This window comes from Paraliomyxa miuraensis (assembly GCF_026337845.1).
GTDB classification, from domain to species: domain Bacteria; phylum Myxococcota_A; class Polyangia; order Nannocystales; family Nannocystaceae; genus Paraliomyxa; species Paraliomyxa miuraensis.
In genome coordinates this window covers 1-56,791 of sequence record NZ_JAOVZF010000127.1, presented here as the reverse complement: position 1 = coordinate 56,791, position 56,791 = coordinate 1, and the positions used below count along the sequence as shown (strand labels likewise).

Annotated in this window: 52 protein-coding genes and 1 tRNA gene (1 of these 53 cut by a window edge); 21 read left to right on the top strand and 32 right to left on the bottom strand. The window is 67.7% G+C overall.

The genetic code is table 11. The features are described from left to right. The 12 genes from OEB96_RS02825 to OEB96_RS02770 all read right to left on the bottom strand — a co-directional run. Positions 1 to 637: the 5' end (the start) of an acyl-CoA carboxylase subunit beta gene (locus OEB96_RS02825; protein ID WP_266213859.1), read on the bottom strand. 968 nt of this gene lie to the left of the window's left edge; the window shows 637 of its 1,605 coding nt (coding positions 1–637); the start codon lies at positions 635 to 637; its stop codon lies beyond the left edge, outside the window. A gap of 119 nt (positions 638 to 756) precedes the next feature. Further along, entirely contained in the window at positions 757 to 1,365 is a 609-nt protein-coding gene (hisB, locus tag OEB96_RS02820; RefSeq protein WP_266213858.1) for an imidazoleglycerol-phosphate dehydratase HisB, read from the bottom strand. 22 nt (positions 1,366 to 1,387) lie between these two features. Further along, positions 1,388 to 1,921, bottom strand: coding sequence for a J domain-containing protein (locus OEB96_RS02815; RefSeq protein WP_266213857.1), 534 nt, complete (start codon positions 1,919 to 1,921; stop codon positions 1,388 to 1,390). A 23-nt stretch (positions 1,922 to 1,944) separates the two neighbouring features. Then, complete coding sequence (locus OEB96_RS02810; protein WP_266213856.1) at positions 1,945 to 3,567, bottom strand: Hsp70 family protein; 1,623 nt, start codon at positions 3,565 to 3,567, stop codon at positions 1,945 to 1,947. Between the two features lie 70 nt (positions 3,568 to 3,637). After that, positions 3,638 to 4,243 (bottom strand): polysaccharide biosynthesis/export family protein, encoded by a 606-nt coding sequence (locus OEB96_RS02805; protein WP_266213855.1) that lies wholly within the window; start codon positions 4,241 to 4,243, stop codon positions 3,638 to 3,640. Beyond that, positions 4,240 to 5,751, bottom strand: a complete 1,512-nt coding sequence (locus OEB96_RS02800; RefSeq protein WP_266213854.1) for a hypothetical protein — start codon at positions 5,749 to 5,751, stop codon at positions 4,240 to 4,242. Before OEB96_RS02800 ends, OEB96_RS02805 begins: the two co-directional genes overlap by 4 nt. Before the next feature lie 195 nt (positions 5,752 to 5,946). Then, entirely contained in the window at positions 5,947 to 6,570 is a 624-nt protein-coding gene (locus OEB96_RS02795) for a hypothetical protein (protein WP_266213853.1), read from the bottom strand. 11 nt (positions 6,571 to 6,581) lie between these two features. Next, positions 6,582 to 7,928, bottom strand: coding sequence for an AgmX/PglI C-terminal domain-containing protein (locus OEB96_RS02790; protein ID WP_266213852.1), 1,347 nt, complete (start codon positions 7,926 to 7,928; stop codon positions 6,582 to 6,584). A 337-nt stretch (positions 7,929 to 8,265) separates the two neighbouring features. Further along, complete coding sequence (locus tag OEB96_RS02785; RefSeq protein ID WP_266213851.1) at positions 8,266 to 8,808, bottom strand: biopolymer transporter ExbD; 543 nt, start codon at positions 8,806 to 8,808, stop codon at positions 8,266 to 8,268. Between the two features lies 1 nt (position 8,809). Further along, positions 8,810 to 9,385: an ExbD/TolR family protein gene (locus tag OEB96_RS02780; RefSeq protein ID WP_266213850.1), complete on the bottom strand. Its 576-nt coding sequence runs from the start codon at positions 9,383 to 9,385 to the stop codon at positions 8,810 to 8,812. Positions 9,386 to 9,507: 122 nt separating this feature from the next. Further along, positions 9,508 to 10,140: a MotA/TolQ/ExbB proton channel family protein gene (locus tag OEB96_RS02775; protein WP_266213849.1), complete on the bottom strand. Its 633-nt coding sequence runs from the start codon at positions 10,138 to 10,140 to the stop codon at positions 9,508 to 9,510. Between the two features lie 265 nt (positions 10,141 to 10,405). Further along, on the bottom strand, positions 10,406 to 10,729 hold the full coding sequence (locus tag OEB96_RS02770; protein ID WP_266213848.1) for a hypothetical protein: 324 nt from the start codon (positions 10,727 to 10,729) through the stop codon (positions 10,406 to 10,408). On the opposite strand from OEB96_RS02770, the gene OEB96_RS02765 reads away from it, so the two are divergent. Then, positions 10,728 to 10,883, top strand: a complete 156-nt coding sequence (locus tag OEB96_RS02765; protein WP_266213847.1) for a hypothetical protein — start codon at positions 10,728 to 10,730, stop codon at positions 10,881 to 10,883. The genes OEB96_RS02770 and OEB96_RS02765 overlap by 2 nt on opposite strands. Positions 10,884 to 11,304: 421 nt before the next feature. On the opposite strand, the gene OEB96_RS02760 is transcribed toward OEB96_RS02765, so the two are convergent. The 8 genes from OEB96_RS02760 to OEB96_RS02725 form a co-directional block, all read right to left on the bottom strand. Next, the gene (locus OEB96_RS02760; protein ID WP_266213846.1) at positions 11,305 to 13,125 is read right to left on the bottom strand and encodes a tetratricopeptide repeat protein; all 1,821 of its coding nucleotides are present in this window, start codon (positions 13,123 to 13,125) and stop codon (positions 11,305 to 11,307) included. Next, positions 13,122 to 16,616, bottom strand: coding sequence for a tetratricopeptide repeat protein (locus OEB96_RS02755; protein ID WP_266213845.1), 3,495 nt, complete (start codon positions 16,614 to 16,616; stop codon positions 13,122 to 13,124). Before OEB96_RS02755 ends, OEB96_RS02760 begins: the two co-directional genes overlap by 4 nt. Continuing rightward, a complete protein-coding gene (locus OEB96_RS02750; protein WP_266213844.1) occupies positions 16,613 to 19,087 on the bottom strand; it encodes a tetratricopeptide repeat protein in 2,475 nt (824 codons plus the stop codon). Before OEB96_RS02750 ends, OEB96_RS02755 begins: the two co-directional genes overlap by 4 nt. A gap of 2 nt (positions 19,088 to 19,089) precedes the next feature. Continuing rightward, positions 19,090 to 19,959, bottom strand: coding sequence for a hypothetical protein (locus tag OEB96_RS02745; RefSeq protein WP_266213843.1), 870 nt, complete (start codon positions 19,957 to 19,959; stop codon positions 19,090 to 19,092). A gap of 354 nt (positions 19,960 to 20,313) precedes the next feature. After that, positions 20,314 to 21,654, bottom strand: a complete 1,341-nt coding sequence (cgtA, locus tag OEB96_RS02740) for an Obg family GTPase CgtA (RefSeq protein WP_266213842.1) — start codon at positions 21,652 to 21,654, stop codon at positions 20,314 to 20,316. Between the two features lie 67 nt (positions 21,655 to 21,721). After that, positions 21,722 to 21,997, bottom strand: a complete 276-nt coding sequence (gene rpmA / locus OEB96_RS02735) for a 50S ribosomal protein L27 (RefSeq protein WP_266213841.1) — start codon at positions 21,995 to 21,997, stop codon at positions 21,722 to 21,724. A 30-nt stretch (positions 21,998 to 22,027) separates the two neighbouring features. After that, complete coding sequence (gene rplU / locus OEB96_RS02730) at positions 22,028 to 22,351, bottom strand: 50S ribosomal protein L21 (RefSeq protein ID WP_266213840.1); 324 nt, start codon at positions 22,349 to 22,351, stop codon at positions 22,028 to 22,030. Between the two features lie 226 nt (positions 22,352 to 22,577). Beyond that, on the bottom strand, positions 22,578 to 24,167 hold the full coding sequence (locus OEB96_RS02725) for a hypothetical protein (protein ID WP_266213839.1): 1,590 nt from the start codon (positions 24,165 to 24,167) through the stop codon (positions 22,578 to 22,580). Positions 24,168 to 24,315: 148 nt separating this feature from the next. Between OEB96_RS02725 and OEB96_RS02720 the strand changes: the two genes are divergently transcribed. The 3 genes from OEB96_RS02720 to OEB96_RS02710 all read left to right on the top strand — a co-directional run bounded on the left by OEB96_RS02720 (position 24,316) and on the right by OEB96_RS02710 (position 28,537). Continuing rightward, complete coding sequence (locus tag OEB96_RS02720) at positions 24,316 to 25,308, top strand: lytic transglycosylase domain-containing protein (RefSeq protein ID WP_266213838.1); 993 nt, start codon at positions 24,316 to 24,318, stop codon at positions 25,306 to 25,308. A gap of 187 nt (positions 25,309 to 25,495) precedes the next feature. Further along, positions 25,496 to 26,452 carry a serine/threonine protein kinase gene (locus tag OEB96_RS02715; RefSeq protein WP_266213837.1) on the top strand — a complete coding sequence of 319 codons (957 nt, stop codon included), beginning with the start codon at positions 25,496 to 25,498 and terminating at the stop codon, positions 26,450 to 26,452. Between the two features lie 9 nt (positions 26,453 to 26,461). Beyond that, positions 26,462 to 28,537, top strand: coding sequence for a hypothetical protein (locus OEB96_RS02710; protein ID WP_266213836.1), 2,076 nt, complete (start codon positions 26,462 to 26,464; stop codon positions 28,535 to 28,537). Positions 28,538 to 28,607: 70 nt separating this feature from the next. Here the strand turns inward: OEB96_RS02710 and OEB96_RS02705 are convergent, their stop codons facing one another. Next, positions 28,608 to 29,162 (bottom strand): CBS domain-containing protein, encoded by a 555-nt coding sequence (locus OEB96_RS02705; protein ID WP_266213835.1) that lies wholly within the window; start codon positions 29,160 to 29,162, stop codon positions 28,608 to 28,610. A gap of 303 nt (positions 29,163 to 29,465) precedes the next feature. On the opposite strand from OEB96_RS02705, the gene OEB96_RS02700 reads away from it, so the two are divergent. The 5 genes from OEB96_RS02700 (at position 29,466) to OEB96_RS02680 (ending at position 33,143) form a co-directional block, all read left to right on the top strand. Next, complete coding sequence (locus OEB96_RS02700; RefSeq protein ID WP_266213834.1) at positions 29,466 to 30,656, top strand: collagen-like protein; 1,191 nt, start codon at positions 29,466 to 29,468, stop codon at positions 30,654 to 30,656. 12 nt (positions 30,657 to 30,668) lie between these two features. Beyond that, entirely contained in the window at positions 30,669 to 31,112 is a 444-nt protein-coding gene (locus OEB96_RS02695) for a hypothetical protein (RefSeq protein ID WP_266213833.1), read from the top strand. Positions 31,113 to 31,676: 564 nt separating this feature from the next. Beyond that, positions 31,677 to 32,000, top strand: a complete 324-nt coding sequence (locus OEB96_RS02690; RefSeq protein ID WP_266213832.1) for a hypothetical protein — start codon at positions 31,677 to 31,679, stop codon at positions 31,998 to 32,000. 206 nt (positions 32,001 to 32,206) lie between these two features. After that, on the top strand, positions 32,207 to 32,572 hold the full coding sequence (locus OEB96_RS02685) for a hypothetical protein (RefSeq protein WP_266213831.1): 366 nt from the start codon (positions 32,207 to 32,209) through the stop codon (positions 32,570 to 32,572). 19 nt (positions 32,573 to 32,591) lie between these two features. Continuing rightward, positions 32,592 to 33,143, top strand: coding sequence for a hypothetical protein (locus OEB96_RS02680; protein ID WP_266213830.1), 552 nt, complete (start codon positions 32,592 to 32,594; stop codon positions 33,141 to 33,143). A gap of 24 nt (positions 33,144 to 33,167) precedes the next feature. On the opposite strand, the gene OEB96_RS02675 is transcribed toward OEB96_RS02680, so the two are convergent. Next, the gene (locus OEB96_RS02675; RefSeq protein WP_266213829.1) at positions 33,168 to 34,118 is read right to left on the bottom strand and encodes a 3'-5' exonuclease; all 951 of its coding nucleotides are present in this window, start codon (positions 34,116 to 34,118) and stop codon (positions 33,168 to 33,170) included. 25 nt (positions 34,119 to 34,143) lie between these two features. Next, positions 34,144 to 35,757: an ABC-F family ATP-binding cassette domain-containing protein gene (locus OEB96_RS02670; RefSeq protein ID WP_266213828.1), complete on the bottom strand. Its 1,614-nt coding sequence runs from the start codon at positions 35,755 to 35,757 to the stop codon at positions 34,144 to 34,146. A gap of 76 nt (positions 35,758 to 35,833) precedes the next feature. On the opposite strand from OEB96_RS02670, the gene OEB96_RS02665 reads away from it, so the two are divergent. The 3 genes from OEB96_RS02665 (at position 35,834) to OEB96_RS02655 (ending at position 39,077) form a co-directional block, all read left to right on the top strand. Next, positions 35,834 to 36,484, top strand: a complete 651-nt coding sequence (locus tag OEB96_RS02665) for a hypothetical protein (RefSeq protein ID WP_266213827.1) — start codon at positions 35,834 to 35,836, stop codon at positions 36,482 to 36,484. 52 nt (positions 36,485 to 36,536) lie between these two features. After that, a complete protein-coding gene (gene pruA, locus OEB96_RS02660) occupies positions 36,537 to 38,174 on the top strand; it encodes an L-glutamate gamma-semialdehyde dehydrogenase (RefSeq protein ID WP_266213826.1) in 1,638 nt (545 codons plus the stop codon). 87 nt (positions 38,175 to 38,261) lie between these two features. After that, positions 38,262 to 39,077 (top strand): hypothetical protein, encoded by an 816-nt coding sequence (locus OEB96_RS02655; protein WP_266213825.1) that lies wholly within the window; start codon positions 38,262 to 38,264, stop codon positions 39,075 to 39,077. Here the strand turns inward: OEB96_RS02655 and OEB96_RS02650 are convergent. Together OEB96_RS02650 and dnaJ are read right to left on the bottom strand one after the other, a co-directional pair. Then, entirely contained in the window at positions 39,028 to 40,482 is a 1,455-nt protein-coding gene (locus OEB96_RS02650; protein WP_266213824.1) for a M48 family metalloprotease, read from the bottom strand. The genes OEB96_RS02655 and OEB96_RS02650 overlap by 50 nt on opposite strands. Before the next feature lie 40 nt (positions 40,483 to 40,522). Then, entirely contained in the window at positions 40,523 to 41,638 is a 1,116-nt protein-coding gene (gene dnaJ / locus OEB96_RS02645; protein ID WP_266213823.1) for a molecular chaperone DnaJ, read from the bottom strand. Between the two features lie 131 nt (positions 41,639 to 41,769). Between dnaJ and OEB96_RS02640 the strand changes: the two genes are divergently transcribed. Both OEB96_RS02640 and OEB96_RS02635 read left to right on the top strand, forming a co-directional pair. Beyond that, positions 41,770 to 42,429 (top strand): hypothetical protein, encoded by a 660-nt coding sequence (locus OEB96_RS02640; RefSeq protein WP_266213822.1) that lies wholly within the window; start codon positions 41,770 to 41,772, stop codon positions 42,427 to 42,429. A gap of 43 nt (positions 42,430 to 42,472) precedes the next feature. Then, positions 42,473 to 42,567, top strand: a tRNA-Sec gene (locus tag OEB96_RS02635). A 33-nt stretch (positions 42,568 to 42,600) separates the two neighbouring features. On the opposite strand, the gene OEB96_RS02630 is transcribed toward OEB96_RS02635, so the two are convergent. Next, a complete protein-coding gene (locus OEB96_RS02630; RefSeq protein WP_266213821.1) occupies positions 42,601 to 43,740 on the bottom strand; it encodes a tyrosine-type recombinase/integrase in 1,140 nt (379 codons plus the stop codon). Positions 43,741 to 44,203: 463 nt separating this feature from the next. Here OEB96_RS02630 and OEB96_RS02625 point away from each other — a divergent pair, with 463 nt between their 5' ends. Further along, positions 44,204 to 46,585 carry a hypothetical protein gene (locus OEB96_RS02625; protein ID WP_266213820.1) on the top strand — a complete coding sequence of 794 codons (2,382 nt, stop codon included), beginning with the start codon at positions 44,204 to 44,206 and terminating at the stop codon, positions 46,583 to 46,585. A 43-nt stretch (positions 46,586 to 46,628) separates the two neighbouring features. On the opposite strand, the gene OEB96_RS02620 is transcribed toward OEB96_RS02625, so the two are convergent. After that, complete coding sequence (locus OEB96_RS02620) at positions 46,629 to 48,056, bottom strand: hypothetical protein (protein WP_266213819.1); 1,428 nt, start codon at positions 48,054 to 48,056, stop codon at positions 46,629 to 46,631. On the opposite strand from OEB96_RS02620, the gene OEB96_RS02615 reads away from it, so the two are divergent. Further along, entirely contained in the window at positions 48,057 to 48,302 is a 246-nt protein-coding gene (locus OEB96_RS02615; protein WP_266213818.1) for a hypothetical protein, read from the top strand. It begins immediately after the preceding gene. A gap of 118 nt (positions 48,303 to 48,420) precedes the next feature. Here OEB96_RS02615 and OEB96_RS02610 read toward each other — a convergent pair whose 3' ends face one another. From OEB96_RS02610 to OEB96_RS02600, 3 genes are all read right to left on the bottom strand, one after another. Beyond that, complete coding sequence (locus OEB96_RS02610) at positions 48,421 to 49,503, bottom strand: hypothetical protein (protein WP_266213817.1); 1,083 nt, start codon at positions 49,501 to 49,503, stop codon at positions 48,421 to 48,423. An 86-nt stretch (positions 49,504 to 49,589) separates the two neighbouring features. Continuing rightward, the gene (locus OEB96_RS02605; RefSeq protein WP_266213816.1) at positions 49,590 to 49,856 is read right to left on the bottom strand and encodes a hypothetical protein; all 267 of its coding nucleotides are present in this window, start codon (positions 49,854 to 49,856) and stop codon (positions 49,590 to 49,592) included. A gap of 5 nt (positions 49,857 to 49,861) precedes the next feature. After that, entirely contained in the window at positions 49,862 to 50,089 is a 228-nt protein-coding gene (locus OEB96_RS02600) for a DUF2188 domain-containing protein (protein ID WP_266213815.1), read from the bottom strand. A 225-nt stretch (positions 50,090 to 50,314) separates the two neighbouring features. Between OEB96_RS02600 and OEB96_RS02595 the strand changes: the two genes are divergently transcribed. The 4 genes from OEB96_RS02595 to OEB96_RS02580 all read left to right on the top strand — a co-directional run bounded on the left by OEB96_RS02595 (position 50,315) and on the right by OEB96_RS02580 (position 53,025). Then, complete coding sequence (locus tag OEB96_RS02595; RefSeq protein WP_266213814.1) at positions 50,315 to 50,851, top strand: RNA polymerase sigma factor; 537 nt, start codon at positions 50,315 to 50,317, stop codon at positions 50,849 to 50,851. Continuing rightward, a complete protein-coding gene (locus OEB96_RS02590; protein ID WP_266213813.1) occupies positions 50,848 to 51,258 on the top strand; it encodes a hypothetical protein in 411 nt (136 codons plus the stop codon). The genes OEB96_RS02595 and OEB96_RS02590 overlap by 4 nt, the downstream gene beginning before the upstream one ends. Then, a complete protein-coding gene (locus OEB96_RS02585; protein ID WP_266213812.1) occupies positions 51,255 to 52,064 on the top strand; it encodes an ImmA/IrrE family metallo-endopeptidase in 810 nt (269 codons plus the stop codon). Before OEB96_RS02590 ends, OEB96_RS02585 begins: the two co-directional genes overlap by 4 nt. A gap of 109 nt (positions 52,065 to 52,173) precedes the next feature. Further along, positions 52,174 to 53,025, top strand: coding sequence for a hypothetical protein (locus OEB96_RS02580; RefSeq protein ID WP_266213811.1), 852 nt, complete (start codon positions 52,174 to 52,176; stop codon positions 53,023 to 53,025). A gap of 12 nt (positions 53,026 to 53,037) precedes the next feature. Here OEB96_RS02580 and OEB96_RS02575 read toward each other — a convergent pair whose 3' ends face one another. Then, positions 53,038 to 53,703, bottom strand: a complete 666-nt coding sequence (locus OEB96_RS02575) for an alpha-ketoglutarate-dependent dioxygenase AlkB family protein (protein WP_266213810.1) — start codon at positions 53,701 to 53,703, stop codon at positions 53,038 to 53,040. A gap of 399 nt (positions 53,704 to 54,102) precedes the next feature. Beyond that, a complete protein-coding gene (locus tag OEB96_RS02570; RefSeq protein WP_266213809.1) occupies positions 54,103 to 55,233 on the bottom strand; it encodes a tyrosine-type recombinase/integrase in 1,131 nt (376 codons plus the stop codon). A gap of 796 nt (positions 55,234 to 56,029) precedes the next feature. Between OEB96_RS02570 and OEB96_RS02565 the strand changes: the two genes are divergently transcribed. After that, positions 56,030 to 56,791: hypothetical protein (locus tag OEB96_RS02565; RefSeq protein ID WP_266213808.1), on the top strand; the 762-nt coding region annotated here is incomplete at its 3' end.

Sequence of the window (56,791 nt, the reverse complement as noted above, 5' to 3'; positions counted from 1 at the left end):
TGATGAACATGTAGCTGGTCTCGTCGACCATCACCACCAGGTCGGTGAGCGCCGGGCTGTAGACCGCCCCGCCCGCGCACGGGCCCAGGATCACCGAGATCTGCGGCACGACCCCCGAGGCCAGCACGTTGCGCTTGAAGATCTCGGCGTAGCCCGCGAGGCTCTCCACGCCCTCCTGGATCCGCGCCCCACCGCTGTCGTTGAGCCCCACCACCGGCGCGCCCACCTCGGTGGCCAGATCCATGATCTTGCAGATCTTGCGCGCGTGGGCCATGCCCAGGCTGCCGCCGAACACGGCGGGATCCTGCGCGAACACGAACACCTGGCGGCCATCCACGGTGCCATAGCCGGTCACCACGCCGTCCCCGTAGGGCCGGTTGTCGGTCATGTCGAAGTCGCTGCAGGCATGGGTCACGAAGCGGTCGAGCTCCACGAACGAGCCCTCGTCGAGCAGCATCTCGATGCGCTCGATCGCGGTGTGACGCCCCTTGTCGTGCACCTTCTGCTCCGCCGCCTCGGCCCGCGACCGGGCACGGGCCAGGCCCTCCTCACCGTCGTCGGCGACCCGGGGCGAGGCGTTGAGGCGGGCGAGCTCCTCTCGGAGCTGCAGCTCGGCGCGAAGATCACGATCGGCCATGGCGGCGGCAAGAGTAGCCGCGAGGGAGACATCGAGCGAGGGCCCGCCCCCGGGCGCCCCCGACCTCGCGCAGGGTCCATCCGAGCGCCGAGAGCAACCTCTACACCAAGCGGCCCAATTCAGATCGCGCCCTTGGTCGACGGCAGCGCCCCCATGAGCGCCGGGTCGAGCGCACACGCCATCCGCAGCGCGCGGGCGAAGCCCTTGAACGCCGCCTCCACCACGTGATGGGCGTTGCCGCCGGCGCGCAGGTGCAGGTGCAGGTTCATGCGCGCCTGCACCACCAGCGCCTGGAAGAACTCCTCGACCAGATCGCAGTCGAAGCGACCGATCCACTTTCCCGCGATCGCCGGCAGCTCGTGGACCAGGTAGGGTCGCCCCCCCAGATCGAGCGCACAGTCGACCAGCGTCTCGTCCATCGCCAGCGAGAAGCAGCCGTAGCGCGTGATCCCCCGGCGCTCGCCGAGCGCCTGGTCGAGCGCCATCCCCAGGGTGAGCCCCACGTCCTCCACCGTGTGGTGGTCGTCGATCTCCACGTCGCCTTGCGCCTCCACCCGCAGGGCCATGGCCCCGTGCTTGGCCAGCGCCTCGAGCATGTGCGAGAGGAACGGCACCGGGGTCGCGATCCGCGTTTCGAACGCCGGAGCATCGCCGGGCACGCACAGCTCGATGACGATCTGGGTCTCCTTGGTACGCCGCTCCACGCGAGCGCGCCGGACCTCGCTCACTCGCTCACCTCGCTCACCTCGCTCAACGGGCGTTCCTTCCGAGCAATCCCGGCGCCCCCGGGTGCTGCTCGATCTCGGCCAGGAGCTTGCGCAGCGGCGCCGCCTGCTCGAGCGTGAGCCCCAGCCGCACGTCGACCCAGGCGCCCCGCAGCTCGCCCTGCTCGAGCTTGCGCCGAGCCGAGCGCAGGTAGATCCGCGCGAACGTGTTGTGGACCTGTCGCTCCTCGGCCGTCAGTCGCCGCGCCCGGGCGACCTCGGACAGCCGCGCCTCGCCTCGCACCATCGCCGCGTCGTAGAGCACCCGCAGCTCGGGGTCGAGCAGCACGTTGTAGGCCTCGGTCATGCGCTTGAACACGGCATACACGGCCTGGCGCAGGCTCTCGCCCCCGCGATACACGAACTGATCGGGGTGGAAGCGCTGGGCCCGAGCGTAGAAGCCGTCGCGCACCGCCACGTAGTCGCAGCCGGGGCGCAGCCCCAGGTACTCGTAGTACGACAGCGAGTCGAGCCCTTCGTAGAGCCGCATGATCTCGGCGAGCAGCTCGTCACTGGACATGGTGCAGCTCCTCTTCCTCGCCGCTAGGCCGAGACGCCGGTCGAGCCCAGGCGCTCGGCCATGGCCGCCACCTCGTCCTCGGTCAGACCGCCGAGCACGCGCATCGTGGCCACCTGCTGCAGACCCGTGTCGCGATCGCGAGCGCGAACCTCGAGCAGACCATCGGTGTTGATCTCGAAGGTGACCGCAATGGTGACCTCGCCCCGCGGTGCATCGCGCAGGCCAGAGAGCACCACCTCACCCAGCTTGAGGTTCTTCTCGAATTCCTCGTCCTCGCCCTGGCACACCTGGATCCGCACGAACCGCTGGTTGTCGCGGGTCGTGGTGAACAACCGGGTCTGCTCCACCGGAATGGGGCTGTTGCGCTCGATGATGAAGTCGACGTAGCCGCCCACCGTGCGCACCCCGAGGCTGCGCGGGGTCACGTCGAGCAGCACGGCCGCCGCCGGAGCGTTCGACGTGGCCGTGGGTGCCGAGACCCCGCCGGCGGCCATGGGGACCAGCGAGCCCATGAGCGCCGCCCCCTGGATCGCCGCCCCCACCGCGACCACGCTCATGGGGTTGATCGAGGTCTGTGGCGGCTTGCCGAACACCTGCTGCACCACCTCGCGCACCAGCGGCAGGCGGGTGGTGCCGCCCACGAGCACGATCTCGTCGATCTGGTGCGGGGCCAGACCCGCGGTGCGCAGCGCGTCCTCGCACACGGGCACGGTGCGGCGAACGATGGCCTCCACGCGGCGGCGCAGGTCGATGTCGGTGAGTGACATCTCGAGCGTTCCCTCCCGGCCCGGCAGCACCTCCGCGAGGTTGACGATCGTCCGCTCCTGCTCGGAGAGCTGGATCTTGACCTGCTCGGCCACCGCCCGTACGCGCTCCATCGCCACCAGCGAGTCGATGAGCTCGGCTCCCCGCTGCTCGCGGAAGGTGTCGACCATCACCTCGAGGATCGCCTCGTCGATGTCGTCACCGCCCAGGAACATCTCGCCCGAGGTGGCGAGCACCTCGAACACGTTGCGGGTGATCTGCAGGATGGTGACGTCGAAGGTGCCGCCACCGAAGTCGTAGACCGCGATGCGCCGGTCGGTGTCCTCGATGTAGCCGTAGGCCAGCGCGGCCGCGGTCGGCTCGTTGATCACCCGGATCACGTCGAGCCCGGCCAGGCGCGCCGCGATGCGGGTAGCGCTGCGCTGCGAGTCGGTGAAGTTGGCCGGCACCGCGATCACGGCCTTGCCGACCGGCTGGCCGAGCGCCTCCTCGGCCATCTCGCGCAGGTACGTGAGGATGTAGGCGGAGATCTCGACGATGCTGTGCAGCCGTGAGCCGAGCTCGACCACCACCGCCTCGTTGTTGCCCTCGCGGATCACGTAGGGCACGGCGGTGCGCATGCGCTGCACCTCGGGCGAGTTGAACCTGCGGCCGATGAGGCGCTTGGCGCTGTAGACCACCTGGGTGGGATCGATCGAGCGGCGACGCTTGGCTCGATTGCCCACCACGATCGAGCCATCGGGCAGAGCCGCGACCACCGACGGCACGATGCGATCCTCGCCTCGCCGAACCACCGAGGCACGTCCCTCGCGAACGATGGCGCACGCAGAGTTGGTCGTGCCCAGGTCGATCCCCAGCACGATCTCGGAAGGCACAGACATTGGGATGGCCAAGTCTAGCCGATAGCGCCGATACCGCGAAAATCCAGCGCAATCTGGGCCGCTGGGGCCCTCAGATGGGCGCCTCGGGCACGAAGACGATGTCCCCGGGCTCGAGGGGGAGGTCGGCCCGACGGCTCTCCAGGATCTCCCGGACGTCGATCTCGTAGGTCTTGGTGCCCTGGTCCGTCTCGCGGATGAGCTTGACCCGCTTGGCCTGGGCCAGGGGGTTCATCCCGCCGGCCAGCGAGATCGCCTGAACGAGCGTCAAGCGCTCCTTGAACGGGTAGGACCCGGGCTCGTTGACCTGGCCGAGCACGCTGACCTCGCGGTTCTGGCGGGTGATCACCCGCACGGAGACCTGCGGCTGGCGCAGCCAGCCGTCGGCCAGCCGCTGCTCGATGAGCTCGGCGATCTGGCCCTGGCTCCGGCCTGCCACCTCGACCTGCTCGATCCAGGGGAAGCGGATGGTGCCGTCGGCCGCCACCTCGTACTCACCGGTCAGCTCCTCCTGATCGGTCACGCGGATCGCGATGACGTCACCCGGGCCGAGGGTCTGGTTGGCGCTGCTGACCGAGGGAGCGGGTGCCACGGGCACCGCCGGGCCGGGGCGACAGGTGGCGAGCGCCAGCAGCCCTCCGCCCAGCAGCCTTCCCGCGAGCAACGCCCAGGCGGTCATAGCCGGACGGCCCCCAGCAGCATCACCACGTGGCGGGTGAAGCCGCCGATGTCCTGCACGCCGTTGGCGTAGTCGATGGCGAACGTGGTGTCGTCCACGGCCATGTCGTACTGCAGCGCGACCGCCCAGATCTTCTTGAGCGGCTGCTCGACCTTGAGGTTGAGGTTGAAGACGACGTCCCTGCGCCGAAAGGTCTCCTGCACCGACTGGGGCTGATACTGGTCGATGCTCATGTCCTCCGACCCCGGAATGGCCAGGCCCACGTAGCGGCGGCCCGCGACCCAGGCCCCCGCGGTCGTGATCATCCGCCACTTGAACTCGTGCCGGGCCTGCAGCCGCGCGCCGATGTCGGTGTAGTAGTTGCCCAGCAGCGAGTCCTGGAAGGTGCGGAACGCCGACACGTAGAACAGGCTGCGCGGGTTGGGATAGTAGGTGGCGCCGAGCTCGAAGATCGGCCCCTTGAAGTCATCGACCCCGCGAGGATTGGTCGGATCCTTGCGGTAGAAGCCCATCCCGTAGCCGCCGATCACGTCGAGCACGACCTTCTTCATCACCTGGCCGCGAAAGCCCGCCGTGATGCGATTGGCGAAGTTGTCCTCGTTGCGGCCCCACTCCGCTTCGTTGCAGCAGTACGTGTAGTAGGTCCAGTCGAAGCCGTAGTTGATCACCAGGGCGCTCTTGGGCCGGATGCGCCACTTGGTCTCGACCGTGAAGCCCGGAACGACGCGGTTGCCCTTGGCGACGAAGCAGTTCTGCCCGTTCTCGAGGTCGCACCCGCCCTCCACTTCCTCCCTGGTGCCCGTGAAGTAGAGGCCTCCCAGGCGGGGCGCGAACATCAGGCTCAGGCGCCCGCCGCCCGGCCGACCGATGAAGGCCAGCCCCATGCGGCCATCGATGCGATTGAAGTTGAAGCCGCCAGCCTCGTAGGTGGCCGGCTGCGAGTAGTGGAACACGTCGCCGTCCACGTTGACGGAGAGCTTGCGCCCGGGCAGCAGCGCCACCCTCGTCTGCAACCCGAAGGTGGGCCGGTTCTGGGCACGCACGTTGGGGTTGCGCGCCATGTAGATCCGCGCGCCGCCCACCAGCCCGATGTAGTAGTCGGCGGTCCGACCCGAGCGCTCGGGCGGCGACATCAACAAGCCATCGCGGAACTGCCGGTTGCCGAGCCCCAGCCACCCGGTCGGCATCACGAACGAGGCCAGTCGCGGGCCGACCTCGCCGCTGGCCGGCCGCGGCTCCTGACGCGCGGTGGAGAACACGTTGGAGTCGACGCCGGTGACCAGGGCAAAGCCGGGGTGGAAGGTCGAGCGCTCGCCCACCTTGATGCCCGGTCCGTCCTCGGCGCGCGGGACGTCGATCTCCGGACCACCCGCTCGGGCTTCCGGTGACCACGACCACCCCAGCAGCACCGAGCACAGCAGCAAGAGCGACCACCCGGGCCCGCCGACCAGGGCATGGCTCGGTCGCCCGTACGAGGCGCGCCGTCGTCGTCTCCAGAGTCGAGCCAAGACAAACCACCCAAGGAGGTGCGTTGCGCGCAGCCTAGCCGAATCGTGCCCACCGAGCATGGTGATCATCGGCGCAGGGCTTGGGGCCGCGGGTGCTCCTCCACGTCCACCAACACGCACGGGGGCCGGCTCGGTTGACCCTCGTCGGCGACGAGGTCACCTCGTGCGGTCGAGACCGGAGCCAATCGCCCCTGCTCACATGCTGGGGCTGCCCACGCTGGGCGGCGAGGCATCATCGATCGGCGGGGGAACTCGATTGGGCTTGGTGCCATCGGGACTGCCGCCCACGGTGGGATCGGCCACGGGGATCGTGGGATCCTCGTCGACCTCGTTGTTGGTCACGTCGTCGGATTCCTCGGGGGCCTTGTCTCCAATGCACTCCTTGGCCTGCTCCACCAGATCGCCGAGCCGATCGGATGCCGCCTGGAGCTTCTCGACCGCGAAGCTGCGTGCCTCGGCGCTCGAGCCCTCGTCACGGATGATCAGCATCTCGCCGGTGGCCAGCTCCATCACGCCCTGCGCTCGCTCTTGCTTGTCGATCACGCACGCGGCTCGCACCAGATCGGCATCGCGCTTCGCCTCGGCGGCCAGATCTCCGATCTTGGCCATGTCGTTCTCCATCTCGCGACGCACCGCCGGCACCGAGACGGTGGACGTTGGCGGCGGCGCCTTCGCCTCGGCCACCCCCTCATCGGGGGCTTCGCCCGCAGCGCCCTCGCCCGCAGCGTCCTCCGGAGGTCCGGCCAGCGCACCCGATGCGCCGCCGAGCACCAGCCACACGCCACACACCCCTGCCAATGCTCTGGTTCGATTTCGCATCACCCGCCCCATCAACCACCGGAGAATACCACGGAGAAGGTCACCTCTCCGCTGTCTTCCTGTTTGCCGAAGCGCCAGCCCTTGATCTTGGCCTGCGCGCACGTCTTGACCTTGGCGTCGCCGACGGTGTCTTCCTCGACCACCACCGAGGTCACGCTACCCATGGCGCTGACGCCGATCGTGAAGGTCATCTTGCCCGCGATGTCCGGTCGCGTCTGGAGCACCGACTCGTAGCAGAAGTTCAGCGCGCTCATGCGCCGATTGATCTGCGCCTTGATGCCCTTGCCGTCGATGTCGCCGAACACGTCGGTCTTGGTCGACTTGGCGCGGCCCCGGACCTTGCGCTCGCGCTTGTCTTCCTTCTTCTCGAGCTGCGGACCCTCGCCTAGATCGAAGCCCTGCGTGTCGACCATGCTGCCACCGAGCGAGATGCCCTCGCCGCCGGGCACGAACGGGGTGATGGCCCCACCGTCGGCGAGCATGGTGGTGGTCATGCCCTGCGCGAACAGGTCGCCCAGATCGTTCTCGGTGCTCTCGATGACGTCGAGCACCGTGCCCTCGCCCGGTCCGCCGTAGGTGCCCAGCACACGAGCGATGCCCACGTTGCGCGCCTCGGCGACCGCCTTCTTCGAGAACTTCTCGGGCGGCTTGTCGAGCTTCTTCTCGGGCTTGGGCTTCTCCTTCTCCTCGACCTTGGTCTCTTCTTCGTCTTCCTCGGCGAGCGCGTCCTCTTCTTCCTCGGGCTCGGGCTCGACCTCGTCTTGCTTCTTGACCAGACCCATCGCCTGGATGAAGCGCTCGTCGAGATCGTCGATGTTGAACGTGTCGTCGTAGGGAGCCGTGGCCGCCCAGGTGAAGTACGAGCCGAGGGTGAGCGCCGACACGGCCATCGTCGACAGCTCACGGCTGCCCCACATCTGGTCGAAGCGCGCCTTGAACTGCACCGGGAACGGCAGCCGCGGCGGCAGCACCTTGGGATCGTCGAACTGGAACATCACCGTGCTGTCGCCGATGAGCAGCTTGCCCTTGGCACGCGGGCTGAGCTTGACGCGGAGCTTGTCGCCCGCCCCGAACCGCTGGCGCAGCGAGCCGATGGTGAAGGCCTTGCGACCCATCGACACCTTGCCGCGCACGTTGGAGGGCACATCGAGGAAGTAGACCCCGTCGCGATAGTCGAACAACGTGTGCTGTACGGGCGCACGCGAGCCGAACAACACCACGTCGCTGCGATAGTCGCTCCCCATGCTGATCGAGGCGGCCTCGTGCTGATGGATCTCGTCGCAGACGAGGTCGTCCACGATGACGGCCACGCGCAGCACCTTGGGTGCCCTCGACTCGCGGGGTTTGGGGTTCGGCATCAGCTTTGAAGGTTTTAGCAGCTACACCGCGTAGCGCAAACTACGCTGGCGGAAGAAGGGAGAAAGCGGAGCGAGCATACCGTTGCCGGCAACCGTGGCCAAACGCCGAGCGAACCCTCCAACCGGCCGGTTCCGAGAGCACGCACGAAGGCTCCGCCGGTTTCCTCGGCCATGCCTCAGTCCATGGCCGCGAGTCTCGAGATCCGTCACGCCGATCACGTGTCCACCCGGGCCCAATCGATCACTGCGCCATTGCTCGGCGCAACCAACGCAAACGGCCGGACCCGAGGTCTCGGATCCGGCCGCCGTCGACGTGCCCTCCCCGACGGGGAGGCTCTCAGCCATTCGACTGGATCACGCAGAACGCGTACTCGCGGAACTCCGCCCGGCCGGCCGTGTACATCACGTCGACCAACGTGGAGAACTTGAGGGTCTCGTCTCCAACCAGGATCACCCGGGCACTCCAGTCGTTCTCGGTCTTGCCCTGGGCCACGGCCATCTGCTTGGCCTTGTCGGCCTCTTCGGCCATCGCGTCGTAGAGCGGACCGATGAGGTGGTTCTGTAGCGCGGCGGGATCGATGTCGCCGTTCTCGTCGAGCTGGACGATCTTCTTGCTACCAAAGGTGATCGCGCGCTTCGAGATGTAGACCGGAATCCCGTCCTGGATCGGCGAGTCGGCCTTGGACATTGGGATCTTCTGCCCACCCGTCGGCGTGATGAGCACTGGATCCGAGCCGTAGCTCTTGAGGAGGTACACCACGATGATGGACACGACGTCCATCAGCGAGGTGAGCTGGAGCGAGGCGTTCTCGTCGGGCTTGTTGCGACGCGCGGCCTTCTTGGCCGCCTTCTTCGCTTGGAAGAGCTCTTCGGGGGTCATGTCAGCCTGCTCCTGCCTCGACGATGGGCTGCCAGAAGTAGCACTCGGGGGGAACTTCCTCCCCCATCATGGCCTTGAGCAGCTTGCAGTCCGATCCCCGCAGCGCGTCCATCGTGTTGATGAGCGCCTGCATCGGGATGCTGTTCTCCGCGCTGATCGTCACCACCGTCTCGTGGGCGAACAGGCTCTTGTACCGCGCGGCCTCGGCCTCGAGCTTGGCGTAGTCGTAGCGCGCGAAGTCGTCCAGTGGGGCCCCTGGCTTGGCCAGGGGGATCGTGGGCTTGTTCGAGTCGGCCGACTTGCCGGCCTCGGCCCCCTGCTGCTGCCCCTGCGCGCTCACCCGGTAGCCGTCTTCCATGATGAAGACCTTGAGGTTGAGCGGCTTCTCCTCCTTCTTCTCTTCCTTCTTCTCGTCGGCCTGCGCCGCGAACTTCGGCGGAGTGACGGTCACCGCGGCGAAGCGGGCGACCTCCATGGCCAAGAGGAGGGCGGGGATGAGAAGGAACATAACGTTCATGACGGGGAGGAGGTTGGCCTCGAGCTCCGCCTCTTCGTTTTTCTTCTTTCGTCTAGCCATGTCCCGCGTCCTTTCTCGTCAGAGAGTTCGTCCAGGGTGGTGAAGCGCTCGTCCATCCAGGGCCTTCTGCCCCCGTCTTCGGGGGCACCCGCGCCGCGGGGGCCGAGATGGCCGGCCCCCCACTAACCCTGGCGGACCCGCGCGGCCAGGAGGTTCTCGAGCTTGACCGAGTAGAGGTCGACCTCGTCGGCGATCTTCTTGGCCAGGTTCGAGATGAAGATGTGCATGGCGAGCAGCGGGATGGCGACCAACAGACCGAAGCCGGTCGTGTTGATGGCGATCGAGATGCCCTTGGCCAGAGCGGTCGCGCGCTGGTCGGCGGACACGGTCGCGACCGCCTCGAACGCCGCGATCATGCCGAAGATGGTGCCGAGCAGACCCAAGAGGGTGGCGATGTTGGCGACCGCGGAGATCATGGCCACGCGCTTGCTGATGGCGGGCCCGACCTCGAGGGTTGCCTCTTCGATGGCGGCGGCGATGTCTGCCTCGCCCTTGTTGGCGCGAGTGAGACCGGCCTTGATCACGCGAGCGAGCGCGGCCTTGTCGGCGGCGTTGCAGAGCTTGATCGCGCGGTCGATGTTGTTCGCCATCACCAGCTTTTGGATCTGGTTGAAGAACTGACCGCCGTTGATGTTGAAACGGAAGAACAGGAAGATGAAGCGCTCGATCGTCACTCCCGCGCCGATGACGGCCGCGAGCGCGATGAAGTGCATCCAGCCACCTCCCTGTTGGTAGAATTCAGCGAAATTGTCCATGACCGTGTGTCCTCCTCAGTGGCGGGGAGCCGTTCCTCGTGGTCCCCGGGTCGGTGGCACGTCGATGAGCCCGACCCATGCTGCTGCTGTTGTTGTTGGTGTGTTGCTCCGATGCTGCCCGACTCAGCCGGGGCAAGCGCTCTCGCGCGCGGAGAACGCTGGCCCTCGGGAGGCCCCCTTGCCGGGTGGCCAAGAAAAGATTGGGCGGCGATAGAGTAATCGTTTGGGCGGCGTGAAGTCCTGGGTGGTGCGACCCAAGCAGGGATTAGAACAGAGGATCCTGGACCGACTCAAGCACCAAAGGTGAAAACTTGGCGTCGAGCCGGGCCCAGTCGTAGTCGAGCGACGAGCGCCTCAGGATGTAGTAGGCGCTGGGCTTCTCCAGCTTGCCCTCCACGAGGAACTCGTCCTTGATGACGGTGCGCTTGCCCGAGGGCGCATTCCGACCGCGATCGCCCCCACCGCCAGTGCCCGAGTCGGGGGCCGAAGCCGAACCCGAGTTGGGGCCCGAGCCAGTGGTGGTGGGCTCGGTGGCGGGCTCCGAGCTCGGCTCGGGCGCGGCGGAGGACGCGGCCGTGACCGTGCGCATGGCAATGCGTACAGGCTCGGTCGAGGGCGCGTCGGCAGAACTCGCGGCCGTGGAAGAAGTCGATCCGGAGGAGCTGGACGACCCCGCGTTCGGAGCGACCGAGGGTGCCACGCGATCACCAGGCGACGACTCGGTCGATGGCCCCGCGTGCTGACGAGCGCGGGACGACCGAGGAGCCTGGGGGGTGTTCGCCGTCTCGGTCTCCGCCGGGGCGGGAGAACTCGAGCGTTGGCCCCGTTGTGGGGGCTGACCGTACACAGGTTGCGAGGCGAGCAATGTAGCGAAAACGCCAGCCGCTGCCAAGGTGCAAAACCGTTGCGTACGCCGTCCAAACGCCGAATTCAGCGGCCTAAGGCTCGATACCAATCCTACCGTTGGTTGCACCGTGGCCCGTGAGGCCGGAGGTGGAGGCTCCGAATCCGAGGCTTCACCGATCGAACCGTGGTGGCCCGTACGAAGCGAGCGTGAGGACCCCACGGGTCCGATGTCGAGCCCGGCCGACGCGCGTGCGAGACGATCACCGGCGACATGGTCTCCCGCGATGGACGGATGGGGTGGGCGGAGAATGGTTCGGCTCATGTCGGGCTCGTGGAAGGATCGACGCACGAGTCGTCGAGGCAAGCAAGCCACCGATCACCAATGAGCTCGGCCGATCTCGTGCAGGAGATCGGAGACGAAGGCGAGGTCTCGATGCACCCGGGGATGGGGGCACCAACCTGCATCGAGCTTAGTGTCGGAGCGGGGTAGCGGGTTCCACGCGATGCAGGATTGCGGGGAACTTTTTCGATGGACGAGCGCTGCGGCGAAGGAAGGCGTAACGACGCCGACTGTGGTTTCTGCACGGAGGGCTGCTGCGGCGCCGGCTTGGCGGGTGCGGGGCCCTGCGGTGCGGGACCTTGCGGTGCGGGCTTGGCCGGCGCGGGGCCCTGCGGCGCGGGCTTGGCTGGTGGAGGTTGGGTGGGTGCCGGCGTGCTCGGGCCTTGCGGCGGCGGTTTGCTCGGAGCCGGCTCCTGTGTACTCGGACCCTGCGGTGCGGGCTGGACGGGCGCGGGCTTGCTCGGCTGGGTTGGGCCCTGCGGCGCGGGTTGGGTTGGGCCCTGCGGCGCGGGCTTGCTCGGCGTGGGGGCCTGCGTGCTTGGGCCTTGCGGATCCGGCTGCTGCGGCGCCCCATCGTCGGGCGGCGTGCCGTCCGCGACGGCAGGTTCTTCGGGGCTCGAGCCCGCTCCGGCAACCGGCGATGGATCGCCGCCACCAGCCGGATCTCCTCCCGCGGGATCGCCACCCGCGGGGGTGGGCTTGGTGGCGCGCTCCTTCTCGCGATCGAGCCGTCGTTCCTCGCGCTCGAGCCCCTTCTTGGCCACGCGAATGTAGTCGTCGGCGCGCTCCTTGCTGACGCGCGGCGGTGGTGCCTTGCCGCTGCTCATGCCCGCCGTCGCCGAGCCGGGTCGCGGTCCGCCGTCGTTGCTGGCGAGCTCGCGGTACTTGGTCAGGTGCTGGATGGCCTTGTTGAGTCGCGCGGTGGTCTCGAGCCCGGGAAACGGATCAGCATCTAGGTAGAGCACGCCGAGGTTGAAGTAGGCCTCGGCGTAGCTCGGCCGCAGCTCCAGCGCCTTGCGCATGGAGGTCTCGGCCTCCTCCCACTTGTGCTGGGCTCGCAGCGCGGCGCCGTAGTTGAGGTGCGCCTTGTAGAAGCGAGGATCGAGCTCGAGCGCGTACTGGAAGCATCCGGTCGCCGTCGTCACGTCTCCCGCGTCGAGGTAGCGCGTGCCCAGGTTGTTCCACGCCGCGGCATTCTTCTCGTCGACCTCGGCCGCCTTCTTGAACAGCATGGTGGCCTTGACCTCCTCGCCGGTCGCCATCATGGCGAAGCCCTGGAGGTTGTAGGCCCGCGAGCTCTGCTCGGGCGTGCGCGTCTTGGCGTCGACCTGCAGCGCCGAGCTGGTGACGGCGAGCACCAGCTCGTACTTCTTTTGCCGGTAGAACACCTGACCGAGCACGAGCATCGCGTCGACGTTCTGCTCGTGGACCTTGAGGGCCTCGCGCGCGGTGTGGACGGCCTCGGTGAGGTTGCCCTTGTCGAGCTGGGCCTGAGCCGCGGCGCTGATGGCCAGCGACTTGTTCATCTTCTTCTTTTCTTCCTCGGGGTCGCGATCCTTGACCTTCTTGAGCACCTCTTGGGCCGCGGCCTGCTTGGTGGCGTCGTCGGCTCCCTCGGCGAGGGCGGCGTCGATCATCCCCTGATCGACGTCCTCGAGCTCCTCGGAGGGCCCCTCGGGGACCTCGGTCTCGGGCTTGGGCGTGGACGGGCAGCCCCCCAGCAGGCACAGGGTCAGGGTGCCCAGCGAGAGCCGGGCCAGCCATTGCTGGCTGCGAGGACGGTGGTCGAGCGAGCTCATCGGCGATCCTCCAGCTGCAGCTCGAGGGCCGGCGTGCGCAGCAGCGGGTACTCCTCGGGCATGTAGATGTTGAGCCGCTCGCGCGCGGAGCGGGTCCACTCGTTGGCGATGTTGAACTCCTTGCCGCGCGTCACGGTCTGGACATAGAGATCGATGGCCTTCTTCTCCACCTGGGCCGCGAAGACCTCGATCATGTCCTTGTACGCGAACCAGGACTCGGTGTTCTCCTTGAGCTTCTTGGGCACGGGAGCGTCACGCACCGCGATCGCAGTGGACTCGAACGCCTGGCCGCGGCGGAACATGGCCGCGAGCACCCAGTCGATGCGGCGGTAGGGGAAGACGTTGTCGTAGGCCGCCGTGGCCACCACGAGCGAGTCGAACAGCGCCTTGGTCTCCTTCTCGAGCTGGCGACCCGTGCCGGTGACCTTCTTGTCGAGCACGTCGGAGAGCGCATACTCGGCCAGCAGGAACTGCGCCTCGGCCGGGAAGTCGGCCGGATCGGTGTTGGGCTGCAGGCCGCGGGTCTCGAACGCGGCCACCGTGGCCCGGTAGTGCTCCTCGGCCTTCTTGCGGTTGTCCTGCGCGGCGTAGGCCTGGCCGATCCGCAGCTCGGCCTCGACGGCTCGCTCGGCGTGCTCGGGCTTGGCGCCGTAGCGAGCCATGAACGCCTGGTAGGCCGCGATCGTGGCGGCGTGGTCGTCGGTCTTGCCGAGCACCTTGGCCGCACGGAACAGGGCCTCGCCGGCCTTGGCCTCGTCCTCGCTCTTGTCGGCGTAGCGCTGGTAGAAGCCGGCCGAGCGCTTGTAGTCCTGGAGGTTGTCGAGCAGGTCGGCCGCGTTCCACAGCGAGATCTCGCGGTGCTCGCTGTCCTCGAAGCGCTGGTCGTCGGCGAGGATCAGGTAGCTCGCCACCGCCTCGTCGAACTCGAAGAAGCGCGAGTGGTTGAAGCCCGTGCGCAGCAGCGCGTCGTCGGCGAACTCCGAGTCGGGGTAGTCGGTGTAGATCCGCCGGTAGGTCTGGCTGGCCGAGGAGAACCGGCCGATGTTCTCGTAGCAGGCCGCGGCGTTGTTGAGCGCACGGTCGGCGTTGGGATCGTCGGGGGCCTGGTCGACCAGCGCGACGAAGCGATCGGCCGCGGCCTCGAACTCCTCGGCCTCGTAGAGGAGCGTGGCCTCCTTGAAGCGCACCGCGTTGCCGAGCGCCTTGAGCTCACCCGCGAACTTCTGGGCCTCGTCGCCCTCGCCGCAGCCGCGCTCGGCGAGCTGCTCGCTCCACAGCTTGACGTTCTCGAGGTCTTCGCGGGCGCTGTAGGAATCGAGGATGGCCGTACCGGCGTTGATGGCCACGTTCTCCTTGCAGTGCTCGTCGAGCACCTGCACGAAGCGACGCTCGGCCTCCTCGAAGTGGTAGTAGCGCTGCGAGATCTCGCCGGCCAGGTACATCATGGTCGGGGTCTGCTCGCTGTCGGGGACGATGCCGACGAAGCGATCGTAGGCGCCCTGCAGCGCCAGGACGACGCCGGGGATCTCCTGGGCTTCGAACGGCCCGGGAACGCCGGCCTTGGGCATCGCGGGCATGGCGAGCTCGCCCCGCTGCTCGAGCTGGCCCATGTGCGCCTCGTAGGCGAGCACGGCCCCCTGCGCGGCGTCCTCTTGCAGGCGGTTGTCGATGTTGGAGTCGCGCACCTGGCCGTACTGCTCGGCCGCCTTCTCGTACTGATCGCTGTAGTAGAGCGACTCGGCGAAGTTGAAGCGGTTCTCGTAGGAGGTGGGGGTGTCGGGGAAGCGCTCGAGGTAGGCCTCGTAGGCCCGCGCCGCGATCTCGTACTCGGCCTTGGCCCCGGGGTCGCCGGCGGCCCGCAGCTCCTGGGCCGTGTTGTGGTGATCGATGGCGGTGTGGACGAGCGCCTCCTCGGCCAGCGCCAGCGCCTCCTCGACCACGTCGGGGTCGCCCTCGTTGGCGTAGAACCACTTGGTCCCGCGCAGGTAGTTGGTGGCCAGCGCGTCGCGAGCGATGCGGGCCCCGTTCTCGTCCTGCAGGTAGTTGTAGGCCTGCATGATCCGCAGCTGGATCTTGGGCGCGGCGGGGGTCAGCGGCCAGCGATCGAGGGTCTTGCGCCAGATGTCGATGGCGGTGACGAACTCGGTCTGGAACGCGAACAGATCGCCGAGCGCGGCGTAGATCTCGGGCACGTGGCGCTCGTTGCCGCGATCGCGGTAGTCGCGATCGAGCCGGGAAAAGCCCCACACGCGATCGCGGTTGCCGTCGAGATCCCAGTCCTCCTCGACGTAGGTCTTGGCCAGGTACTTGATCGCGTCCTCGCGCAGGGCCACCGCCCCGTCGGCCTTGGCCTGGCCCTTGTGGGTGTCGGCGTAGCGCACGAACTCGTCGAGCTTGTCGGCCGCCTCGGGGAAGCTGCGCTTGAGGTAGAGCGTCCACGCGATGCGGATCAGGGCCTCGTCGTAGAGCTCGCCCTCGGGATCGGCGGCGGCCTGCTGGTAGGCCTCGAGCGCGGGGTCGAGCTCGTCGAGGTCGTAGTGCACCTCGCCCACGCGCAGCCAGGCCTCGGAGGTGAAGGTGCTGTCGGCCTTCCAGGGCACGCACTCGCCGTAGTCGCCGCGGCGGAAGGCGCGTGACGACACGAGGTTGCTGCCGTCGGCCAGGGGGGCCGCGTACTTGTTGGCGCAGGTCAGCGCGAGGTACGACTGTCGGCTCTCGTCGAAATTCTCCATCTCGTACGAGAGCGTGCCCATCATGTAGAGGGCAGCGTCGCCGAGGTGGTAGCGGGGGAAGCGGACGGCGACGTCGCGATAGAGCGCGATCGAGGCCGTGTAGTCGGGCTGCGGGCTCTCGGGAGGCGGCGCGTCGGGGTCCTTCTCGAGCGCGATCTGGTAGGCGTCGAGTTCCTTGGCGAACGCCTCCTCCTGGCGCGCGAGGCGATCGGTGGAGGTCTCGAAGTGCAGCTCGGCCAGGCGGAAGGTGATCTCGGGGGTCCAGGTGGCGTCGTCGGGGTGCAGCTCGAGGAAGTCCTGGTAGCGCTCGATCGCCAGGGCCCGCATCTTGCGGGCCTTGGCCTCGTGCTCGCGAATCCGCTGCTGGTACTCGGTCTCGAGCACGTGCTTGCCCTGGCTGGACTCGATGACGAGCAGCTGCGCGATGGTGTGCGCGGTGGCGTCGTGGGCCCGGCGGTAGCGGTTGGCGAAGCGCTCGAGATCCTCGACCGCCGCCCGCTCCTCCTCGTTGGCCGGGCGCAGGGGCAAGGGCGCCTGCAGCTTGGCGGGCTCGGTGGCGCGGATCTGCTGCTCGAGGCCCGCCCCCGAGCCGGGCTCGCCGGGGCGAGCCTTGACGCGCGAGGGCTCGAGCTCACTGCGCGGCAGGGCCCAGGCGGGCACGGAGGTCGCGGCGAGCATCCAGCAGAGCGAGGCGGCCATGAGCCCGAGGCCGCGGCGGCCGCGACGGACCCGAATCGACGAGGATCGACGCACGCTCATTGCCCCAGCTCCTCCAGGCCCATCTTCACGGCCGCATCGAGATCGCCGAGGGTACGATCGCGCTCGTACTCGAGCCGCTTGACCTCGTCGGACTCCGATTCCTTCATGGCCCACGCCACGTCGAGCAGGCCCACCTCGCTGCGCATCACCTGGTTGTGCAGCTCGCCGACCACGTCGCGATAGGTGGCCGACATCACCTCGGACACGAGGTCCTTGGTGCGATTGCGGGTGGCATCGAGCTCGCTGCGGTACTGATCGAGGTTGGCGCGCTCCTCCGCCATGATGATCATGGCCTTGGCCAGCCGCCGCTCGGCCGCCGCGTCGAGCCCCGCTCGCACGACGCCGGCCTTGGCGTGCCAGCTCTCGGCCCGCTTCCACAGCGCATCCGCCTCTGCCTCGGCAGCGACCTTGGCGAATGCCTGGTGCATGCGCGACAGGTGCTGCTGGTAGGCCGCCGCGGCCTGCCGCCAGGCGTCGTCCTCGGGGTTGGAGAAGCGCAGGTTGGCGCGAGCCCGGCTCACGCGTCGGCGCAGGTCGGCGGCCTCGGCCTCGAGCCCGGCGATCTCGTCGCGCATCTCTGCGGCCTGGGTGAGGAACGCCTGGTGGTCGATCTTCTGCTCGGCGCGGGTCTCCTCGTAGTAGCGCTCGGTGGCCACCAGCTGGGCCCGCAGCTCGGCCACCACCAGCTCGAGCTTGTGGGCCTGCTGCTCGAGCCGCTCGATGGCGCGGCCGGCCTTGTCGCGACCCGGGGCGGCGCCCCCCACCGGAGCATCGAGCTTGGCCCGCAGCTTGCGACGCTCGGACTCGAGTCGATCGACGCCCTCGCCACGTGCGCGCACCATCTGCCGGGCCACCAGCTGCTCCTGCACCTCGAGCACCTGCGAGGTGCCGTCGTCGAGCCCGGCCACGTGCGCGGCGAGATCATTGAACAGCTTGGCCTTGTGCGGCACGTCGACCGCCTCTTCCATGCGGCGCAGCAGCGAGCGCAGGTCCTCGAGCTCGCGGTCGAGCTGGCCCACCTCGCCGGCGAGCGACTCGCCGTGCATGGCCCGTGGCAACGCATGGGCCAGCGGCAGGGCTCCGGTGGGCAGCAGCGAGCCCAGGCTGAAGTGTTCCATGTCCTCGCCCACCACCGCCGCGAAGTAGGCGGTGGCGTCGCCCTTGGATTGCAGCTTGCCGCCCAGGCGCTTGGCGAGGCGCTCGAACTCGCGGCGCAGCACCAGGAACTGCGCCTCGGCGCCCTCGTAGTCGCGCTGCTGGATGCGGACCTTGCCGCGCAGGTGCTTGATCTCGGCCGCGATCGGCGAGTCGGGATCGTAGACGAGCAGCAGGTCGAGGGCCTGGACGGCCTGCTCGTACTGCTGCGCCGCCATCAGCGTCCAGGCCGTCTCGTACATGGCCTCGGGGAAGTACGGCGAGTCGCGACCGATGCGGCGGTACGACTTGACCGCGTCCTCGGTGTTGCCTTCGTCGTGGTGGATGCGGGCGATGCCGAGCCAGGCCAGCTCGACGATCTGGCGATCGTTGGGATCGGAGGGCCGAGCCTTGGTGATGCGGGAGAAGCGGTCGAGCGCGGCGGGAACGTCGTCGAGCGCGAGCGCGGCCGCGGCCGCGACGTAGGCCGCCCGCACCCGCCACTTGGCCCCCTGCCCACCGCGGGTGATCGGGATGTCGACGGGGCTCATCGCGTCGAGCACCGCGATCGCGCGATCGTGCTTGCCGGTGAGGTAGAGGTGGCGCCCGTAGGCGTACGACAGCTCGTAGCCGTCCTTGGTCAGGAGCGACTCGGCCCAGCGAACGAGGCGCTCGATGTCGGCATCGCGCAGCTTGCCCTTGGGAGGCTCGACCGTGGTCGACAGGCCCACCGCGCGCAGCCGTGCACGCATCTCGGGGGTGGCCGACAGGCCCGGCTTGCGGGCGAAGCCGGGCTCGCGACGCGGCACGGCCAGGTCGAGCAGGCGGGCCACCGCCAGCGGCTTGAGGCGCTTGGCGTCGGAGCGAGCGTCGCCCAGCACCTTGATGAACAGCTCGAAGGACCACTGGTCCATGCCGAGCCTCATGATGGCCTCGCCCAGGTAGAAGGTGGCCTCGATCGAAGCCTGCGACGAGGGATGGTTCTCGACGATGTCGAGGAACGCGATCGCGGCCCCTTGGTAGTCGCCCTCGGCCAGCTGCAGCTGACCTCGCACCAGGCGCTTGGCCAGCTCGTCGGCGGAAGCCTCGGGCTCGCGCTTGGCGGCCTGCTCGGCCTTGGCGAGCGACTGCTCGACCTCGCGCAGCGTGGCGGCCCACTCGTCGAGCGCCTCTTCGGCCGCGCGATCACCCGGAGCGGCCCAGGCCGTGGAGGCGGCGACGGGTGCCAGCCCGAGCACGAGCCCCAGCCCCACGCTCAGCCCGCACGCGAGCAACCGCGTGGGGACGAGCGCGGTCCACCGCGCTGGTCGGATCGGCAGGCCGCGGATGCCTCGCACCACTAGCCCTCGTCCTTGTCCTTGGACTTGCTGCCGCGGGTTCGCGGGAGCGGCCGGCCGGCGGCATCGAGCGGGACCTCCTGCCAGTTGACGGCCGGGCGATCCTTCATCTCGGTGGTCATGTTGCCGCGCTCGAAGCCCTGGCTCACCAGCTTGACCGCCCCGTTCTCGGGCGCGGTGAAGGAGTGCGAGCTCCGCGAGTCGAACGTGTAGCCATTGAGGTAGGCGAACACGCCGTAGCCGTTGCCCTGGTAGGTCAGCTCCACCGTCACGCTGTGGGGCCCGGGCGGGAGGTTGCCGTCGTAGACGAGCAGCTCGTCCTCGCCGTCGAGGCTGCCGGTCTCGTCGGTGCGCGCGAAGATCTGGGCGCCGTCCATGATCACCACCACCTTCACGAGCCGAAAGCCCGAGCCCATGAGGTTTTGGTGGGCGATGGTGACACGGCTGCCCGCGAGCACGCCCCGCAGCACGGTCTCCTTGAGGAGGGTCAGGCGCGCCTTGCTGCGAAAGATCTTGTCCTTGAGCTCGTCGACCTCGCCCTGCAGGTTGTCGAGTCGATCGCCGTAGAGCTCGCTCTCGCGAACGTTCGGGTTGGCCGGCCCAGCCGTCCCGGTTCCGGTTCCGGCCGCGGGAGTGGCAAAGGGATCGGCACTCGCGGCCGTGGGCGTGCGACCGGGCTCGGTCGTGGCCGGTGCCGGGGTCGTCGTGGCCGGAGCCGGGGTCGTCGTGGCCGGAGCCGTGGCGGGAGCCGGCTTGGCCGGTGCCGGCTTGGCGGGGGCGGGCTTGACCGGCGTGGGCTTGACCGGAGCCGGCTGGGCTCGCGCAGCCACCGCGACCCCCATGCACAGCACCAGCGCGACCACGGCGGGCAAGGACGAGAGGACACGACGGGCACGGCCCGCGATCATCCCCAGAATGGGGCCAAGAATGGGGCCGTGAACGAGCGAGTCCAGCACGGACACAAAGGTATCAAGGCCCCCAAGCCTCCACCAGAAGGAGGCCCGAGCGGCAGGGGCAAGGGCATGGAGCGAAGCTCGAGGTGACGGGGCCACGGGATCCTCCCTGGGAGGCGAAGGGCAGACCTCCCCGGCTCGCATCCACGCGAATGGCCCGGCCCAGTTTCCTGATCGAGGCACCTGGTCGAGTTTTCCTGCTCGCCGCTCGACCCACCGTCGCGAGATCGGACGGTCGCAGAGCGCAGGCGGCACCAGCACCTGCGTGCTCGTTCAGGCCGGCGGGGGGCTCGCAGGATCGAGCCGGCGCCAGATCGCCTCGAGCAGCTTGGGGATCCCCGCGCCGGTCTGGGCCGAGATCGTGAACAACGGGATGTTGCGCGCGCGCAGCTCCGCCCGCAGCTGCGAGACCATCGCGCGCCCCTCCTCGTCGCCGAGCAGGTCGAGCTTGTTCAACGCCACCACCCTGGGGCGACCATCGAACTGCGAGCCGTAGCGAGAGAGCTCGTGCTCGAGCGCCTCGAGGTCGGCCAGCGGCTCGCGCCCGGGCTCGGGATCGGGCGCCAGCACGTGCAGCAGCACCCGCGTGCGCTCGAGGTGCCGCAGGAACTGCAGGCCCAGGCCCTTGCCGTCGCTGGCTCCGCGAATGAGCCCGGGCACGTCGGCCACCACCATCGAGCGTCCGCTGGTCAGCTGCACCACGCCGAGGTTGGGAACCAGGGTGGTGAACGGGTACGCGCCCACCTTGGGTCGCGCACGGCTGATCTTGCGGATCAAGGTCGACTTGCCCACGTTGGGAAAGCCCACGATGCCCACGTCGGCGAGCAGCTTGAGCTCGAGGCGCACGCGAAACGCCTCGCCGGACTCGCCAGGCTCGGCCCGGTCGGGCGCGCGATTGGTGGAGCTGCGAAAGTGGATGTTGCCGCGCCCACCTCGTCCGCCGCGGGCGATCGTGAGGCGCTGGTGGGCCGTGCTCAGATCGCCCAGCAGCATGCCGGGCTCGTGCTCCACGAACTCGGCGGCAGGACGCAGGCCGTCACCACCCTCGGCATCGAGCAGCTCGAGCGGCACGGAGAGTTCGTCCTCGTCGTCGCTGGCATCGCCGTCCTCGCTCGCGTCGGCCAGTGCTGGCTCTGGTTCTGGTTCTGGTTCTGGCTCTGGCGCCGACTCGCCCTTGCCCCTGCCCTCGGAGGCGAGCTCGGCCGCAGCCTCGCGCAGGCGCTGCAGCGCCGCCGGATCTCCGTCGACGTAGACGGTCTCCATGCCCTCGCCGTCGTCGTCCGCGACCGTCACGCGGTCGGGCGCATCGGCGTGCCCCTCGAGGTAGACCATGGTGCCCACCGGCACCTTGATCACGAGATCCTCTCCGCCTCGCCCGTTGCGATCGCGGATCCCCCCGGGCTGCCCGTTCTCGGCGTGGAGGCGCTGGCGATAGCGCAGGTCGAGCAGTGTGGTGAGGTGGGGATCGGCCTCGAGCACCACGTCGCCACCATCGCCTCCGTCACCCCCGGCAGGACCGCCCTTGGGGACGTACTTCTCGCGACGCCACGCAACCGCGCCGTCACCACCGCGGCCGGCTCGGGCGACGACGCGAACCAGGTCGACGAAACGCATGGGACAGGCCGTCCTTCGGCCGAGGCTGGACCCGCGCGGCGTTCGACGCCGCGACCGGGGTCGTCACCTACTCGGCAGCCTGAGCCGGAGCCGCGTCGACGGCCACGTGCGGGCGTCGCTCACGACCGCGCTTGTAGAAGCGCACGTTGCCATCGACGAGGGCGAACAGGGTGAAGTCCTTGCCCTGCCCCACGCCCGGACCGGGGCGGTAGCTGTTGCCGACCTGACGCACGATGATGTTGCCCGCACGTACGGCCTCGCCGCCGAACTTCTTGACCCCACGCATCTGCGCCTTGGAGTCGCGTCCGTTCTTGATCGAGCCCTGACCTTTTTTGTGTGCCATGGATCTGGTCCTCTGGAAGCGCCTGGGGCGTCAGCCGGTGATCTCTTCGATCTTGATCTCGGTGTAGGCCTGGCGATGGCCCATCTTGCGGCGGTAGTTCTTGCGACGGCGGAACTTGTAGACCACGAGCTTGGGACCGCGGCCGTGGGCGGTGATGGTGCCCTTGACCTTGGCGCCTTCGACCAAGGGCTTGCCGACGCGTGCCTCGGCGCCGCTGCCGAGCAGCAGCACCTCGGGCAGCTCGATGCTGCCGCCGACCTCGCCCTCGAGCTTCTCGACGCGAAGCACTGCACCGGGCTCGACCCGATACTGCTTGCCGCCGGTCCTGACGATGGCCTGATTGAAGCTGGACATGGGAGGTTCTCCGAAGATCGAATCGGCCGAGCGTAGTCGGCCCGGGCGAGGCTTCGCGGCGTCGTGCCGAGGACGAAGCGCAGCGCCCGTCCGCCGCCCGGGGCGGCGAGGGAGGACGAAGCATATGGATCCGCGGCCCGGGGTCAAGCCTCCGGTCGAACCCGCGACGTGCGCGTCCCCGCACCGCCGTGGCTCGGCCCCATCGCCCGCCTCCGTGAGCCCCGTCCTAGGCGTCGCCGAAGCGACGATCGCGCCGACGCCGACGGCCCCACGCACGCCCCAGGAAGGGCAGCAAGGCCAAGAAGGCCAGCGCCCCGCCGCCACGGCCGCCCGATGAGTCCGCCGTGCACGCGCAGCCCTTGCCATCGCCATCGTCCCCGCCGGTCATCTCCGGCTGCCCGCCACCGGACTCGCCGCTCTCCCCGTCGGTGCCCGTGCCCTTGGGCGGGCTGGTGTCGTTGCCCCCGCTGCTGTCGACGGAGCCCGATTCATTGGGCGTGCCCACGTAGATCGTGACCGAGTCCTCGGTGATGTGGCCGAAGTGATCCTCGGCCCCCACCGTCACCACCCACACCCCGGCCGGCAATCCGGCGAGGTTGAGCGCCGGACGGTAGTCGTCGTCGACCTGGCGCTCGTAGTCGACGAAGTTGGCCATCTCCTCGCCGTCCTGCGTGATCACGTAGTACCAGCCGTAGCCCCCGTAGTCGTCGGAGATCAGGCTGCGCACGTCCACGTCGCCGCCCTCGGGGATCTCGAGGCCGTCGACGGGCTCGACGATCTCGACCATGGGCGCCTCCATGTCGGGCTCGTTGCCGCCAAACAGCCACGCGAGCTCCGCGTCCTCGTTCTGCTGATCGTTGCCCACCCCGCAGAACTCCTCGTGGGTGAGACGGCAGCCCGCGCTGTTGGGGCCCTGGCACTGCGTCTCGCACAGGCCATCGCAGGAGTCCGAGAACACGCCGTTGGCAATGCCGCAGTACGACATCACCGAGCCGCAATTGAAGGTGTGGTCCAGGCCCCAGGCGTGTCCCGCCTCCTGACTGGCCGTGTTCGCGGCCTGCGTGGCCGAGGTGCCGCCGCTGGCGAAGGTGTAGACCACGTGGCGCTGACCGAGCGCACCGCAGTCGGCCCCGGGCGCCACGCCGCCGGCGGGCGAGTCGATGTTGGTGTCGGTCCACTGCCCGCCCACCATCTCCATGGTGTAGGGCACGGTCTTGTTGGGCCGCGACAGGTAGACCACGTTGATGCCGTAGGCCGCCACGTCTTCCTGCACCGCCTGGATGATCGACAGCGCCTTCTGCTCCCCGCCCTCGTAGGTGGGGTACACGGCCTGCTTGGCCAGGGTGGAGCGGTTCTCGGCCGAGTTGTCGGCGCTGGCGTAGAGCATGCCGCCGTTGAAGTTCATGAACAGGGTGTGCTTGCGCGGGTACTCGTTGCCCGGGATGTCCTCGACGGCATGGATCACGTCGGGGTCGACCTCGAGATCGCCCGAGGCCACGGGCTGCGGCAGGACCACGCCGCCGCGCTGCACCCAGCCCTCGGGCGTGCGACCGGCTCGGGACGAGTCGGGCTCGGTCTGCTCGCCAGGCGGGACCGCGAAGTCATCGAGCGCATGGAAGTCGGGCTGCTCCACCGGGATGGCGCGACCTCGATGGCGCTCGGGATGCGCCACCAGATCGGCCGCATCGATCACGAGCGGTCCATTGGTCTTGGGCGCCCACGGGTGGTAGCCGGGCGAGGGCCCCCTGGCCTCGGCAGCCGGGACGAAAGCGAGCAGAAGAGGGCTGACCAGCAGGGCGGCACGGCGAACGACCATCGCGAGCACCATCATGCACCGCGCCGGGAGAGCTGGGGGACCGATGATCCCAAACGCGACCGAATGCTCCAGCGCCGGCGCGAATTGCGCAGATGCGAAGCACGACGAAAACTTTGGGCGACGCGCTGCCTTCTTTAGGGTCCGGGGCATGGCCCGACTCGATCGCGTCCCCAACCGTATGATTGGCCGCTCCGCCCTGGTGGGGCTCGTCGTGCTAGCCGCGGGGTGCGCGCAATTCCAATGGTCCGGCCTCGGCCCAGGGGCCCCGGGGCAGCGTACGCCGGGGCCCTCGCGCGAGGCGTTGGCCGCGGCGGCCCACGAGGATCGCGATCATGCCTTGCCCTCGATCGAGCCCGCGCCGCCGTTCCCCCTCGCCGATCGCGATCGGATCGCCCCCATCCAGCCCATCGTCGAGGACGTCGCGGCGCGCTACGACATGGATCCGGATCTGATCAACGGGGTGATCTGGGTGGAGAGCCGCTTCCAACCCCGTGCCAAGAGCCCCGCCGGTGCGCGGGGCCTGATGCAGCTGATGCCGGCCACCGCCAGCGCCATGGCGCGCGAGCTCGATCGCCCGGTCGCTCGCGTGTACGAGCCCGAATTCAACGTCGAGGCGGGGAGCGTCTACTTGCTCAAGCTGCTCGATCGCTTCGACGGTGACGAGACCCTGGCGTTGGCCTCGTACAACGCCGGAGCCGGCAACGTGGGCAAGTGGATGGCCAACGACGGCACACTACCGCCACGAAGCTTGCAGTACGTCGAGAGCGTGCAGCGGGCTCGCCTTCGCTTCGTGGCGATGCGGCAGGAGCGATCCGGATCGCCCGAGGATCGCACCATGCTCGCGTCCGCTCCGAGCCGCTCCGAGCCCGAGCCCACCCCCGAAGTTCCACCGCCACCCGCACGCCCGAGCGCATCGTCGACGCCGCGCTCCGAGCCGGCCGCACCGACGCCCGAGCCGGTCAATCCACTCGCGCCGTCTCCCGACGTCTACCGCCCCGAGCCCACCCCCGAGCCGCCGCTCGCCGACACGCCCTACCCGCCGCTCACGGAGCGTCGACCGAGCCGCGCCGCGCTCGACGAGGACGACGAGCCGGTCGAGGTTCGGCGACCCCGGTCGCTGCCCTCCGTGCTCGATGAGTAATCGGCCTCGACAACGAGGCTACGTCCGTGTGGCTGGGCTGCACGGCGCTTCACGCCCCCGCCCCCGCGCTGGCCTGGCCGTCGCAGCTCTCCACCCCGCGGGCAGGCTGCGCCCCGTCCGCTGACCTCCGAGAGCGGCCAGGAAGGACCCCATCACCGGGATCCATCGGCTACGATGCCGGGAGCGGATGGCGACGACCGAGCCCACGATCCCCGGCGCTACGCCACACGACCTCCTGCCCGCCGGCACGCGCCTGGCCAATCGCTACGTCGTGGGCGAGCTGATCGGCGGCGGCGGCATGGCGCAGGTGTACCGGGGCGAGCACGAGACCATCGGGCGCGCGATGGCGATCAAGGTGCTGGCCAGCGAGCTGGCCCACGAGCCCTCGATCGTCGAGCGCTTCATCCAGGAGGCGCGCGCGGCCTCCAAGATCCACCACGAGAACGTGGTCGAGGTGACCGACTTCGGCGAGACCGAGACCGGCCGACCGTTCATGGTGATGGAGTACCTCGAGGGCGAGGACCTCGGGCACACCCTCGCCCGCGAGGGGCGGATCTCGTGGGATCGCGCCCAGCCGATCCTCCTGCAGCTGCTCGCCGCGCTGCAAGCCGTGCACGAGCAGGGCGTGGTCCACCGCGACATCAAGCCCGAGAACATCTTCTTGCTCTCGCGCATGGGCAGCCACGACTTCGTGAAGGTGTGCGACTTCGGCATCGCCAAGGTCCTGCGGGGCAGCCGACCCGGAGGCAAGTCGCTCACCGTCAAGGGGCAGCTCATCGGCACGCCGCCCTACATGTCTCCTGAGCAGTGCCTGGGCGCCGACGTCGATGCGCGGGCCGACCTCTATACCGCGGGGATCATCGCCTACGAGCTGCTCACCGGTCGCACGCCGTTCGAGAGCGAGGACCCGGTGAAGATGATCCGCATGCACGTGTACGAGCCGGTCCCGCCCATGGCCGACAAGGCGCTGGGCATCGAGGTCGATCCCCAGGTGGAGGCGGTCATCGTGCGCGCGCTGGCCAAGGACCGCGACGAGCGCTTCTCCTCGGCCAACGAGCTGGCCCGAGCGCTGCTGCGCGACACCCCGCAGAGCAGCTCCACCCTGCTGCCCGGGCTCCGCAAGCACTTCGAGGGCACGGCCTGAGCCCACTCCATGTCGATGGCGAGGGCACGGTGCTGGTGGTGGCCATGGTGGCTGCTGTGGCTGGTGGGCTGCGGCGCCGGCCCGAGCACCGAGCCCCACGGCGAAGCGGTGGTCGTGGCCGAGATCGATCTCCTCGGCGCTCCCACCCGGATCCGCGAGACGCTCGTGTGGCAGGGCGGTCGCGGACCGCACGGCCGTGAGCTCCAGCTCGAGCCGATCCCCGGCGCGTTCCCGCTGCGCCCCGAGCTCGTGCTCGAGCACGCGGCGATCGACGACGCACCGATCGAAGTGGGCGTGCGGCACTACGACGACTGGCTCGACCTCGATCTACCGAACACGCCGGGCGAGGGTCGCCACCGGCTCGACCTGGCGTACACCCTCCACGGGGCGTGGCGTGCCGGAGACGATGGCGTGGATGTGCTGCGCATGCAGCAGGTGGGTCCTCGCTCACCGCTGACGATCCGCAACGTCACCCTGCGCGTGCTCGCGCCACCCGATGCTGCCCTGGGACTGTGGGTGGCCAACGGCTACGGCGCCTACGACCGCGTCGAGCTCCAGCGCCAGGGCGAGGTCACCGAGGGCGCGCAGGCATGGGTGGCGAGCCTGGGCTCATCGCCGCCCGCCACCCCGCTCTACTGGCAGCTCGGGGTGCGCTCACCGTCGTTCGATCCCGCACCGCTTCCCTACCTGGTCACGCTGGTGGGGCAATCGGGGTCGGTCCCGTGGGCCCTGGCGGGGATGGTGCTGCTGGCGCTGGTCTTGCGCGGGCAGCCACCCCATCGCGTGATCGCGGGCACCCGCGTGCTCCACCTCGCCATGCTCGCCGTCGCGGCATGGGAGCTGGTCGGCCAGCAGCTCCGCTCCTGGTGGGGGGCGCTGGCCGTGCCCAGCTCCGAGCTGGGCACCGCGCTCGTGGAGATCGCCGCGAGCCTCGGCTTGTTCGTGATCCTCGGACAGTTCCTCCGCGAGCAGGATCGCGGCCTGACGCAGCGCCGCCCCGAGAGCTACGAGCTCGAGCTGGCGCTGCCACTGACGCTGGCGCTGGCCGTGCCGATGATGTCGGTGCGCACCTCGTACCTGCTGCTCCCGCTGCTCGGCGTGCCGGGGCTCGTGGCCTGGCTGCGTCGTCCGATCGCGCTGGCCATGGGCGTGGATCTGCACCTCGTGGTCGAGGCGGTTCGGACCCGCGGCACCACCACCGTGCCGGAGCTGGCGGCGGCCGTGGGCTTGCGCCCCGAGGCGCTCCGCGAGCTGCTGCAGCGGCACCCCGAGCTTCCCGTGGTGTTCGAGCGGCGAGAGGATCGGGTGCTCTCGACCTCGACCGCCACGCTTCGCGACGACCTACGGCTGTGCCCGAGCTGCGGCGGTGCCACCCGCATCACCGGCCAGGACCTCCTCGCTTGCCCCTACTGCGAGCGCGAGTATGCGTCGGTCCACGTCCCCTCGTCCTCCTCCCCGGTTCCCCTGGTCGTGCGCAGCACTGCCACCTACCTCGACCTGCTGGGCCGCGGGCTCATGGCCTGGGCGGTGCTGCTCGGCGCCGCGTTCCTGGCGATGGCGCTGCTGGGCAACGCGCGCATCTCGGTGGTGGGTGCGCTCGTGGGCGGCGCCGTGCTCCTGCTGGTGGCCCATGGCGCGCACGTGCTCCTCGGGCGGTTCGCCCACGGGCTGCGCGCGGGCAAGGGCTACCGCGTGCTCTTGGTCCTGCTCGGGCTCGGCGTGCCCCTGGTGGTGCCCGCGATCCTGCTGTGGCGCCTGCGCAGCCCGCGAGCGCGGCTCCACTTCGGACGCTTCGACCTGCAGGCGCTCGATCGGTACCTGGGCGAGCGCGGTCAGCTCTCGCTCGACGAGCTCGCCCAGCGGTTGGGCACTCGCTGGGACGAAGCCTTCGATCTCGCCGTGTACCTGTGCGGCAACGGAGGGCTCGATGCCGTCCTCGATCGCGTGGGACTTCGACTCATCGCGCGCGCTCGTCTTCGCGAGCTGGCGACCGCCGGCACGTGCCTGCGTTGCGGCGGCATCCTGGGCATCGGAGCGGGCACCGTGCGATGCCACCACTGCGGCACCACGGCCAACGCAGCGTAGCCCGCGCGTCCGTCCATCGGGGGCACGAGCTACCGGAACCACCGCCCGGGTCGATGCGTCGGCGCGAGCGTCAACCGCCCGCGCCGATGAGTCGCCCGTCCTTGGCCGACGGTCCGGCGTGGCCGAGGTGCTCGCCCAGCCGATACGAGTGCTCGATGTGCGGCCGCACCTTGGGCTGCTCGACGATGTGCGTGGGCTTGACCATCGGCTCGACCGCCTCCCCGGTGGCCAGGGCCCGTACCGCCCGCAGCGCATCGGTGGTGGTGAAGATGCCCGTCACCAGGCCATCGTCCACGATCACCGCGCAGCCATAGCGGTGCGCCTCCATCTCCTTGCAGACCTCGGCCAGCGAGGCCCTGGGACCGCAGGTGAAGGGCGCGGCGGTCATCGCCTGGAACACGGTCACCTTCTCGGGCTTGACCCCGGGCAACGACAGCGCGAACGTGATGTCGCGGCTGCTCACCACCCCCACGAGGTGGTCGTTGCGGGTGATCAGCAGGTGCCGGATGTTGTTGGCGTTCATCCGATCCTGCGCGTCGAGGATGGACAGACCCTCGTCGGCCGTGCAGGGGGTGTACGTCATGAAGTCGCCAACGGTGGGGAGCGCTTTGGTTTCCTCGGTCACGGATGCAAGCTAGGCCACCCAACGCAGCGCGTCGGCGGCAAATGAATCGCGCGAGAGCTGCGCACTTGCGCAAGATTTGCGCGAGAGGCTCGTAGCCTCGCCACCGGAAGACCGGTCGGCCGAGTGGGCGAGCGTCGCCCAGCTCGCATCCTTTTCAATTCGACCGGCTCCAACGTCTTCGGTTGTGTCCGATTCGCCGCGGGGCCGTGCTGGGCTCTGCGCGAACTTGGACGACTCGTCTTCGCCCCTGCTGGTCCACCGCTGTCACGTGGGCATGGCCGGAGGCGCATGGAGCCTTCATTCATGAGATCGCCTGCCTTCCCTTCCTTGATCTGTTCCTCATTGCTCGTCGCGCTCGCGCTCGCGTCGTCGGTCAGCGCCGCGGTACCGCCCACCGTCACGCATCAGGGTCGACTGTTCGACCTCGATGGGGTGCCGGTCACCGATGCGCTCGACGTCACCTTCACCGTGTACGACGCGCCGGTGGGCGGCAACGCGCTGTGGACCGAGACCCACGCGATCGACTTCGAGGACGGCTACTACTCCATCGAGCTCGGTGGCCTCACGCCGCTCGATTCCACCATCATCGATGGCAGCACCCGCTACATGGCCATGGCCATCGAGGGCGACGACGAGATGTCGCCGCGAAGCTCCGTGGGTAGCGTGCCCTATGCGATGCTCGCCAACGACGTCAACGGCGACATCCATCCCAGCAGCGTCGAGATCCAAGGATACGGACCGGTCATCGACGGCGATGGGAACTGGGTCGGCGAACCCACGGGCATCGTGGGACCCGCAGGGCCTGCTGGACCCGCCGGCCCTGCGGGGCCCGCTGGCGTCGATGGACCTGCGGGGCCCGCTGGACCCGCCGGCCCTCTCGGACCCGCTGGACCGGCCGGTCCCGCTGGACCGGTGGGCCCTGCCGGCCCCGTCGGCCCCGTTGGCCCCGTTGGCGCTCAGGGAGCGCCCGGCCCCGCGGGACCTGCTGGACCCGCGGGTTCTCAAGGTCCCGCGGGTTCTCAAGGGCCCGCTGGGCCTGCTGGACCGGCTGGACCCGCGGGGCCCGCAGGTCCTCAAGGACCCTCCGGCATCGTCATGAATGGCTATGCGCAAGGATCGGTGGGCGCGCTCATCGACACGGGCTCCTACGTCTTCCTCGGGCCCACCGTCTCGGTCACGGTCGCCGCCGGCAATCTGGTCCACGTGGATGCCACTGCCGTGCTCGGCTCCAACGCGATCGGCGGCGCCTCGATGAGCCGCCTCTCGGCCTGCCACCAACCAAGCGGTGGCGGTGCCCTGGTCGATCACCTCAACGACTGGAGCTCGGTGGCCGTGACGGTGGGCACTCGCATCCCCTTGTCCGTATCGCAGCGGATCGCCGCGCTCGCGGCAGGCACCTACAACGTCGGTCTCTGCTACCAGATGGCCGCCGGTCAAGCCGCCAACTGGAACAACAACCAGTGGGTCAACAACCGGGTGTTCGTCACCAACTGAGGGGAGGACGCCATGCGCAGCCATCCATCGCATCCATCGCATTCGGCTCGGCGATCGGGCTGGGCGCTGTTGTTGGTCACGACGCTGGGATTCTCGTGTGGCGACGACTCGTCCGTGGTCGCCAGCTCGGGCTCGGACTCCTCGACCACGAGTACCGACACCCAGGGCTCGACCGGCACGTCGACCACCGGGGTCGACACCACCGAAGGGGTCGATGTCACCGGGGTCAGCAGCTCGAGCGGCTCCGACTCGAGCTCGAGCGACGACACCACCGGCGGTGATGCGATCACCGGCCGTACCGTCAACCAGCTCGTCTCCTCGGGCACGCGGGCCTCGAGCCGCAAGTACACCGTGGTGCACACGCTCGGCCAGCCGTCCTCGCTCCAGTCCACGCATGTCTCCACCCACTATCGCGTGCAAGGCGGCCTCGTCGGCGCCAACGGGAGTCCGCCATGAAGGCCTCGCGGCGGGTTCCCCTGACTCTCGCCGCCGTGCTCGGCTTGCTGGCCGTCACGCCATCGACCCGAGCCGCCGTGCCAGCCACCCTGACCCACCAAGGACGGCTGTTCGACGTGGACGGAGCGCCGGTGAGCGACACGCTCGAGGTGTCCTTCACCCTCTACGACTCGCAGTTCGGCGGCAACGCGCTGTGGACCGAGACGCACACCATCACCTTCGAGGTGGGCTACTACTCCGTCGAGCTCGGCTCGCTCACCGAGCTCGATGCCGGCGTCATCGACGGCAGCACCCGCTACATGGCCATGGCGATCGAAGGCGACGACGAGATGTCACCGCGCAGCCTCGTGGGCAGCGTGCCCTATGCGATGCTCGCCAACGACGTCAACGGCGACATCCATCCCAGCAGCATCGAGATCCTGGGCCATGGACTGGTGATCGACGAGAATGGGCAGTGGGTGGGTGATCCAACGGGGCTGCTCGGGCCGGCGGGGCCCGCTGGACCCGCTGGACCCGCTGGGCCTACGGGACCCGCTGGACAGGATGGTGCCGCGGGAACAGACGGTGTCACGGGTCCGATGGGTCCGTCTGGACCTTCCGGTCCCCAAGGCCCCGCCGGCCCGGCGGGCGCTGTCGGTCCTGCCGGCGCTGTCGGTCCTGCCGGACCTGCGGGCGCTATCGGTCCTGCCGGCCCGGCGGGTGCTGTCGGTCCTGTTGGCCCGGCGGGCGCTGTCGGTCCTGCTGGCCCGGTGGGTGCTGTCGGTCCTGCCGGCCCGGCGGGTGCTGTCGGTCCTGCCGGCCCGGCGGGTGCTGTCGGTCCCGCTGGCGCTGCCGGTCCTGCCGGTCCCGCTGGCGCTGCCGGCCCTGCCGGTCCTGCGGGCTCCGTAGGTCCTGTGGGTCCCGCTGGCGCCGTCGGTCCTGCTGGTCCGCAAGGTCCCGCTGGCGCCGTCGGTCCCGCTGGTCCGCAAGGCCTGCAGGGTGCGGCCGGTCCGGTTGGACCAGTCGGCCCGGCCGGTCCTCAGGGACTCCAAGGGCTCCAAGGCCCCTCGGGTGTCGTCCTCAACGCCTACGTCGATGGTGTCGTGCCCGTGCTCATGGACAGCCCTTCCGCCTACGTCTTCCTTGGACCCACCGTGTCGGTGACCGTGGCGGCCGGCAACACGATCCACGTGACCAGCACCGCCGTGCTCGGCACCACCAACATCACCGGCGCCACCATGAGCCGACTCTCGGTCTGCCATCAGCCGGCCGCCGGCGGGGTGCTGATCGACAACGACGCCGACTGGAGCGTGGTGCGGATCCCCGTCAACACCAGCATCCCCATGGCGGTGTCGCAGCGGATCTCCGGGCTCGCCGCGGGCACGTACAACGTGGGCATGTGCTATCGCATGGCCGCCGGGCAATCCGGCAACTGGAACGACAACGACTGGGTCACCAGCAAGGTGCTCGTGCTCCTCTGATGCCGTCCTCCTCCCCATCATGACCAATGCTCGAAGCCCATCCCTCCCCGTCGCAATCGTGGCGGGGAGCACCATCATCGGCGTGAGCCTCTACCTCGGCCTGCGCGCCATGCAGCCGGCGGCCCAGCCCACCCAAGCCCTGCCCTCGGCACCACCAGCAGCCGGGCCCCCGACCATGACCGGGGCACCGGCTCCGAGCGCGAGCATCACCGGTCCCACCAACGCCGCCTCGACCACGCCCACGGTCGAGCAAGCCCCGGCAAGGCCCACCGGCGCCGCGCTCGAGGCCCTCGTGCAGCAGCAGGCCCAGGCCGCCCTCGACGCCCTCGCGCCCACGCTCGGGAGCGCCTGTTGGACCCCCCCCGGCCCCGACGAACCCGCGTCGGTCGTCCTGGACTACGACGTGACGTTCGACCCCGATGGCACCCTCGTCATGCTGGGCATCGGCGAGCGACGCGACGCCTTTCGCACCGATGTCGCCTCGTGCTTGCGCGGGCTCCCTCGGCCCCAGCTCGCGATCGACCCTCCGGGCGAGCACACGCGAGTGGTGCTGGCGCTGGCGCTGCCGTGAGGTCCGGCTCGCGACGGCTGGCCCTCACGATGGCGCCGGCTCTCCCGGCGCCCAGCCCAGCGTGGCCAGGCACGTCGACAGCCGCCACAGTCCCTCGATCTCCTCGGGATCGAGCCGGTCGTCATCGATGAAGCGCCCCACGTACTCCGAGAACACCCGCGCATGCATGGCCCACGTTTGGGACGGCGACAGCTCGAGCGACTCGCGGAGCCCTCGAATCCGCGCCAGCTCGTCCTCCGAGATCTCGAGATCGTGCACCGCTCCCAACACCTCGTCGCGATAGCGTCGCAGGCTCAGGTGCCCCGGGTAGTGCCGTCCCACCCCCTGCCGCGGTTGCAGCACGGGTGGCTCGGACGGCGCGGAGGGCTCTGGCCACGACGGATGCTCGAGCGAGTCGAGCAGCCCCGGCCTGGCCTCGGCCAGCGCCCGCAGCGTGCCCATGCCCACGCGAGCGAGCCCCTCGAGCAGTCGCCGCAGCAGAGCCGCCGCCGCCATCGCATCGTGCCGCGCCGCGTGAGCCGCCCGGTGCGGCACGCCCAGCTCGTCGCACAGGGCCGAGAGCTCGTAGCTGCGAACCGAGCCCAGCGCCCGCGCCAACCGCAGCGTGCAGAGGTGCGGCGGCGCGGCACGCAGCATCCCGCACCGCGACAGCTCGGCCCCCAGCAGCCGTAGATCGAGCTCCGCGTTGTGAGCCACCAGCAATCGATCCCCGAACGCATGCAGCAGCGCCGGTGCCACCTGCGGAAACGTCGGCGCTCCTGCCACGTCCCAGTCACCCAGGCCGTGGATCTCCGTGGCCGCCATCGCCCGCTGTGGATCCACGAGCGTGTCGAAGGCCAGCCGCAGCTCCTGCCCCGGCACCGCTTCCACCACCGCCAGCTCCACCACGCGATCGCGATGTGCATCGAGACCCGTGGCCTCGAGATCGAGCACCACGAACGGCAGCTCTCGCAGCGGTACGTCGAGCCAGCTCATGGCGCCCCTCGGACGGACCGCCGCCTCAGCTCAGATCTCGCGCGCGCCGCCCCGTCTTGGCCAGGAACTCGCTGTACTTGCCGGGGAAGAAGTCGAAGCCCCCCTCGCCCTTGAGCTCGAGCACGCACGTGGCCACGTCTTCCACCATGTAGTGGTCGTGGCTCACGAACACCATGGTGCTCTCGTACTTCTGCATCGCTTCGGTCAAGGCGCGGATCGACTCGAGGTCGAGGTGGTTGGTGGGCTCGTCGAGGATGAGCAGGTTGTCCTTGGTCAGCGTCAGCTTGGACATCAGCAGCCGCGCCGTCTCGCCGCCGCTGAGCGCCCGCACCGGCTTGTCCGCGTCCTCCGAGGGGAACAGCATGCGACCCAGCAGGCCCCGGATCTCCTGCACCGTGGCCTTCTCGTCCCACTGATAGAGCCACTCGAACGCGGTCTTGGGGTCTTCCTTGGACACCCCCTCCTCGTGCTGCTGCGGCATGTGGCCCACCGTGACCTGGTGGCCCAGCGTGAACTTGCCGCGGTCCGGCTCGATGAGCCCGGCCAAGATGCGGCACAGCGTGGTCTTGCCGATGCCGTTGGGACCCACCAGCGCCAGCTTGTCGCCGCGCGTGAGGGTGAACGACACATCCTTGAGCACCACGTGGTCCTCGAACGACTTGGAGAGCTTGTCGACCTCGAGCACCAGCTTGCCGCTGGGCGTCCCCACGTCGAAGCGGATGAACGGGCGCTGGATGTTGCTGCGCTTGAGATCGACCAGATCGATCTTGGCGATCTGCTTGCGCCGCGAGGTCGCCTGGCTCGCCTTCTTGGCGTTGGCCCCGAACCGGCGGATGAACTCCTGCAGCTCGGCCACCTTCTTCTTCTTGGCCGCGTTGCTCTTCTCCGCGTGGGTCCGATACTGGACCTTCTGGCGGATCATGTCGTCGTAGCCCCCCGGGTAGAGGATGATGTTCTCGTAGTCGACGTCGGCCGTGTCCGTGCAGACCACGTTGAGGAAGTGGCGATCGTGCGAGATCACCACCAGCACGCCGTTGTAGCTGCGCAGGAACTCCACCAGCCACTGGATCGACTCGAGATCGAGGTGGTTGGTGGGCTCGTCGAGCAGCAGGATGTCGGGGCTGCCGAACAGCGCCTGGGCCAGCAGCACGCGCAGCCGCAGGCCGCCCTGCAGCGTGCGCAGCGGCTGCTCGTGCTCGGCCACGGGGATGCCCAGGCCCACCAGCAGCTGCTCGGCCTCCGGCTCCGCGTTGTAGCCGTCCTCCTCTGCGATCACGACCTCGAGCTCGGCCAGCTTCATGCCGATCTCGTCGTTCATCTCGCCCGAGGCCAGCAGCTCGTCCTTCTCCTGCATGGCCGCCCACAGCCGCGAGTTGCCCATGATCACCACGTCGCGGATCCGGTCCTCCTCGTGGCGGTAGTGATCCTGGTGGAGCATGCTCAGGCGGCTCTGCGGCGGCCGCACCACCTCGCCCACGTCGGGCTCGAGCTCTCCGGCCAGGATCTTCATGAACGTGGACTTCCCGGCCCCGTTGGCGCCCGTGAGCCCATAGCGATGCGACGCATCGAAGGTGGTGGTGACCTCCTCGAACAGCGTGCGTCCTCCGTAGGCCTTGGTGACCCCTGCAACCGTGAGCATCGGCGAGTGTGTAGGCCAGATGCCGTGCATTTGCCAGGGGTGGCACGCGCCCGCGACGCGGCGGTACCCTCGCAGCATGCGCCGAGGCCCGTGCTCCACCGCCTGGCTCGCCGTGCTCACGGTCGTGGCCGTGATTGGCCTCGCTCCTCGCGATTCCCGCGCGTGCTCGTGTCGTCGCCCGTCGCCTCCTCGGACCGCGCTCGAGGAATCCGACGCGGTATTCGAAGCGCGCGCCTTCATCATGAGCAACGACGGCCAACGAGCGCACTACGGCTTCGAGGTCGATCGCGTGTGGAAGGGCGACGTCGGCCTGCGAGTGGAGATCTCGACCGCACTGCACTCGGCCACCTGCGGGCGTAGCTACGAGATCGGCACGCAGTACGTCGTGTACGCCAATCGCCTCCCCAACGGCGAGCTCTCCGACACCATGTGCTCGCGGACGCGCCCCACTCGCTCCGCCGCCGAGGATCTCGCAGTGCTCGGCGCCGGCCACGATCCCCGCGGCCCCGAGCAGGCGCCGTTCGTGCCCGGAGAGAGCACCGAGACCACCGAGCCCCCGCGCATCGAGCCCGCTTCCGTCGAGCCTCCGCCCACGCCGCCGAGCCGTCGTGGCTGTGCCATGGAGAAGCCTCACACTCGCAGCGGCTCGCTCGCCTTGGCCCTGCTCGGGCTCACCGTTGCGATCGGACGACGCCGCGCCGTACGGTCGCCCGTGCGCCTCCGCTGAACCGCCTGCCCACTGTCCCCCCACCCGACCCCCCACCGACCCGAGCCCCGCCATGTCGATCGGCCTGTTCCGCGCCCCCACTCCCGTCAACGAGCCCGTCCGCACCTACGCACCAGGATCACCCGAGCGCGCCTCCCTCAAGGCCGAGCTCGCGCGTCAGTCCGGGCTCGAGGTCGAGGCCGCGCCCATCGTCGCCGGTCGTCCCGTCCACACCGGTGACACCTCGCCGATGGTCATGCCCCACGATCATCGGCACCGCCTCGGCGTGTTCCACAAGGCGTCCGCCGCCGAGGTGCACGCGGCCATCGACGCCGCGCAGGCCGCTCGCCCCGAGTGGGCCGCCCTGCCCTGGGAGGAGCGTGCCTCCGTGTTCCTGCGCGCGGCCGCCCTCCTGCGCGGCCCGTGGCGCGACCGTCTGAACGCCGCCACCATGCTCGGTCAGTCCAAGACCGCGCACCAGGCCGAGATCGACGCCGCCTGCGAGCTCATCGACTTTTGGAGCTTCAACGTCCAGTACCTCACCGAGATCATGGCCGATCAGCCGCTGTCGCCGACCGGCACGTGGAACCGGGTCGAGTACCGGCCCCTCGACGGCTTCGTGTTCGCGGTCTCGCCGTTCAACTTCACCTCGATCGCCGGCAACCTGCCCACCGCACCCGCCCTCATCGGCAACACGGTGGTGTGGAAGCCCGCCTCCACCTCCGTGCTCTCCGGCCACGTGATCATGGAGCTGCTGCACGAGGCGGGGTTGCCCCCCGGGGTCATCAACTTCCTGCCCGGCTCCGGCCCCGCCGTGGGCGACCCCGTGCTCGCCGACTCGCGCCTCGCCGGCGTGCACTTCACCGGCAGCACCGACGTGTTCCACGGCGTGTGGCGCACCGTGGGCGAGAACATCGCCCGCTACCACCAGTATCCGCGGCTCGTGGGCGAGACCGGCGGCAAGGACTTCGTGTTCGTGCACCAGAGCGCCGACGTCGACACCGTCGTCACCGCCTTGCTGCGCGGCGCCTTCGAGTTCCAGGGCCAAAAGTGCTCCGCGGCCTCCCGCGCCTACGTCCCCGACACCCTGTGGCCCAAGATCCGGGCCGGCCTCGGTGATGGCCTCGCCCAGATCCAGATGGGCGACGTGGCCGACTTCCGCAACTTCATGGGCGCCGTGATCGACGCCCGCAGCTACGCCAAGCTCACCGGGGCCGTGAACGAGGCCAAGGCCAGCGTGGGCAAGGGCGTGCAGGAGGTCCTCGGGGGCGAGCACGACGACGCTCGCGGCTGGTTCTTGGGGCCTTCCGTGATCGTCGCCACCGATCCCAGGTACCGCACCATGTGCGAGGAGCTGTTCGGCCCCGTGCTCACGATCTACGTCTATCCAGCCGCCGAGTACGCGCAGACCCTCGACCTGTGCGACTCGACCAGCCCCTACGGGCTGACCGGGGCCGTGTTCGCCCGCGACCGAAGGGCCGCGCACCAGGCCCTCGTGCGGCTGCGCCACGCCGCCGGCAACTTCTACGTCAACGACAAGCCCACCGGCGCGGTCGTGGGGCAGCAGCCCTTTGGGGGCACCCGGGCCTCGGGCACCAACGACAAGGCCGGCTCGGCTCAGAACCTCGGCCGATGGATCTCGGCGCGTACGATCAAGGAAACCTTCGATCCCCCGCGCCGCTTCTCGTACCCGTTCATGGACGAGGAGTGAGGCTCTTCGCGGCCGGCCAACCCCGTTCGGCCGCTCGTGTCGCCTCCGTGGCTCGGTCCGAGACCCGGGCGAGGTACGATCTTGGGCATGCGTGGCTTGTTCTTGGTCTGGCTCTCGTCTTGGTCCGTCGGGCTCGCGGCCTGCAGCTCCCCGAACCCGGCCTACGAGAGCTCGAGCGCTGGCGAGGACTCGACCCAGAACCCCACCGAGGGCACGAGCGGCACCGATACGGCCATCGCGGACGAGAGCAGCGGAGTGATGGCATGCGAGCTCGGACCATCACAGCCGCTCGCGATCACCGTCGACCTCGACGGAGTGGTTCGACCCCCCGATTGCTCCGTCCCGTACGTCGACTTCGCCCTGGGTGCCAACCTCTACGCCAGCACGGGGGACAGCATGGTGCACGAGCAGTGCATGCCGCTCAGCTGCGATTGCGCCGAAGAGCCCCCGCAGCTGAACATCGAGCTCGCTGCGGACCGAGCCTTCGACGAGAACATCACGCTACCCGACTGCGGCCGCGTGAGCATGTGGGCTCGGATGGGGCCCAGCGGCTGCGAGTGGGCTGGCGTGGTGCTGTGGGAGGCAGACGAGCCGTCCGTCCCCTGGTACATCGCCTCGCGCACCCTCGGCGTGCCGCCGCTGGGGCACGCCTTCATGCTCGAGCTCGAGCCCGACGAGGCTTGCGATGGGCTCGATGCATGCGCCAACTCCGGGCGCCAGCCCGGACGCTACGCGATCGACGTGCTGGGCTTTCGCACGGTCACCATGGACGAGAGCCCACCGCTCATCGAGCTGCCGTTTGGCGCGACTGGCGAGACCCGGGCCTATCTCTTCGACAACCGCATGGCGACGCTCAGCCGGGACTGTGAGCTGGAGGTGGCGTGGACGGCTGGGTTGTTCTAGTCCTCGGATCGATCCCCTGCACCCGCTTGATCACCGTGCCGGCCGGCAGCGACGCGGTCGGATCCTCGATGGTGTTGAGCAACGCCAGCCGCGGCAGGTCGATCGCCGAGGGCGCCCGCTCCTGCACCTGCAACAGCGTCGCCGCGTCTTCGAGCGTCAGCAGCTTCACGCGCATGGGCTCCACCCCTGCGAGCGCCGGCGCGGCGCGACGGAAGCTCGCGAAGCTCCGCGCCACCACCTCGCTGCGCGCCTCCCAGCCCTCCACGGGTCCAAGCGCGACCACGGCGATCACTTGCTCACCGTAGTCGATGAAGGCCAACAGGCCCATGAGGCTCGCGTCGGAGCTCGCCGCCGAGAACCCGGCCGAGACCACCGAGAACCCGCCGACCGTGCCGCTCCAGGTCTCGCCGCGCTGCATCGACCCATCGGCGAAGAAGTCGTCGAGTGCTGCCTCGGCCGACTCGGCCTCGAACGGCAGCAGCACGAGCAGCGCGGCTTCGTCCTCCGAGATCGCCATCGCCCGCGGCCCGTCGTGGCTGGCCTGCCAGCCTGCTGGCAGATCGATCGCGTAGCCCTGCTTCGGATGCACGAAGGTCTCACCGACGATGTAGCCGTCACGAGGATCCATGCCGTAGAGGACCCCATCGAGTCGCGCGAGGTACTCCGGGTCGGCCGCGGGGGGCTCGCCCTTGGCCATCGACGCCACCCGTGTCCGTCTCGCTTGCGGGTCGGGGTGGGTGGACAGCCAGGATGGCACGCGCTGCGCGTGCTCCACCTTGCCCACGCCCACCAGCACGTCGAACACCGACACCGTGGCCGCCGGCTCGAACCCGGCCCGTCCCACGTAGCGCAGCCCCAACGAGTCGGCCTCGTACTCGTCGTCGCGGCTGTACTTGAGCAGCGCCAGGCCGGCCGTGCTCGCCGCGATGCCCCCCACGTGGCGAAGGTTGGGATCGACCACGCGAAACAGCCCCACGCTCGCCGCCGCGACTCGGCTCTTGCGCAGCTGGATCACCCCATGGCGTGCCGTCACGTGGCCGAGCTCGTGGCCCAGCACCGCGGCCAGCTCGTCGGTCGAGCGCAGGTGCACCAGCAGCCCCCGGGTGACGTAGACATAGCCTCCCGGCAGCGCAAACGCGTTGACCGTGGGATCGTCCAGCACGCGGAACGTCCACGGCAGGCGTGGTCGCTCCGACTGAGCCGCCAGCTTCGCTCCCACTTCCTCCACCAGGCTCGACAGGCGCTCGTCTTCGTAGAGGCCCAGCGCCGCCACCACTTCGGCGTCGTTCTCCTGCCCGAGCTGGATCTCCTCCGACTCCGAGACCGCCGTGAGCTGCAGGCGTCCCGTGGCCTGGTTGAACGAGCATCCCCCAACCAGCAGGGCTCCCACGAGCCACGCGGCCATCCCCCAAGTGGGTCCTCGCGGGGGCCCCGGCATGGGATGCCTAGCCACGCCTGCGCTTGCGAAAGCCGCTGAACAAGCCCGTGCGAGGAGGCGTGACGTGCTCGCCGCGAGCTTCGGCCATCTGGCGCAGGGTCTCGGCCTCTTCCTTGCTGAGGTCTTCGGGGATGGTGACCTCCACGTGCACGTGGTGGTCTCCTCGTCCACGCTCGCCAAGCACCGGGATGCCCTGACCGCGCCGGATGAGCACCTCGCCCGCCTGGGTGCCCGGCTTGATCTGGACCTCGTCGGTGCCCTCCAGCGTATCGACCTGCATCGTGCAGCCGAGCGCGGCCTGGAACATCGAGATCTCGACCTTGCTGTGGATGTCGAACTCGTCGCGGACGAAGCGGGAGTCGGGCTTGAGCCGCAGCACCACGTAGAGATTGCCGGGAGGGCCTCCCCGGGGGCCGGCCTGGCCTCGGCCCTGGATCCGCAGGGTCTGGCCGTCGTCGACCCCTGGCGGCACGTTGACGGTCAGGGTGGTCTCGCGCTGGACCGTGCCCGTACCCGAGCAGTCGCGGCACGGGTCGGTGATGAGGCGTCCTTCGCCTCGGCACACCGGGCAAGTGGTCTGCAGGGTGAAGAAGCCCTGCTGGTGCATCACCTGACCGCGCCCGCCGCAGTGCCGACACGTCTCGGCCGACGTTCCCGGCTTGGCTCCTGCGCCGCCGCACGTGCCACAGGTCTCGCGCCGGGGTACCGCCACATCGCGGTTGGCCCCATTGACCACGTCTTGCAGCGTGATCTCGAGCTGGACCTTGATGTCGGCACCACGCTGCGGTCCGCCGCGCCGGCCTCCGAACCCCAGGTTGCCAAAGAGGTCCCCGAACAGGTCTCCGAAGTGGCTGAAGATCTCCTCGGACCCCGAGAACCCCGAGAACCCCGCCCGCGACGGTCCTTCGTGTCCGAAGCGATCGTAGAGCTGGCGCTTCTCCCCATCGGAGAGCACTTCGAACGCCTCGGCGGCCTCCTTGAAGCGCTCCTCCGCCTCGGCATCCCCCGGATTGCGATCCGGGTGAAACTTCATGGCCGCCTTGCGGTAGGCCCGCTTGATATCACCGGGCTCCGCATCGCGGGCAACCCCCAGGACCTCATAGTAGTCGCGTTTGGCGGACACCGCGCGGCGGAACCTAAGCATGGACCCACGGCGTGTCAACGGCCCCGCCGCCGTCTCCTGGCTCCAGCCCGCGATCGTGTCCTGCATTACGGAACCCTGGGCGGGTGTGGTAGCGTGCCCGGACCATCCTCATGTCCAAGCCGCGCAATCCTTCGTTCCTCGTGTTGGGCGCTCTGGGTCTCTGTCTTTGTGCGGGGGCCTGCAAGGATGATCCGCCCACGCCCAAGCTCTTCCAGGAGGAGGGGGTTTGGTCGGTGATCAAGTACGCTCTCGAGGGTGGTGAGCTCCGCGACGTCGACAACGCCAACCGTCGCGACGCGTTCATGCTCAGCTTCGACGCGTCCGAGAAGGTGGTGACCTCGGCCGCGTGCATCGAGCGCGAGACCGACACCGCGGCCAACTCGCCGTGTTTGTTGACGCCGGACACCACCCATTGGGACTGCCGCTGCTTTGCCTACGACTTTGCCAACGACGAGATGTTCTGGCGCGAGTTCAACGCGGGTGACATTCCGCCTTCGGTGAGCCTGTCCGAGGCCAACGGGGCTGGAGACGGTGGGGGGACGGCCACGGACGGTGGTGGGGGAGACGGCGGCGACACCGACACGTACATCATCGTCGCCGAGATCATGGACATCGCGTCCACCTACAACTTCCGCCCCTTGCCCGAGGATCTCTTTGGCAGCGACGGTGTGACCTCTCGTTTCGTGCTACAGAAGCGCGCCGACTCCGTCTTCGCCCGCGCCTACGAAGACCCCGACGGCCGCCCGGCCTGCCAGCCCTGCGTCCCCTGAGGCCCCCTTCGCTTTGTCCCCTTCCGACCCGAGATTCCCTTGGGGAGGCGCTCGACGTGCTGGTGCTGTCCCCGGTCTTCAAAACCGGTGTGGGGTGCGAGGAGCATCCTGGGCAGGTTCGATTCCTGTGCGCCTCCGCGAATTAATCCAATAAATTCATAAGCTTATGCGTTAGGGGTCTTCGGCGATGCCCCCATGTTGCCCCTCCGGTGCCCCATCCGCCCCGTCGAGCAGCTCGACGGCTTTTCGTCGGGCGCTCGGGGAGAGGTGGGCGTATCGCATCGTCATCTCGAGCGATGCGTGGCCGAGGAGCTCCTTGACCTCGAGGAGGTTCGCGCCGCTCATCACGAGGTGCGACGCGTAGGTGTGCCGGAGCATGTGCCAGCCCACCCGGCGTAGGCCCGCCTTGCGGCTGACCGTGGTGATGGGGCTGTCGTGCTTGGCGTCCTTGGACTTCGGCTCGCAATCCCACCGGGTGAGCATCGAGCCGTCCTCGCGGCTGAACACGTAGTCGCCGCGCTGGTGCTGCTGCTGGTCGCGGAGAACTGCGACCGCCTTCTTGGGGAGGTCGACGATCCGGGGCTGGCCGCTCTTGGGCGGGTGCAGCTCGTTCTCGTCGTCGGCCGCTTGGCGCACGTGGAGCCGTGCGGCCACGAGGTCGACGTCCTCCCAGCGGAGGGCCCGGAGCTCGCCGAGGCGTAGGCCGGTCCACATCGCCGTGGGGATCATCGCGCACCAGGGCTCGGGTGCACGACGAGCGGCCTTGATCAGGCGCTTGCCTTCCTTGAAGTCGAGGAAGTCGAACGCCGGCTTGGGCACCTTGAGGCGCCGGATCTTCGGAGGGGCTTTGGTCAGCTCCCCGATCTCCCCGGCGTAGCCGAGGATCTTCGAGAGGATCGCGAGCTCCTCGTTGATCGTCTTGGGCCCCACCCCGTCCTTCTTGCGGCGAGCCTTGAAGGTCTCCACGTGGCGGGCGGTGATCTGGTGCAGGCGCAGGCGCCCGAGGTGCTCGAGCAGCCCACGGCCGAGCGTCCGCCGCTTCTCGCGGACGGTGCTGGGTCGGTTGTTGGTGGTTGCGTAGGTCTCGATGAAGTAGCCGGCGAACTCCTTGAACGTCGGCACCTCCTCCTCGTCCTCCTTGCTCCCGTAGGTCCCCGCGGCCAGGGCACCTCGAACCTCGCGCTCGAGCTGCTCCGCGCCCCGCTTGGTCGGCACCGGGCTGACCTTGCGAATGCGGGTGAGGGATCCGTCGGGCATCCTGATCTTCACGTCGATCATCCAGCGTCCCCGCTGGGTCTTTCGAATGGTCACTGCGTCACCTTGGTTTCGGTTCGGCGACGCGGGTTGGCGGGGAGATGGTAACGCGGGATGGCCTGCAGGTGGAGGACCGGGCGTCGATGGTCGGGCGGGGTCGAGCATACGGCGATCGGAGCCTCCACCGGGACTAAGCAATACCCGACGTGCTCGTGGTGGAGCCGCGCTCCACCCGTGGGTCGCCAAGGGGCGGGCCCCGTTGGCCACTCCGTGACCAACCGATGCCCACCCGCTCCTGGCCGTCGCGACATGTCCAAGACCAGGTGACCGTCATCGACCTGACCGACCGAAGACCAGCGAGCACATGTCGAGAATCGTTCCTCCCACGCCTTCACGCCGCGACAGAAACGATGACATCGGCAAAGCGCAGCCCATCGGGAGTCGCGAGAGGAACAGGCGAAACACGCTGTACGGCCTGACTGCAATGAGGGACCATGCCCGACATCTTGACGGAGCTGCGATGATCAACGAGGCGACTTTCGAGGCCCACCTGGGAGCACTGCTCGGCAACCTGTTCCCCGTTACCGGCGTTCAGGTAACACACCAGGTTCACTTCACCGTCCGGCTCGGGCACCACGACATCCGAGCCGATGGCCGCAAGGGCTGGGAGAAGAAGGGCCGCGCCGACGTTCTGCTGACCGCCGAGGTCGGCCACGTCGCGATTCTTGAGCTGAAGCGTCCAGGCATCGATCTCACCGACGACGATCGCGATCAGGGGCTGTCCTACGCGCGCCTGCTCACGCCGATGCCACCGTTGGTGATCCTGTCGAACGGAACGACGACGAAGTTCTACAAAACCATCGACGGGACGCCGTGGGAGCAGTCCAGCATTGACCACGAGGTCTTCGCCAAGCTCATCACCGGCGCTTCCGCCGTCGCCGCCGCGGCGCGTGACGAGGCGATCCGCAGCCTACTGGGTGCCAACCCGGACGTGTGGGCAGACTTCCTTCGCACATACACCATAGACGCGCTCGCGGCACGTACTGGAGAGCTCCGGGAATTTACATTTCCGTTCGCTCGCGGGTTCTCAGTGGAACGCGAGGTCGTTGCCAGCGTGCTCGGCAAGCTCCGGAAGAAAGCACCAGCAGTCGTGGTCGCAGGGCCTCCGCTCTCCGGAAAATCGGTTGTACTGAAGCAGTGCTGCGAGAAACTGGCGACCGGCGACTTGGTGCCGCTCTACGTCGACGCGAGCAGCGCCAGGCAGGGGCCCCTTCGACTACTGGCCTCCGTATTCGCCAGGAACCTCTTTACAGCGACGAGCCCGGACCAAGTACGGCAGTGGCTCTCGACCTCGCTGCGGACGATGCACGGTGAGACGCGTCTCGTGCTCCTCCTTGATGAGATCGTGCCCGAATTGAACGACGCCTGGCTTGGCGATCTGGATGAGCTGCTGGCACTCGGGGCATTATCGCCACTATCCATCGTCCTCGCACTCGACCCAAACACTTGGAAGGCATTGTCGGTGCGGCCGGGACGCCAGACGAAGACAGAGCTAGGCCAGCACGCCGAGGTTGTCCAACTCGAACTGCTCTCGGATCGAGAGTTCAACGCGGCAACAGAGCAACTCTTCGACGCGACACGCAGTCAGCCCCACTTCGGTGGACAGTACAACATCGAGTACCGCGAGCCGCGTGTGCTTCGAGTGATCGCGGGCCGCATGCCTGCCCGGACCCTGGCCGACGACGGAACATGCATCAAGTTCCCGAGCACTACCACGCTCGGTGAAATCGATGCGGTGTGGGGTGCCTTCGCGCGTACGAACCACGAACTCGTATCTGCGCTACGAAGTCTCGCACGAGCATACCTCAAGGACATTGCGACACGAGCAAGCGACACAGAACTACAACTAGCATCATACCGAGCAGCGGCAATGCGGCAGGATGTTGCAACAGAACTGATACCATCGCCAACCTTGCAGTGGTTGCTCACACATAGCTTCCTATCCACACGCCTAGGCGCTCGCGAAGAGGTGCTTCTTTTGCCCCGCCATCTCGAACTGTTCGCCAAGGCCGCAGCACTCGAACTCGGCGAAACCATCTCGGCACTTCCAGATTTCGACGAAGCCTACAAAGCACTGATGCGGCGAAGCGAGCTACTACCACTGGGCGACATCGTTGGAGCTGGGGCACTCCGAGCAGTTGCCGATCGGGCCCCTGGTCGCTTCATCCAACTCCTTCGCCAAGCACTATCTGACTCCCCGAACACGGAGACAATTCCCACAGGGACCACGCTGCAGGTATCGTTCCGAGGGCAGGTGCTCGGCGAGATTGAGCTGCCCGAACCGTCGACGATGATCGGAAACATCCACCCGTGGATGGTTCTCGCTCAGCTTGCGGTCCTTCCTCTGGGGGAATCAGGGGGCAAAGTAAGCCTAAACGGATGGATCATCGCGACGGTTGGTTCGTTTGACGGTTTCCTTCGTCGCGTTCAAGACGAGCGCTGGCGTGACATGGTCGGTTTTCACTTTCACGACTTTCCCGGAAAGGGCTCTGTGCCATGTCTGAATAGCGGTGTCGTCGAGCCAATCGGGAACGCGATGATCGCAGGCTTTTACAATCGGCCGGATGAAATGGTCATGATAGCCAAATACGCTATCGCACAAGACATATTTCAGTTGGCATGGCGCCTGAACACTGCGGCACGTGAAGCAAAAAGCGCGACAGACGCACGAACCGCAGCAGCCGCCGAGGAGGTCGCTGCGCAAGCGGACGAGTATCTTCACGAACACTACCCGACGCTCCTCCATGATGTCGGCGACGCCCATGACCCCGAAGATAGCCACATCACCGATACGTTGTTGGATGGTGGCAATTCGAACGATCCTCCGTCAAGCATAGACTGACACGTCCTGGCCTAGCGCACCGCCACGGAGGATCTCAGCCGCCTCAAAGCTCTGAGTTTCGAAAGTCCTTCAGTCGGTGGAGGTCCAGGGCCTTGACGTACTCGAACACCTTCTTGAACACGTACTGCTGGATATGCCCGGGCGTCGCCGTGTTCTGCGAGCCACTGGAGGGCTGCGAGACCCCGACCGACGCGTTCCCCGAATCGTCGTCTCGCAGGAGCCCGGTCGTGCGCCACGTAAACTCAAGGCATATCGGGTCGCCGTCTGGATGCCTGATGCGTATGTCAGGCCGCAGTTCGCCTGTGCCCGCGTCCTTTGTCTCAACCTCGACTTCGGCACCAGCAACGGAACTGACGAGGTCTCTCACGGCTTCCCCGATCGCCTCATGGATCTGCCCATCGCGCTTCTTCTGCGCAAGCGATTGAAGGCGAAGGAACTCTTGCCTCGTCTCCGTCTTGGTCCGCCGCGGCTGCCGGCTCGGGGGAGGCTCAAGGCCACGGATAAGGTGGCCAAGGAGCGAGCCCTTGAGTCTTTCAACGGCGTCAGCCCGGGAAGTGCTGGTCTGCCGCAGCACTCCCTTCACCTCACTCGACCCAAACGCTCGCGCAATGGACAACGCTAACTCTGGCGACATTTCGATCACCCGCACATCCAGTGCCCGAAAAAGGAAGGGAACGTACGCAGCAAGCGGCTCCCAATCCTTCATGTACTGGGAATCAAACACACCTTCAGCCCGCGCTGTAAAACGCGCGACATCCAGCAACCTCGAGGTGCCAAAAGATAGCGCGCTCACCGTCGACGCCACCTCGACGGCATCGTCCGCGGCGACAACAATCCAGATTCGTGGCCTGGCTCGCTCGCTTAGAACGTCACTCACAACCGAATTGATACTGTTCGATAGCCCGATGAGCTTCGTGAAGTACTTGCCAAGCGTGGGCGCGTGAACGAGCACACCTCCCCCGAGTTCCTCATCGATACCATAGTCCGCCAACCCCTTGCCGTCATTGAAGACCGCAGACGTGCTGTCCGCGATCGAATAGAACTCGCCCTGAGGCGGCCCGGAGAACGTATAGTGGGCCACAGCGTCCCCCACCAACGACTCCGCACCAATCCGAACTGCCAGCTTGTGCACACGCTCAGCCTCGTCCCTCAACGAGATCGGCCACACCACCCAGACTCTGGCGGGCGCATCACGAAAGAAGTCGCGCAACCGCTCAAAAAAGGTAAGGATCTCCTTGTCACTCTCCAGTGGGTTATCACGTTTCTCAAGGTACAGGAGGATCCTCTTGTCACCCGCCTGTTCGACGAAAGCTCTGATCTCATCGACGGCGACAGCAAGCTCGTCCGTTTTCGGGATAGCATGGGATTCGAGTCCCTCGAAGAACATCGGGAGAGTCTCGAGAAATGTCGTCTTACCGCTACCTGAGTCGCCAAAAAACACCTCGAACCGTGAGATATCAGCCTGCCGCATGTGACCGAACACATGCTGAGCATGCGCCATTGCGGCATCGACCCGGACCACAATACGGCGCAGATCCGCCTGCATCTGCTCCGCACGACGTGCCAGTCTTTCAAAGCGGTTTGGGAGGAAGATCGGTTGCAGATCGGTTGCCATAGCCAGCGAACACAGCCTGTCTTGGGCCGCAACAACAACGGTACCACAGCAGCCGGCCTCGCCGGTCCGTTCGGCGAGATCGAGCCGGCACATGGTATTTGAAGCCGTTTTCTTCACACGAGCATGCCTGTTCCCGGGCAGTGGGTCTTCGAGTCCGCTCGCAGGCGCCTACGACGCCCCGGTTGGCCGCGCACACGGGCGTCTCGAACTGGCTCGCGGGTCACTTCTCGAATGCGTAGTTCGGCCTCATGTAAAACTTCGCGAGCGGCATATCAAGGCCAAGTTCGGTCCAGTTTGAGGGAATGAAATCCCGACCCATGTAGCCCGGGTGCAGAACTTCGGACTCAGAAGTCGTGTGCACAGTTGCCGAAGCCCCCTGCAGATAACATCGCGAGATCATGTCACTAAGTGCACCGGCAGGGTGCGAACCGATCGGACCGGCGTGATCCTCCGGAACCGGTGGGCCGAAGGGAATATCGACGTGCACAAGCTGTCCTCCTTCGTCCTTGAGCTCCACCGGCCACTCGTCCCACTCACCGTACCAAATCAGCCGCCAGGCGATCTGCTGCGAGATCCCCTTCAACACGAAGTTGTCCGCCAGTAGCTCCACGCGCTGGATGGTGAAGTGCGTCGTCTTCTTTCCGTCAGCTTCGACCACGGGGTTGTCCGCACTCGGATCCGCGACGATGCGCAGCCTGAGCGGCGCAGGGACCGCGACGATATAGTCTCCGAGATCTGCCATCGTGTTCGTCGCATACGCGCTTGGAAACGAGATTCGCCATTGTCGCTCCCCTTGCTCTCCCGCGGCGAATGCCCGCAACTCGGAGAGGGTCCACTTTCCGAGGGGTTCCCAAAAAATCGCGAAACGTAGTTCGGCACCTGTCAACTCAGCGTATCGGCGTAGTGCTCGCACTCGTCGATCAGAGATCGAGAATTCGCGGCATAGGTCGCCAGCGAACTCATGCCGCTTCACCTCGACGAGGAGCTGACGACCATCCCTGAGCACGAGACGGAAATCCGGAACCGCGACCTCATCTCCTCTGTATGCGACGGAGCCTTCGTCCTCCTCCTTCAGCAGCACCACGTCCCCGATGCCCATGACGACCGTCCGAAAGACTGCTTCTGCTCGGACTCCGGCAAGCCGTCGGGGGTGCTGGGCGAGGCTGTTGGCTGCACCAGCGAGCTCCCGTGCGAATGCTTCGAGCGCTGGCCCCGAGTATTGGTTCATACTGGAGAGCCGAGGATTGGTCGAGGTCAGACGGATGAAGTCCAGCTCGGGTGCACCACGCTTCAGCTCTTTCATCTCCAGATCCTCCAAGGCCGGGGTCGGCTTCAGCGAGCACTACCTGAACTCCCTGGGAAGGTCCCCGCAGGCACCATCAAAGTACCCTATACCGTCAGCGTGTGAGTCCAGTGCGAGATCCCATGCCTAGACAGGTATCGCACCAGATCCGGCGTGCCATAGTAGTTCCTGCGCCCACCCTCGGAGAAGACCAGCGCAGACTTGTCCACGCGAAGGCCCTCTCGGCGAGCCTGAACCGTCAGGTCGTGGAGGAGCTCGCCCCGGTCGACGTCTCGACGCGACGGCGCGTCAGCCGCAAACACCGCGAAGTTGATCCTCTGCGTGCGCAGGTGAGCCATGCGAATGGTGGTCATGGTGATCAACCCTTCGGAGGAAACGGATCGCGACCGTGGCTGTCGCGCTCCCGGATCCGGCCGTCACGACCGTGGATGAGGAGCTCCGCGCTCTGGTTCCGGGAAATCTCTCGGCCACGGGAGATCGCCTCTTGTTGGGTCCTATGCACCGACGACGCGCGCTCGGCGCATTCGGCTTTGACTGCCCACCCACTCGGGTGGGGAACGACGTGTTGGTTCCTCTTGCGACTCATGACCGGCTCCTTGTTGTGCTTGGGCTCGTGGCGGACGTCTCAGCGCCCGACTTCACCCCTTCTCACCGAGCCGGTGGGCGCTTTCGGACACCGCGGCGAAAATTCTTGGACCCGAGGCGTTTGGCGACCCGTTCGTGCCATCCGGTGCCAAAAAGGGACGCTCCGCCGAGAACCTCGTGTCCCGCGAGGCCCCAGGACACGGTAGTAGTCTCAGCCGGCCCAGCCATGGCTGACGACTTCGATCCGCTCTCTCGCAGCGACACTCTCCACGATCAGATGGAGGAAGCGCTTGGGTCCCTCACCAACAGGGACAAGCTGCAACTCCTCTGCTATGCCCGTGTGCTTGCCCGTGGCCTCGACTGCGACGCTCACGACCTCCTTCAGGAGGCCCAAGTCCGGGCGCTGTCGGGCAGTTGGCAGTGGAATGGGAGCACGTTCAAGAAAGACCTGATGCGCATCATGTGGAGCGTGGCCTCCACATGGCGGGATAAGCAGCGCGCCCGGACCGACCGAGAAGCCAGGTTCGTGGCCGAAAATCCCTCCGCCCCCTACCTCCTAGACCAATCGCCGAATCAACTCGAGCGCATCGAGAAACTTCGAGAACACTTGCTGGAGAAGAGGGACGAGGACTGCGTCCTCTTTCTCGATGCCGTCCTCGAGGGGAAGACCTACCAGGAGGCCCGCGAGGACCTGGGCATCGACGCTGGCAAACCCTTTAACACCTTGACCCGGCGACTGCGACGCCAGATTGAACGGCTATGACGACGAAGACTGATCGCGACAACGCCCTTCATCTCTTCGAGGAGCTGGCGGCATCGGTCGAGGAGATGACCGAGGAGGAACTCAAACAGGAGCTCGCGGATTCGGGGCTGGACCCCGATGAGGAGATCGTGGCCTTCGACCGCGTGATGCTGGACGGAGTCCGTCGACATCGCCGTAAGGCTCGTCGCATTGAGAGTGAGCAACGGCGTCACACCTTGGCCCCTTCTCGCAGGCTAAGCTCGCTCCCGCTACCCCGACAGCGACGGCTTCTTCAGCTTTCCTTCGAAAGGGCGCCGTCCTCCATGACCGCAGGGTGGCGCAACTACCAGGAGGTTCCCGACGACGAGGTGGAGAGTCTCCTAGCCCAACTCGACGCACTGGGCCTCCTGGCCGAGGAGGACGAGTGAGCTCCCCTCGAACACCACAGCAGGCAGCCAACCACCTCCTGCAGAAGTTCGGCGTCGAATCTCCACAGGATATCGAGATCAACGGTCTAGCCGAGGAGTGCAAGGCTACGATCGTCTACGAACCCCTGCGCGGCTGCGATGGCCGTGTGCTCGGAAACGGCGAACGCGCAATCATCACCGTGGCGTCCGATCGTTCGCCGGGCCGGCAGCGTTTCTCGGCGGCACACGAACTCGGCCACTGGATCTACGACCGAGGCCACGTCGACCAGCGACTCACCGTCGCCGAGCGGTGCAGCGACATCCTGGGGAAACGCAGTTGGGAGGGGCCTGGCCGCGAACAACGTGCCGACCGCTTCGCGGCGGAACTCCTCCTGCCCGACTGGCTATTCATCCCCGCCTGCGAGAATCAGCCCACAACGCTCGACGGGGTCAGCGCCCTCGCAACGATCTTCGGCACGAGCCTCACAGCGACGGCCCTGCGCCTCATCGAAAGAGGCACCCGTCCGGCCGTGCTGGTGACCCAGGACGAGAATCTGCGACGCAAGTGGTTCCGCTTCCACTCTGACCTCCCCGATCGCCTGCGGCTCCTGGACGCACCGATGGCCGGGGCCGGAGCCCGGCGCTTGTCAGACACGACTCGCAAGGTAGGAGACCTCGTGGATGCCAGCTGCTGGTTTGACGTGCCGAGAGGCAGCGGTTACGAGGTGCTCGAGAGCAGCCGGCGCTTCTCCGACGGTCGCACCCTTACACTGCTGTGCTGGGACGAGGACGAGCAAATGCTTCTCGACCTAGCGGACGACGAGTGAGCCGTGTCCGCATTGCCGACGCAAAGAAGACGGGGCTACCTTCACTCCACCGACGACTTCACCCCAAGCCGAATTCACCGATCAATCAGACCAGAGGAGACAGTACGACATGGCCATGACGTGCTTTGAAGTGGTAAAGCAGGTGCTTGACGCGACCTATGCAGATATTCCTGGCGACGAGGCAACCCGTGACGCCGCCATCAAGAGCGCACTGGCCTCCATGACGAAAGACTACAAGGATCTCACGCACACGGGAGGCCCTGATTTCTCCGATCCCGTCGTTCGATTCGCGTACGTATTCAAGTATGTCTCGTCGCATTCTCACTGGCTGTACGAATTGATCGGATGGAACGGGAGTACCAAGGAACTATTCCGCCAGAAAAAGCTCCGCATGGTGGCCATCGGCGGCGGGCCGGGAAGCGATCTGGTTGGGGTTCTCAAGTACATGGATACCATGAGCGCGTCGCCTTCCCTCCACTGTGAACTAATCGATGGCTGCCTGGGATGGAAGACCACATGGTCGGATCTGGCACACGAGCTGGACTGGTCTAGGCCGCTCCATACGGACTACGTGACGCATGACGTGGGGGACCCGGGCACTTGGGATGCGCCCAGTAACATTGCAAAGGCAGATCTGGTCACTTTGAGTTTCTTCGTCTCGGAAATCTACCACCTGGGCACAGCAGCGGAAGACTACCTGCGCACGATGCTCAAGCGGTTGAAGCCCGGAGCCATCGTCCTCTTCAGTGACAACAACGCCCCAAAATTCTACACGATGTTCGACCGAATCGCCGCCGAGGCAGGCCTCGAGGTCTTGGAGTCGGACCAAGGCAATCGAAAGATCTACGACTGGGGGGAGCAGAAGGACGCCATCGGGGTCTACGCCAAGAAGTTCGAACACCAAGCAAGGCTCAGCGGGAGCCTGTCCTGGCGGGTCCTACGAAAGCCGACCGCGTCCTGATCTACGTCGGTGTCAACCGCTCTCCGAGTACCGGGGCGAACCTGCGATCCCCTCGGTGGAAACGAGGCGGAAGGTCAAATTGATCCGAGCGCCCCGTACCCTCTTTCGCCGGGGGACACAGTGCTGCCAGCACGCCTGCGTCCTGCCTTTCATCAGCAGTAGACTTCCATGTGACAGCGGGATGACTTCCTTGAGGTCCGTCCTCTCCTTGTGCTGCAAGACGAAGTCGCGCTCTGCGCCGAGGCTGACACTGGCGATCACGGGCTCGGGGCCAAGTTCCGGCTCGTCATCGGCATGCCAGCCAACGGTGTCATGACCGTCCCGGTAGAGGTTGGCTAGCACCGTGTTGAAGTGGATGTCCGTCTTGACCTCCAGCCGCTCCCGTATCTCCCGGAGGGCAGGCACCCAGGGAGATGCCTCCATGCGAATCCCCGACCACGTGTAACTCATACCGCCGTCAGCGAACCATTGGTGTAGGCGCGGGGCGTCGTGCTCCTTGCCGTACAGGCGGATGCGATCTTGCCGCCACGGGATGGAAACGCGAAGTTCCTCAAAGAGCCGGTCTGCCTCCTCCTCCCCAAGGAACTCATGCAAGGCGACATCCGCGTCCGGCAATACGAACTTCCGGGGAATGTCCGATGGCGCGGGCGCTGAGAGGAGATTGAGCTGGGACATCATCGTCCTTGGTGAGCAGCACGGGCTCTTGGTGGAGGGGTGGGAGCTTACGGTTGCCGGCCTGGGACGCAAGACCGCGTCCTGTGCGAGGGTAGCCGATGCCGGGCGACGGCGCACATCGCCGCGCCGACCGCCTTGGCACCTTCCACCCCAACAAGGGCTCGCGGTTGTGTCCACGCTCCTGTCTGTCCCACGTTCCACGCGCATATGGCGAACTATCCGAGCCCGCGGACGAACCAGCCGACCAGCGACCCCATTGCGCGGGCCATCTGGCCGCACTTGGCTTGCTCTGTGCGCATCACTCGCGAAGCCCCCCGTGATCGTTGCGTGTAATACCGGAGCACGGAGGACCACTACGCGGCGTTAGCCAAGAACAACCCAGCTCCGCAACGAGAGCTCCGTTCACCCTTGAGAATCACCCTCCGCATCATCCTTGAGCCGCCCAGGCGGCTCGTCGTCGAGCAGTTCGGCCGCCGCTCTCCGGGCGATCGGCGACAGGTGGGTGTACCGATTCGTCATCGACATCGACGCGTGGCCGAGCAACTCCTGGACCTCCACCGGCTTGGCGCCCTTCATCATCAGATGCGACGCATAGGTGTGCCTCAAACCATGCCAACCGATCGGGCGCAGCCCGGCCTTGCGGCACACCTTCGCCAGCGGCCCGTCGTCCCTGACCGCCTTGGATTTCGACTCGCAGTCTCGAGTGCGGAGGATCAGCCCGTTCTCGCGGCAGAACACGTAGTCGCCGCGCAGGTGCTTGTACTCCTTGAGCAACCGAACCGCCTTGCGCGGTAGCTCGACGATCCGCGGCTCCCCGTCCTTGGGCGGGTGCAGCACGTCCTGGTCATCGGCTGCGTGCCGCACGTGCAGGTGGCGGGCCACGAGGTCGACATCATTCCACTTCAAGGCTCGTAGCTCGCCCAGCCGAAGCCCGGTCCACATCGCGATCGGGATCATCGCTCGCCACGGGTCCGATGCTTGACTGGCCGCCTTCTCGAGCCGCTTGGCCTCGTCGAAGTCGAGGAAGTCGAGCTTCGGCTTGAGCGTCTTGAGCCGGCGGATCTTCGGCCGCGGCGTGGTCAGGTCGCCGACCTCCTCGGCATACCCGAGCATCTTGGCCAGGATCGCCAGCTCCTCGTTGATCGTCTTGTGCGAGACCCCGTCCTTCTTGCGCCGGGCCTTGAAGGCCTCGACCTCCCGGGTGCCGATCTGATCCAGCTTCAGGTGCCCGATCTCGTCGAGCAGCCCACGGCCCAACGCTCGCCGCTTCTCCCGGACGGTGCTGGGCCGGTTGTTGGTGGTCGCATAGTTGTCGAGGAAGTACGTGGAGAACGACGCGAACGTCGGCGAAGGCTCGGCGTTCTTGCCCCACGTCCCTGCGACTATCTTCTCCCGGACATCTTGCTCGTACTTCTTCGCACCTCGCTTGGTCTGCACGGGGCTGATCTTGCGTACGCGCACGACGGACCCGTCGAGCAGACGAATGCGCGCATCGATCATCCAGCGCCCTCGCTGGCTCTTGCGGACGGTCATGGGGTCACCTCCTTTACCGGGTACCGAGCTCGGTGTCGGCGGATGAGATCCGTTCGCCCGGGTCGACTGACAGGGCGGTGGCCGACGAGGGCTCGGCTTGGGTACGAAAGGAGTCGTTTGGGACTCGGGGTGGAGGCGTGCCTCGGCGTGCCTCGCCTACCCCTTGGGACACGAGACTTGGTCATCATGGTCGTCAGCTCCAACGATACGGGTGTGCTTCACCCGGGTCGGTGCTCGATCGTCGAGCGGAAACGTGGCTCGAACTCATCGACCCGTGGTGTCGCTCTGGGTGTGCTCTCTGGCTCGAGCGGGTCGTCGAGGATGTGGGCAGCCCTTCGGATCCCGGACTACTGCGTATGAGTCGAGATCGATGGGCCGCCATCTCGCAGCCCACGCTCGATCAACGGAGGCGGTACACGGGTGGACCCCGGGGCGAGCGGCTGCCAGGGGTTCGTGCTGTGCGCGAGCACCAAACCACCGCCGCGGAAGCTCCGACCGAGGAGGGAGCCCGCGACGGCCTCGAAGCTCTGACTTGAGGGCGAGCCCTCGACGGCCGTGACGCTCCGATCGGGGGACGTCGCAACGCTCTGGCCCCACCATGACGAGCACGGCAGGGTGCTCTGGCGCTCAATGACGGTCGGGGCAGTGGGGCGGCTACGACCCCCGCGGCGGGGGCTCTCGGGGGCGCAGGGGCCATGGGCTCGGCAGGGGTTGGCGTCGCGCTCGCATCCAAGCGCTCGCCCGCCACCAGCGCAGCGTCGGCCTCGTTGTCGCCGACTCTGGTGTCGCCCACTACGTGCTGCTCGGCGGGTTCCTCTCCGCCGGCCTCACCATGCCTGCCCTCCGGGGACGGTTCGGCCGATGCAGTTGCGCCATCCTCCCGGGCCGTCTGCCCAGGTCGCCTGAGGAGCTCGCACAGCATCGCCACCATGAGCTTCTTTTCGATGGGTCCCATGGATGCAGGATCGCGGAAACCCTCGTCCAGGGTCGCATCCTCGGTCATCAGCGGGTCGACATCCTCGGCTTCGAGCTCCTGCGGGTCGTCGAACGAGTCCTGCTCCTCGCAGGGCTCCTCGGACAACCCCTCGGCGCTCTCCACCGCGGCCTCTCGCGCGACGTGCTCCTCCTCGTCGTGAACCGCCATGACACGGGAGTCGTGCATCAGGCGGATCACGTCTTGGATGTTCTGCGGGAGCCACTGATGAACGCGATCACCGGAGACGGCGTTCATGCTTTCCGCCCATGTCCGGCTCTCGGCCATGCCCTCGGCGGCCGCCGGCTCGCGCCCCGCCAGACCACCGCGCTCGAACGCCACGATCGCCTGCGCACGGCTGTACGCGCGCTCCACGTCAACGTCACGACGCGTCGCGCGGAAGTACTGCGCGAGCTTGGAGCCCACGCCGAGCCGCTCGGCCTCCGCCAGCGCGTTGATGATCTGCAGGACGCTGTACCGCTTGTGGTCGCGGTGCTTCTTCGTAAGCCCGTGACGGACTACCTCCGCCAAGGCGCCGGGCCCCTGGGGTATCCTCTCCGGCTGCTCCGCCCCGGCCCTACCCGG

Coding starts and splice junctions, on each gene's coding strand:
- OEB96_RS02815 (WP_266213857.1), bottom strand. CDS start 1,921: ATGTCCAGTGACGAGCTGCTCGCCGAGATCATGCGGCTCTACGAAGGG.
- OEB96_RS02810 (WP_266213856.1), bottom strand. CDS start 3,567: ATGTCTGTGCCTTCCGAGATCGTGCTGGGGATCGACCTGGGCACGACC.
- OEB96_RS02805 (WP_266213855.1), bottom strand. CDS start 4,243: ATGACCGCCTGGGCGTTGCTCGCGGGAAGGCTGCTGGGCGGAGGGCTG.
- OEB96_RS02795 (WP_266213853.1), bottom strand. CDS start 6,570: ATGCGAAATCGAACCAGAGCATTGGCAGGGGTGTGTGGCGTGTGGCTG.
- OEB96_RS02790 (WP_266213852.1), bottom strand. CDS start 7,928: ATGCCGAACCCCAAACCCCGCGAGTCGAGGGCACCCAAGGTGCTGCGC.
- OEB96_RS02785 (WP_266213851.1), bottom strand. CDS start 8,808: ATGACCCCCGAAGAGCTCTTCCAAGCGAAGAAGGCGGCCAAGAAGGCC.
- OEB96_RS02780 (WP_266213850.1), bottom strand. CDS start 9,385: ATGGCTAGACGAAAGAAGAAAAACGAAGAGGCGGAGCTCGAGGCCAAC.
- OEB96_RS02775 (WP_266213849.1), bottom strand. CDS start 10,140: ATGGACAATTTCGCTGAATTCTACCAACAGGGAGGTGGCTGGATGCAC.
- OEB96_RS02765 (WP_266213847.1), top strand. CDS start 10,728: ATGGCAATGCGTACAGGCTCGGTCGAGGGCGCGTCGGCAGAACTCGCG.
- OEB96_RS02770 (WP_266213848.1), bottom strand. CDS start 10,729: ATGCGCACGGTCACGGCCGCGTCCTCCGCCGCGCCCGAGCCGAGCTCG.
- OEB96_RS02760 (WP_266213846.1), bottom strand. CDS start 13,125: ATGAGCTCGCTCGACCACCGTCCTCGCAGCCAGCAATGGCTGGCCCGG.
- OEB96_RS02755 (WP_266213845.1), bottom strand. CDS start 16,616: ATGAGCGTGCGTCGATCCTCGTCGATTCGGGTCCGTCGCGGCCGCCGC.
- cgtA (WP_266213842.1), bottom strand. CDS start 21,654: ATGCGTTTCGTCGACCTGGTTCGCGTCGTCGCCCGAGCCGGCCGCGGT.
- rpmA (WP_266213841.1), bottom strand. CDS start 21,997: ATGGCACACAAAAAAGGTCAGGGCTCGATCAAGAACGGACGCGACTCC.
- rplU (WP_266213840.1), bottom strand. CDS start 22,351: ATGTCCAGCTTCAATCAGGCCATCGTCAGGACCGGCGGCAAGCAGTAT.
- OEB96_RS02725 (WP_266213839.1), bottom strand. CDS start 24,167: ATGGTCGTTCGCCGTGCCGCCCTGCTGGTCAGCCCTCTTCTGCTCGCT.
- OEB96_RS02720 (WP_266213838.1), top strand. CDS start 24,316: ATGGCCCGACTCGATCGCGTCCCCAACCGTATGATTGGCCGCTCCGCC.
- OEB96_RS02715 (WP_266213837.1), top strand. CDS start 25,496: ATGGCGACGACCGAGCCCACGATCCCCGGCGCTACGCCACACGACCTC.
- OEB96_RS02710 (WP_266213836.1), top strand. CDS start 26,462: ATGTCGATGGCGAGGGCACGGTGCTGGTGGTGGCCATGGTGGCTGCTG.
- OEB96_RS02700 (WP_266213834.1), top strand. CDS start 29,466: ATGAGATCGCCTGCCTTCCCTTCCTTGATCTGTTCCTCATTGCTCGTC.
- OEB96_RS02695 (WP_266213833.1), top strand. CDS start 30,669: ATGCGCAGCCATCCATCGCATCCATCGCATTCGGCTCGGCGATCGGGC.
- OEB96_RS02685 (WP_266213831.1), top strand. CDS start 32,207: ATGGACAGCCCTTCCGCCTACGTCTTCCTTGGACCCACCGTGTCGGTG.
- OEB96_RS02680 (WP_266213830.1), top strand. CDS start 32,592: ATGACCAATGCTCGAAGCCCATCCCTCCCCGTCGCAATCGTGGCGGGG.
- OEB96_RS02675 (WP_266213829.1), bottom strand. CDS start 34,118: ATGAGCTGGCTCGACGTACCGCTGCGAGAGCTGCCGTTCGTGGTGCTC.
- OEB96_RS02670 (WP_266213828.1), bottom strand. CDS start 35,757: ATGCTCACGGTTGCAGGGGTCACCAAGGCCTACGGAGGACGCACGCTG.
- OEB96_RS02665 (WP_266213827.1), top strand. CDS start 35,834: ATGCGCCGAGGCCCGTGCTCCACCGCCTGGCTCGCCGTGCTCACGGTC.
- pruA (WP_266213826.1), top strand. CDS start 36,537: ATGTCGATCGGCCTGTTCCGCGCCCCCACTCCCGTCAACGAGCCCGTC.
- OEB96_RS02655 (WP_266213825.1), top strand. CDS start 38,262: ATGCGTGGCTTGTTCTTGGTCTGGCTCTCGTCTTGGTCCGTCGGGCTC.
- OEB96_RS02650 (WP_266213824.1), bottom strand. CDS start 40,482: ATGGCCGCGTGGCTCGTGGGAGCCCTGCTGGTTGGGGGATGCTCGTTC.
- OEB96_RS02640 (WP_266213822.1), top strand. CDS start 41,770: ATGTCCAAGCCGCGCAATCCTTCGTTCCTCGTGTTGGGCGCTCTGGGT.
- OEB96_RS02625 (WP_266213820.1), top strand. CDS start 44,204: ATGATCAACGAGGCGACTTTCGAGGCCCACCTGGGAGCACTGCTCGGC.
- OEB96_RS02620 (WP_266213819.1), bottom strand. CDS start 48,056: ATGCGGCAGGCTGATATCTCACGGTTCGAGGTGTTTTTTGGCGACTCA.
- OEB96_RS02610 (WP_266213817.1), bottom strand. CDS start 49,503: ATGAAAGAGCTGAAGCGTGGTGCACCCGAGCTGGACTTCATCCGTCTG.
- OEB96_RS02605 (WP_266213816.1), bottom strand. CDS start 49,856: ATGACCACCATTCGCATGGCTCACCTGCGCACGCAGAGGATCAACTTC.
- OEB96_RS02600 (WP_266213815.1), bottom strand. CDS start 50,089: ATGAGTCGCAAGAGGAACCAACACGTCGTTCCCCACCCGAGTGGGTGG.
- OEB96_RS02595 (WP_266213814.1), top strand. CDS start 50,315: ATGGCTGACGACTTCGATCCGCTCTCTCGCAGCGACACTCTCCACGAT.
- OEB96_RS02590 (WP_266213813.1), top strand. CDS start 50,848: ATGACGACGAAGACTGATCGCGACAACGCCCTTCATCTCTTCGAGGAG.
- OEB96_RS02580 (WP_266213811.1), top strand. CDS start 52,174: ATGGCCATGACGTGCTTTGAAGTGGTAAAGCAGGTGCTTGACGCGACC.
- OEB96_RS02575 (WP_266213810.1), bottom strand. CDS start 53,703: ATGATGTCCCAGCTCAATCTCCTCTCAGCGCCCGCGCCATCGGACATT.
- OEB96_RS02570 (WP_266213809.1), bottom strand. CDS start 55,233: ATGACCGTCCGCAAGAGCCAGCGAGGGCGCTGGATGATCGATGCGCGC.